Origin of the sequence: Mesorhizobium sp. CA15 (assembly GCF_020165215.1) — a bacterium.
In the GTDB taxonomy this organism is placed as follows: domain Bacteria; phylum Pseudomonadota; class Alphaproteobacteria; order Rhizobiales; family Rhizobiaceae; genus Mesorhizobium.
Genome location: NZ_JAIUHQ010000005.1, coordinates 112,674 through 170,123, shown reverse-complemented (window position 1 = coordinate 170,123; position 57,450 = coordinate 112,674). Strand labels below are relative to the sequence as shown.

Below are 57,450 nucleotides of genomic sequence, written 5' to 3'. Positions count from 1 at the left end.
GCCACGCTTTTGAGGAACGCCATCCAGCGCGCCGATACCGACGGCACCTATTCGGCCGGTGAGTTCGGAATGGCGCGAGCCTGATTGAGATGATTGAGGCGCAAGGACAGACCCGGTGATAAAATTCATCGCCGCCGCGCTGTGGATCTGCGCCGTGACGCTCGGCGCGGTCTTCTATTCCTTCCAGGCGGCGGGCCAGCGCGGCGCGGCCGAGCCGCCGAAGCCGATGCTGGGCGGCCTCGACTATGTCAAGACCGACATCATCTCGGTGCCGCTGCTGCGCGACGGTACGATCGAGGGCTATTTCCTCACCAAGCTCGTCTACACGGTGGAGCCGGACCAGATAAAGAAGCTGTCGATCCCGGCGCAGGCGCTGATGACCGACCAGGTCTATTCCTATCTCTATTCCAACCCGCAGATCGATTTCACCAAGAAGGAATCGATCGATCTCGACGCCTTCCGCAAGTCGATCCGCGACACCATCAACACCCGCGTCGGCGTCGAGCTGGTGCACGAGGTGTTGATCGACCAGGTCAACTTCCTGTCCAAGGACGATATCCGCGACAACGCGCTTCGACGCCGCAAGAATGCCGGTGACACCGCGGCGGCGATGACCAAGCCTTTCCAGGCGGCGCCGGAGCATTGACTGCGTGGCCGCGTCCGCGGCGATAGACATGGCCCAGTTCTCTTAAGCGATATGACGCATGGTGACCGCGTTGACGTAAACGTCAACTCGAAGCTATATGCGCCTGTGGTCGCGCTGGAGCGCGGCGCGTCTACCTCGCCCAGCGGCCAAGCGCCGGTGCGCGTCAACGCAACCAACGAGGAGAACCGCCATGGGCGTTCAGGAGATTGCCGACAAGATCAAGTCGCGCGTGGCAAGCGCCGGCTTCGAGCATTCGGTCAAGTTCGACACCGGCAGCGACGGCGTCATCGTCATCGACGGCGCGACCGTCTCGACCACCGACGCGCCGACCGACTGCACCGTCAAGCTGTCGCTCGACGATCTGGATTCGCTGATTGCCGGCGACCTCAATCCGACCATGGCCTTCATGTCCGGCAAGCTGAAGGTCGAGGGCGACATGACCGTCGCCATGGCGCTCAGCCAGCTGCTCGGCTGATCCTTCGCAAAAACAGCAACGCCGCCCGATGGGCGGCGTTGCTGTTTTTGTTGAACCTAAAGCGATTCCAGGAAAAGTGCGTAGCGGTTTCCGTCCGGAATTGCGTGAAAAACAAAGGCTTCAGGCGACGAAACCCAGCGCCTGTCCTTTGATCTTGCGGCCGGCGGCCTTGATCGTGCCTTTGGCGCCGTCCAACGCGCCTTCCTGCAGTTCCAGCGCCAGAAGCCGGTGCCGCTCATAGGGGCCAGGCATGGCAAGCGCCCCCGTGCGGTCGGCTGAGAAGCCGAACCGTCCATAATACGGCGCATCGCCGACGAGCAGGATCGCGCCATGGCCGAGCCGCGCCGCTTCGGCGACTGCATGCCGCATCAGCGCCGAGCCGATGCCGCCGCTCTTCAATCCCGGCTCGACCGCGAGCGGGCCGAGCAGCAGCGCAGCCGGACCGCCCTCCCCCAACCTCACATCCCACAGCCGCACCGTGCCGACGACCGCGCCCGACGCATCGCGGGCGACAAAGGCCAGGCCTTCCGAGGGCCGGCGGCCGCGCCGCAGCTTCTCGGATGACTTCTTCTTGCGCTTCGGCCCCATGGCGCGGTCGAGCAGCGCTTCGCGCGCCGCGACGTCGCCCGCGCCTTCGCCAAGAATGACGAAGGCCGGCGCCTGGGCGGCCCCCTCGTCCGGCGCGCCGCGCGAGCCAGCCTGTGCCCGCAGGGCCAGGGAGGGCGCAAACCCATTTTCAGGCGAAGTGGAAACCGGTTCGCCGTAAGAAAATGCGCCGAGAAGCGCTGCCGTCGAGCCGTTCTCCCCCGCGGAGAAAAGCTCAGCCAACGGTCCGGACGAGGGGGCAATTTCAGTGGCCGCGAAGGCCGATTTGGTCAGGTATTCCATGTCCGCGATCCTTCACGAGCGGAGATCTGTCCCACAAGCGAGCCCGGGCGGGCGACATGCGCCCGCGCCGGTTTGATCTGAGCGGTTTCTTGCGAACTGCTCAGATCACGTAGGATCGGAGAGGTTCGAAGCCGTTGAAGGCGACCGCCGAGTAGGTGGTCGTGTAGGCCCCGGTGCCTTCGATCAGCACCTCGTCGCCGATGGTCAGTGACAAGGGCAGCGGATAAGGCGTCTTCTCATACATCACGTCGGCCGAATCGCAGGTCGGGCCGGCGAGCACGCAGGGCGCGGTCTCCGAGCCGTCATGGCGGGTGACCAGCGGATAGCGAATCGCCTCGTCCATGGTCTCGGCGAGACCGCCGAACTTGCCGATGTCGAGGAACACCCAGCGCACATTGTCGTTGTCGGCCTTCTTCGAGATCAGCACGACTTCCGACTTGATGACGCCGGCATTGCCGACCATGCCGCGTCCCGGCTCGATGATCGTCTCGGGCAGCGCGTTGCCGAAATGCTTGCGCAGGGCCGAGAAGATCGCCTGGCCGTAGGCCTGGGCCGCCGGCACGTCCTTCAGGTAACGGGTCGGGAAGCCGCCGCCCATGTTGACCATCTTCAAGACGATGCCTTCCTCGGCGAGCGTCGCGAACACCTTCCTGGCGTCGCCCAGCGCGCGATCCCAGGCCGACAGGTCGGTCTGCTGCGAGCCGACATGGAACGACACGCCATAGGCATCGAGGCCGAGGCCCTTGGCATGACGCAGCACGTCGACGGCCATCGCCGGCACGCAGCCGAACTTGCGCGACAGCGGCCATTCCGCGCCTTCTCCGTCGGTCAGCACGCGGCAGAACACGCGCGAGCCGGGAGCGGCACGCGCGATCTTCTCGACCTCTTCGACGCAGTCCACCGCGTAGAGGCGAATGCCGAGTTGGTAGGCGCGTGCGATGTCACGCTCCTTCTTGATGGTGTTGCCGAAGGAAATGCGGTCCGCCGGCGCGCCGGCATCCATCGCCATCTCGACCTCGGCAACCGATGCGGTGTCGAAGGACGAGCCCATCGCAGCAAGCAGGCGCAGGATTTCCGGCGCCGGGTTTGCTTTCACCGCATAGTAGATCTTGGAATCGGGCAACGCCTTCTCGAAGGCGCGGAAATTGTCGCGCACGACATCGAGGTCGACGACGAGGCAAGGGCCGTTCGGACGTCGGGTGGCGAGGAAATCAAGGATGCGCTGAGTGGCCATCGAGGTCTCTCCATTGGCGCCTTTCGGCGCGCACAAAGGCTGCGGAACGCGGGCGCTCAGCCTCGCGAACTCGCGGTGGACAAAGGCGGGACGGAAAATCCATGGAACCAGCCGGTGGAGACCCCGGAACCATGAATCGCCGTCTCGCGGCGGTGAACCTTGGCCTTGCCCGGCCTCGGTTCGCTTTGTCTGCCTTGGCTTGGATGGGAGCCCCCGTTCGCACTGCCGGCAATGAAGGTGTGCCTCTTTAGTAACCCCGGTCTTTGGACAACCGGAAGAGAACCAGAAAGGCCCGCACCGTCGTTGCTTCAAGGTGTCCTCGGTCTTGTGGTTGGCCACTGACCGACTGGAGGGGTTGGCTCCAGTTACCTTACCGATTGCTCTCACCATTCGAGGATCGGCGGACACCCACAGGCACGTGCGACTTTGGGCAAGCGCGATATAAGAGCGAAGGGTTTCACAATCAATAAAAATCGTAAGCCCAGGTTGTAAAATTTCTGGCATCGAACAATGTTGGTCGCACCGTATCCGGAAATCGAACGATGCCAGGAACTCAAGGACCGCTGAACGCCTTCCTCGATCTGCGCCAAATGCCTGTGGCGAATGCGGAATTGGGCCCGCTCGCAGGCCTTCGCCTGGCCGTCAAGGACATCTATGACGTCGCCGGCTACCGCACCGGCTGCGGCAATCCGCAAAAATTCGAGGAGGCGCACGCTGCCTCGCGCACGGCGCAAGCGGTGCAGACGATCCTCGACGCCGGCGCGCGATTCGTCGGCAAGACCCAGACCGACGAGCTGGCCTTCTCGCTGTTCGGCCAGAACGCGCATTTCCCCTACCCGATCAATCCCGCCGCGCCCGAGCGCGTCACCGGCGGCTCCTCCTCCGGCTCGGCGGCCGCTGTTGCCGGCGGGCTGGCGAACATTGCCACCGGCTCCGACACCGGCGGCTCGATCCGCGCGCCGGCGAGCTTCTGCGGCCTGATCGGACTGCGCACCAGCCATGGCCGTATCCCGCTCGACGGCGCGATGAAGCTGGCATCGAGCTTCGACACTTTCGGCTGGTTCGCCGACGACATCGAAACCTATGAGGCGGTCGGCAAGCTGCTGCTTGGCCGCGACCCGCACCAGCATCCGCTCAACCGGCCGCTGTCGATCCGCTGGCTTGATGCCTTCGTCATCGGTCCGGCCGAAGCCGCCGAATATGCGCGCATGAAGGCGCTGGCGGCCGGCGTCATCGGGCAGCCGGTAGAGACCGAATACGCCTTCGCCTCTTTCCCGGACGAGCTTTACTGGTGCTTCCGCCGCTTGCAGGCCTTCGAGGCCTGGCGCGAGCATGGCCCCTGGATCGCGGCCGGCGGCCGGCTCAGCCCGGGCGTCGAGGAGCGTTTCGGCTTCGGCCGCACCATCGACGCTAAAACTGTCGCCAGCGAAGCCGCGCGCCGCCTGGCGTTCCGGGCCGAATTCGAGGCGCTGCTCGGCAACAACGGCTTTCTGGTCCTGCCCACCGTTCCCGGCGCAGCACCGCTTGCCGCCAGCACGCCGGAACAGTTCCAGGCTTATCGCGAAAGGGCGCTGCATCTCTTGTGCCTTTCCGGTCTCTCGGGCTTTCCGCAGATCACCTTGCCGATCGGCTCCGTCGACGGCGCGCCCTTCGGCCTTTCGCTGCTTGGCCCTTTCGGCAGCGACGTTGCCCTGATACGGCTCGGCCGCAGGATTCTCGACGCGGCACGAAAGGTCTGACCATGGATACATTGACGCGCATGCGCGCCTTCATCGACGTGGTCGAGGCGGAAGGCTTTTCGGCCGCGGCGCGCAAGATCGGCCGCTCCAAGGCGCTTTTGTCGAAATATGTGCGCGAGCTGGAGGACGAGCTCGGCGCGCTGCTGCTCAACCGCACCACGCGCCAGTTCTCGCTGACCGAAGCCGGCCACACCTATTATCAGCGCGCCTCCGAGATCGTGCGCGAGGTCGACAGCCTCGCCGAGGCTGTGCGCGAGTCTTCCGGCGACGTTCGCGGCAGGATCAAGCTGTCGGCCGCCCGCACCTTCGCCGATGCGCCGATCGGCCAGTCACTGGTCGACTTCGCCAGGCAGCACCCCGACATCGTGCTCGACATCCATCTCGACGACCGCTTCGTCGATCTTGTCGAGGAAGGCTTCGACCTTGCCGTGCGCATCTCGCGGCTGGAGAACTCCTCGCTGATCGCCAGGCGGCTGGCGCCGTTCTCGGTCAGGCTTTGCGCGTCGCCGGAGCTGATCGCCAGGCACGGCAAGCCGACACGTCCGCAGGATCTCGCCAACATGCCCTGCATCGTCGACACCAACGGCCGCTCGCTGGCCAACTGGCGCTTCAAGGGCGATGCCGAGGACTCCATCAGCGTCGCCGTTTCGGGCCCGATCGAGGTCAACAGCCCGATCGTGGCAAGAGCCGCCGCGCTCTCCGGCCTGGGCTACGCCATGCTGCCGGATTTCGTCGCCGCCCCCGACGTCGCGTCCGGCAAGCTGGTCACCGCGCTCGACGATCGTCTCCTGGCGGGCACCGGCATCTTCGCCGTCTACCCGCATCGCCGCTATCTGCCGGCCAAGGTAAGGGTCCTCGTCGATTTCCTGGTGCAGTGGTTCAAGACGCGCGACACAGCGTGATAACCCGCGTCCCAATTTCGCCCCCTTTATGTTAACTCTCGGGCCCTCACTCCCGAAGTCGATGGAATCGCGGCCCGGAATGCATCTGAAACGGCAAGCAACCATGCTGGCTTCGGCCCTCGCGGCCACGTTCGCCTCGGTCGAGCAGGCCGAGGTGCACCCGCATGTCTTCGCCGAGGCTCGCCTCGACGTGATCCTCAGCCAGGATCACCAAAGTGTGACGGCGCTGCGCCACCTTTGGCGCTTCGACGACCTTTTTTCGAGTACGGTGATGATGGAGTTCGACAAGAACTCCGATCTGAAACTTGACGACAAAGAGCTCAAGGAAGTGGCCGACACCGTCCATTCCTCGCTTGCCGAGTTCAATTACTTCCAGCTCGTCACCCAGGACGGCAAGGACGTGCCGATGGTGCCGCCGCCGCATCTGATGGCGAACTTCGACAACGACCAGCTGATCATCCTGTTCGAGTCGCAGCCGAAGACGCCGATCAAGCTCGCCGGCAAGGTCGACATCGGCGTCTACGATCCGACCTTCTATACGGCGATCGACTTCACCGACGACGCGAACCTTGCCGTCGAAGGCCTGCCATCGACCTGCACCAAAAAGGTCATCCGGCCCGATCCTGACGAGGCGATCAAGGAAAACCAGAAGACCCTGACGGAGGCGTTCTTCAACGATCCGACAGGCACCAACATGAGCAAGATTTTCGCCACCAAGCTCGAGTTGAACTGCCCGCCGGAAGGATGATTTGGTGATGAAACCGTCGCTGCGCGCAAGCAGGTTCCGCAAAAGTGTCTCACGGTTTTGCGATCGGAACCTGCGACAAACAAGGGAATCCAAACGGATATTCGTGGGGCATCCCACGAATATCCGACTGGCCCTCGGGCTCTTGGCCGCCGCCTTGATTGTGACCCATCTGCCTGTCGCGGCGCATGCGCAAAGCTCGCTCGGCATCGGCACCAATGACGGCATGGCGCCCACCACCACCGGTCCGTTCGCCCATATCCTGATGTGGATCAATCTGCGTCAGCAGGAGTTCTACCATTCGCTGGCGGCCGCCATGAAGGCGATGCGCCAGGACGGCAGCAAGCTTTGGCTGCTGATCGGCTTGTCCTTCGCCTATGGCATCTTCCACGCCGCCGGCCCCGGCCACGGCAAGGCGGTGATCTCCTCCTATATGGTCGCCAACGAAGTGGCGTTGAGACGCGGCATCATGCTCTCCTTCGTCTCGGCGATGCTGCAGGGGCTGACGGCGGTGGTCGTCATGATGCTTGCCTATTTCGTGCTGCGCGGCACCGCGATCTCGATGACCGACGCGGCCTGGTTCCTCGAAATCTCGAGCTACGTGCTGGTGACGCTGTTCGGCGCCTGGCTGTTGTGGCGCAAGCTCGGTCCGTCGATCCTGCGCCTGTTCGGCAGGACGCCTGCCTACAGCCTGTCGGCCGCTCATGCCGGCCATTCGCATGGCGGGCATGCGGGCCACTCGCATGCTCATACGCATGCACTGCACGTGCATGACGATCATGATCATTCGCACGGTCACCATCACACCCACCGCGACCACCACGACCACGGCCCAGGCGAAGTCTGCGACGCCTGCGGTCATTCGCATGCGCCGGACCCGGCGATGCTTTCGGGCGACCGCTTCGACTGGCGCACGGCCTGGTCGGCGGTGGCCGCCGTCGGCATCCGCCCCTGCTCCGGCGCGCTGATCGTGCTGAGCTTCGCGCTGCTCAACGGCCTGTGGGTCGGCGGACTGCTGTCGGTGCTGGCGATGTCGATCGGCACCGCGATCACCGTCTCGGCGTTGGCGACGATCGCAGTGCTGGCGAAGAACTGGGCGGTCTATTTCGCCGGCGACGGACGCCTCGGCAACCGCATCCATTCGATTGTTGAGATCGGCGGCGCCGCCTTCATCTTCCTGGTCGGATTGCTGCTGTTGTCGGCGAGCGTAGCGACGGGTGGATAAAGCAGTCCATCATTACGTGGCGATACTGAGCACCCGAAGTCAGCATAAGATTTCTCGGTTGCCATCCGACCCCTTGGCCTGAAGAGCTATTTTAACGATTGTCCTCTTTGATGGATACCTGCCGACACGGTGGGAATCCCAAAATGAATCAAGACATCAGGACACTACTGTTCCGTCTTTCAATCAGCGCCCTTGCCAGTGTCGTGGGCGTTGTATTTCGCCCGTTTTGGCTGTCCTACTGGGGCATGCCCACCTTCATTTTTCTGGCTTGGCTGACCATATCGGTCGCATTGGGATGGGTCGGAAGAAGCCAGCCAAATTCATTTCGTTTCGGATTCATCGCGGGAAGCGGCTTTGCTTCATCCCTTATCGCGACAGTTCTGACTAAGAGCGTAGTTGCCGGAGCAGGGTTACTTATCGCTTTGGCTTACATTGGCATAAAAACAAAATTCTTTGCCCGATGGGGCGGCGAGTCGGGTTCTCATCCGAAACAATAGCATTCGCTGCGAAAACGCATCGCTCAATTGCCACCAAGCTCATCCTCGATATGCGCGCGGATGATTTCGTCGAAGTTCTTCTCGGCGGCAAATCCCAATTCCCTCGCCCGCCTGGCCTCGAACCGCGTCGGCCAGCCTTTGACGATCGCCCAGACGGTCTCGTCCGGCTGCTCGCGGATCCGTTTCGCGACCTCGGCGCCGGCGATGCGTTCCAGCGCCTCGATCTGCTCGCCGACCGTGACGGCGACGCCCGGCATTGTGAGATTGCGGCGCGGACCAACCTTGTCGCCGTCGATCTCGGCCGCATGGATGAGGAAATTCACCGCCGAACGCGGGCTGGCATGAGTATGCAGCACCGATCGCGGCACCGGCAGGATCGCCTCCTGGCCGGCGAGCGGCTCGCGGATGATGCCTGAGAAGAAGCTCGACGCCGCCTTGTTCGGCTTGCCGGGGCGGACGCAGATCGTCGGCAGCCGGATGCCGATGCCGTCGAAGAAACCGCGCCGCGTATAATCGGCGAGCAGCGCTTCGCTCATCTGCTTCTGCGTGCCGTAGCAGGTGAGCGGCGTCGGATGGAATTCGTCCGGGATGACGTCCGGAAACGGCGCGCCGAACACGGCGATCGACGAGGTGAAGACGAGGCGCGGCGTGAACGCCGCCAGCCGCACGGCGTCGAACAGGGCGCGCGTGCCGTCGAGATTGACGCGGTAGCCGAGGTCGAAATTAGCCTCCGCCTCGCCCGAGACGATGCCCGCCAGATGGAAGATCACATCCGGGCGCGGAGCCACGAGAGCGGACATGGCGCCGGGCGCGGAAAGATCGCCGGTGTGGATCGAGACATCGACGCCGGCGAGCGCCGGCGCCTGCGGCGCCACGATGTCATGCAGGTCGAGCGCCGTGATCTTTCGCCCGCGCAAGGCGCCGTCCTTGGCGAGCCGCGCGATAAGCTTGCGGCCGACCATGCCGGCCGCGCCCGTGATCAGTATTCTCATCTTCAGAGACCTTTCTTGCGCTGGCTGCGTCCGCGCAGCCACAGGACGACGAACAGACCGACCATGAAGATCACGGCGATGACGGCCGCGAGCACCGTCGACACCTTGCCGGCGGCCAGCATGATGGCCGGCAGGAAATAGGCGGCGAGGCCAAACACGAGCAGTATCACGGCCGCGGCCGTCGCCGCGTTGCGGGTGTCACGATCCATCAGCTGGCGATCTTCAGTTCGAGGCTGTTCGGGTTCATCATCACGCCGCGATCAGTGATAGTGCCGGCGATCGCGCGGCGCATCATGCGCATGGTCGTGATCATGATGGTGGTCGTGCTCGTCATGGCTGTCCGCGCATTGGCCGAATTCGGGTTCGACAGTGGCATGCTCGATGCCATGCTTGGCTGCAAGCCGTTTCTTGATGGCGCTCACCGCCACATACGCATCGACGCCGTCATTCAGGCAAGCATGCAGCGTCGCCATGTTGGAGGTCCCGTCGAGCGACCAGACATGCATATGGTGCACCTCGCGCACGCCCTTGATCGCGCTTTCGATGTCCTTGGCGATCAGGTCGCGATCGAGGCTGGCCGGAACGCCTTCGAGCAGGACGTGGGCCGCCTGGCGCATCAGCGACCATGCCGTCGACAGGATGAGCAGCGACACCAGCACCGACAGGATCGGATCGATGGGCGTCCAGCCGGTTGCCAGGATGATGAGGGCTGCCGCGATTGCCGCGGCCGAGCCAAGCAGGTCGCCCAGCACATGCAGGATGGCGCCGCGCATGTTGAGGCTTTCCCGATCGCCCCCATGCAGCACGAAAAAGGAGGCGATGTTGACCAGAAGGCCTGCCACCGCCACCACCAGCATCGGCCCGCCGAGCACCGGCGCCGGGTTCATCAGCCGCCCCCAGGCCTCGTAGACGATCCAGAGCGCGATGATGAAGATGGCGATGCCGTTGGTGTAGGCGACCAGCGTCTTCACCCGGGCGAAGCCATAGGTGAGGCGGCCGGTGGCCGGACGGCCTGTCAGGTGGAAGGCATACCAGGCAAGACCGAGCGCGATGGCGTCGGCCAGCATGTGCCCGGCATCGGCGACCAGCGCCAGCGATCCGGTCAGCCAGCCGCCTAGCGCCTCGGCGACCATGAAGCCCGCGGTCAGGCAGGTCGCGATCAGCACCCGTTTCTTGTCGGTCGAGCCATGCACATGGCCGGGACCGGCCGGGCCGTGATCGTGCGAAGCGTAATCATGCGCCATCGCTGAACTCCTGTCACGCGCCGAAATCAGCGCGGAAATCCTCGAGCCGCCGCCTCTGGCCGCCTTCGCCATCGAAATTCGCCGGATCGAGCCAGCCCTCATAGGCTTTGCGCAAGGCCGGCCATTCCTTGTCGATGATCGAATACCACGCCGTGTCGCGGTTTTCACCCTTGACCACAAGGTGTTGCCGGAAGATGCCTTCGAACCTGAAGCCGAAGCGCTCGGCGGCGCGCTTCGAGGGCTCGTTGCGGTTGTTGCACTTCCACTCGTAACGGCGGTAGCCGAGATCGTCGAGGAGATATTTCGCAAACAGGAACTGCGCCTCGGTCGCGGCCGGCTTGCGCGAGATCAGCGGACCCCAATAGATGTTGCCGATCTCGCCGACGCCGTTGGCGGCGTCGATGCGCATCAGCGTCTGACGCCCGGCGATCTTGCCGCTCGCCTTGTCGATGACGGTGAAGAACAGCGGGTCCTCGCTCGCTTCGGCCTTATCCAGCCAAGGCTGGAAGGCCGCGCGGGTCTCCGGCGGATAGTCCGGCAGCCAGGCGAAACGTCCGCCGGCGTCGGGCACCGACGACGCTTCGTAAAGACCATCGCCATGCCTTGCTGCGCTCAGCGGCTCGAGCCTGACCGTGCGTCCCTCGATCGGCTTTCGTTCCGGCCGCGGGCGCGGCTGCCAATTCTTCAGATCTTCCGACACGACCGCTCCAATCCGTTTGACTTTTGCCTGCGGACGGTCACAAAAACGCTCGCTCACAGAAAGAACCACAGGGACGGGAAAAATGCTCCACACGATCGCGGCCTTCGACCGGCTCGGCGAAGAAAATGCCTTCGCGGTGCTGGCCAGGGCCACCGCGCTTGCCCATCAGGGTCGTGATATCGTCAACCTCGGCATCGGCCAGCCCGACTTCAAGACGCCCCAGCACATCGTCGAGGCGGCGATCAAGGCGCTGCGCGACGGCCACCATGGCTACACGCCGGCAAACGGCCTCTTGGCCACCCGCGAGGCCGTCGTGCGCCGCACGCTGACCACCACCGGCGTCGAGGTGTCGCCCGAGAACGTGATGATCCTGCCCGGCGGCAAGCCGACCATGTTCGCCGCGATCCTGATGTTCGGCGAGGCCGGCACCGAGATCCTCTACCCCGATCCCGGCTTTCCGATCTACCGCTCGATGATCGAGTTCACCGGCGCCACCCCGGTGCCGGTGCCGATCCGCGAGGAAAACGGCTTTGCCTTCTCGGCCGACGAGACGCTGGCGCTGATCACGCCGAAGACGAGGCTGCTGATCCTCAACTCGCCCGCCAATCCGACCGGCGGCGTCACCCCGCGGGCCGAGATCGAGAAGCTGGTCAAGGGCCTGGAGAAACATCCTGAGGTCGCCATCATGTCGGACGAGATCTACGACGTCATGACCTATGACGGCGTGACCCACTGCTCGCTACTCAATTTCCCCGAGATCCGCGACCGGCTGATCGTGCTCAACGGCTGGTCGAAGACCTGGGCGATGACCGGCTGGCGCATGGGCTGGTCGATCTGGCCGAACGGCGACAAGGGCGCGCATCTCTACGACAAGGTTCGCAAGCTGGCGGTGAACTGCTGGTCCTGCGTCAACGCGCCGAGCCAGTATGCCGGCATCGCCGCGATCGACGGCCCGCAGGACGACGTCGAAAAGATGATGCGCGCCTTCGACAATCGCAGGAAGATCGTGGTCGAAGGGCTGAACGCGCTCCCGGGCATTTCCTGCATCACGCCGAAGGGCGCCTTCTATGCCTTCCCCAATGTCTCGAAGACCGGCTGGAAGGCCAAGAAGCTTGCCTCGGCGCTGTTGGAAGACGCCGGCGTGGCGCTCATCGGCGGCCCCGATTTCGGCGTGCTCGGCGAAGGCTATATCCGGCTTTCCTATGCCAATTCGGAGGAGAACATCCTGCGCGCGCTGGAGCGGATCGAGGCGTTCCTGAACAAGTAATCGATCAGGCGCTCATCCGCGCCCGACGAATGGCATCTTCGTCGCCATCACCGTCATGAACAACACATTGGCATCGAGCGGCAGGCTGGCCATATGCAGCACCGCGTCGGCGACGCGCTGCACATCCATCACCGCCTCGGCGGCGATCGAGCCGTTGGCCTGCGGCACACCCACCGTCATCGGCTGCGCCATCTCCGTCAGCGCATTGCCGATGTCGATCTGGCCGCAGGCGATGTCGAAGGACCGGCCGTCAAGCGCCAGCGTCTTGGTGAGCCCGGTGATCGCATGCTTGGTCGCCGTGTAGGGCGTGGAGCCCGGGCGTGGCGCATAGGCCGACACCGAGCCGTTGTTGATGATCCGGCCGCCCATCGGCTTTTGCCTTCGCATCGCGCCGAAGGCCGCGCGGGCGCACAGGAACGATCCGGTGAGATTGACGCCCACGACATCGTTCCACACCTCGACCGGGATCTCGTCGATCAGCGTCGACTTGTAGCCCATGCCGGCATTGTTGAAGAGCAGGTCGACGCGGCCGAAGCCTTCGAGCACGGTCTCGAACATGTCGTCCACTTCCTCCGCCTTGCTGATATCGCAGGCGATGGCCAATGCCTTGGCCTGCGTCTTCCCCGCCTCTGCGATCGCCTCATCCAGCAGCGTCTTGCGGCGGCCGCAGAACACCGTGTTCCAGCCCGCCTTGAGCAGCGCCATCGCGACGCTCTTGCCGATGCCGGTGCCGGCGCCGGTAACGATGGCGGTCTTCTCTGCTATGGCTGTCATCGCCGTCCTCCGGTCATGGATGGAAAGACGTGGCATCGCAAATGCATGGGGTCATGGCAAGCCGCTGTTGGCAATAAAGAAAAGGCCAACAAAAAGGGCGGCCATTGGCGACCGCCCCGATCTGAACCGCGCTTGGGAGGAGGAAAGCCGGTCCGACTGATTAGAATGATGCGCTTGCTGGGTTAACGGAAGATTAACGACCGGCAAGGCCTCCCCGAAGGACGTTTACCACGCCGAATCACCACGGTGAATTGGGCGCCGTTCCCGCCGGCACCTTGGCTGCCGAAACCGTCGCCTCGACATGATCGACCAGGGCGTCCGGCAGGCCGAGGCGGCCGGCGAGCAGGTCGAGATAACCGCGCTCGGTGCGCGTGTCGGGATCGATGGTGAGCCGCGAGGCGGTGTAGAGTTCGAGCTTCTGCGCATCGGTCTTGGCGCCGGCGATCAGCGCGTCGAGATCGAGCGGGCTTTCGAGCTCCGCAAGCAGGAATTTTTCCGCTTCGGCGCCGATGCCCGCGAGCTTGAGCTTGTCGGCGATCTTCTTGCGCTCGTCATCGTCGACATGGCCGTCTGCCTTCGCCGCCGAGATCATTGCCCTGACCAGCGTCAGCGTGAACTCGGCCTCGCCCTGCGGCGCCTGCGAGGGGTGGAAGGCCGTGTCGGCCGGCGGCGGCAGCAGCTCTGGCTCGCTGCCGGCCGGTGCCTGCGCCGGCTCCTTGCCGGCCTTGTAGTTCTGATAAGCCTTGTAGGCGAGGCCTCCGATCGCAGCCAGACCGCCGAGCTTGACGGCCGCGCCCGTCACCTGCCGGCCAGTGCCGGTGCCGAGCAGCACGGCTGCCAGCGCGCCGGCGGCGAGCGGATTGTCCTTTGCCATCTGCACCGCCTGCCCCGCCTTGTCGCGGACAGTCGAGCCGGTCCCGGGGATTTGCGAGCCGAGAAGGTCGTCGAGCAGCTTCTTGGGATCGAGCATCAATGCCTCCAGAATGGGCCCGGCCGAACGCGCCCGGGCAGGGTTTCGGACCGGCAAGAGGTAGGCCCCGTGCATCGACATTACAATGACGGGGCAGCTTTTCGCTCGCAGAACTGGCCGCTCTAATTGCCGATATGGCGCTTGCCGCCGCGCGCCTGCGCCAGCTCGACCTGGCGGTGGCGTTCGGCATAGCGCTCGCGATCCTCGTCGGACCGCGCTTCAAAGCAATGCGGGCATGAGACGCCGATTGCGTATCTCGGCGACAGCCGGTCCTCGACCGTCAGCGGATGCCGGCAAGCCCGGCAGAGCTCCGCCTCCCCCTCAACCAGACCATGCGAGACGGAGACCCGCTCGTCGAACACGAAACATTCGCCTTGCCAGAGGCTCTCTTCGGCCGGCACGTCCTCCAGATATTTCAGGATGCCGCCCTTGAGATGGAAGACGTCTTTGAGGCCGAGCGACTTCGCATAGGCCGTCGCCTTCTCGCAGCGTATGCCGCCGGTGCAGAACATCGCCACCTTGCGGCCTTCGAGCTCTCCACGATGCTGCTCGACCCAGGCGGGGAACTCGCGGAAGCTGGTGGTCTTGGGATCGACCGCGCCCCGGAAAGTGCCGAGCGAGACTTCGTAGGCGTTGCGCGTGTCGATGACGAGCGTGTCGGCATCCGATATCAGCGCGTTCCAGTCGGCCGGCGCGACATAGGTGCCGGCGCTCGCCGCCGGATCGATGTCCTCGACCCCCATGGTGACGATCTCGCGCTTCAGCCGCACCTTCATGCGGTGGAACGGCATTTCGGCAGCGGCGCTGTATTTGACTTCCAAGCCGGCAAGGCCTTCGATGGCTTGCATATGGTCGATCAGCGCGGCGATCGCATCCTCGCTGCCGGCAACGGTGCCGTTAATGCCTTCACGCGCCAGAAGCAGCGTGCCCTTGATGCCGCGCCCGCAACAGAAGGCGGCAAGCGGCGCGCGAAGGGCCTCGTATCCGTCGAGCCGCGCGAATTTGTAGAGCGCGGCGACGCGGACTGGCTGAATTTCCATGGCTGTTGTCATGGTCATGCCACTAGACCGTGGTGAAAGCGGTTTCAAGGCGGAGGAGGCTCAAAGGCCGTCGGCGATCCGCTGCGCGGCATCGCGACACGCCGCCCTTCGTGGACTTGGTACATCCCTTCTGCTAATCGGTTTAAAACGATCGAAATGGAGACCAGCAAATGACCAGCAAGACCGAAAAGCTCCTGTCGCTTCTCAACGGTCAACCGGTCATCCCGGTGCTGAAAATCGCCAATGTCGCGGACGCGGTGCCGCTCGCCCGTGCCTTGTCGCGCGGCGGCCTGCCGGCGATCGAGATCACGCTGCGCACCGCCGACGCGCTGGAAGCGATCCGCCGCGTCGCCGCCGAGGTCGAGGAGGCGATCGTCGGCGCCGGCACCATTCTCGATGTCAAGCAGTTCGACGAAGCAGCCCGCGCCGGTTCGAAATTCATCGTCAGCCCCGGCATCACCAGCCAGCTTCTCGACGCGGCCAAGGACAGCCCCGTGCCGCTGCTGCCCGGCGCCATCACGCCCGGCGAGATCATGGCCGCGCGCGAAGCCGGCCTGCGTTTCCTGAAATTCTTCCCAGCCGAGCAGTCCGGCGGCATCGCTTCGCTGAAGGCTTTCGCCTCGCCGCTCGCCGACGTGAGATTCTGCCCGACCGGCGGCATCACGGCCAAGAATGCCGCCGACTATCTGAGCCTCCCCAACGTCATCTGCGTCGGCGGTTCCTGGGTCGCGCCCGACGATCTCATCAAGGCCGGCAAGTGGGACGAGATCGAGGCGCTGGCGCGTGAGGCGAGCAAGCTCAAGAAGTAATCGGTCCGCCCCATAAAGCAAAAGCCGCGCTGGCGGGCCAACGCGGCTTTTCAGCGGCCACGCTGGCTCGCCTATTTCGTTTGGAAGCGCGCGACCGAGAGGAACTTCACCGCGTTGCCCGTGAACCGGCTTGCGTCCGGCACCCCGCCATCCGCCTGGAAGCCGGCCGTATACACTTCGCTCGGCGGCGTATGCACGATGTTGTAGGCATAGCGCGGCGCTGTCGTCGGGTCGGATACCGTGGCAATGTTGACGCCGCTGCCCAACGCCCAGCGCGCGGCTTGCGGCGGCGTCGCCACCACCATGGCCTTGGGCCCGGGCTTCAGATCGTGGGCTGACGCCCTGGCTTCCTTGGCCGTCGTCTTCACGCCGGCGCCAATCGCCTGCGCCGGATCGCTCCCGGCCGGGAGCGCGGCAATGGCCTGGCGCGGCGAGGCCGCATCGACGCCCGACGGATCGTTGAATGCGGAGCGCGGCTCCGGCTCGGTCAGCGACGCAAGCTGATATTCGGCGCCGCCGACGCCATCGGCCTCGACGGTGGCATTGGCCTGTTCGAGGACGGCTTTGACCTCGTCCTGCTTGCCGGGCTGCGGCCGTGCGGTCGGCAGCACGGAGAACGCGTCGGTCGCGCTCTTGTCCTGCGAAGCCGTTTCGGCCAGCGCCAGAAGCACGCTCTTGTCCTTCGGCGCCAGATCGGCCGGCGTCGCCGAGCGGTCGGGACGCCAGGTCGGCAGCGGGATGTTGTTGACCGCTACCTGGGCCGGATCGGTGCCCGCGGCCTCGGCGGCGCTGGCCGTGGCGAACGGAACTTTGTCCGGCACCGGCGCCTGCGCAGTCGAAACCGCCTGCTCCGTCGTCGCCGAGGCATCCGCCATGGCAAACGGCACGTTCTGCGGCGTCTGCTGGCCGACATCAACCTTCGGACGCGGCGCGAAATCGGGCAGCGGGATTTCCTTGGGCGGCAGGGCGGCGATGATCGTCTCCGGCGTATCCTGCTGTTGCTCGTCGGCGCCGTCATCCGCGATCTGCGGGATGCTGGCGCGCTTGGCATCCTTCGGCGAAACAATCGCGATGCCCGGAAGATTGCTGTCGCGTGCCGTGGCGGCGCTCGCGACCTGAACCTGCTTCACGGCCTTCCGCTGGGGCGCCGGGGCACTTTCGTCGGCGGCGTCGTCGGCCTCGTCGGCACCGCCGCCGAACAGGGCCGCGAGCAGGCCGCCGGAGCGCTTGGTCGAGCCGCCGGCGCTGGCCAGTTCGATGTTCGGGGTGCCGGCCCCCTTGCGGGCCTGATACGCTGCCACTGCTTGCTCATAGCCGGGCAGCGGGCGTCCGTCGCTCGGCACATGCAGCGTCTTGCCGTTGGGGAACAGGCTGACCAGTTCCTGGCGGCTGATGCCCGGCCAATGGCGCACGTTGCCGACATCCATATGCACGAAGGGCGAACCGGAAGTCGGGTAATAGCCGACGCCGCCGCCCTGCATCTTGAGGCCGATGTTGCGCAGTTTCTTCAACGGCACGCCTGGGATATAGAAATCCATCGCCTTGCCCAGCATGTGCTGGCTCTTCTCGGCGACGCCGCGGCTGCGCGAGCGCAACAGCGCGTTGGTCGACGGCGAGCGATAGCCGCAGACGACCTGGATATAGTCGGTCGCGCCGCTTTCGCGATAGGCTTCCCAGACGAGGTCGAGCAGCCGCGGGTCCATCTTGGTCGGCTCGTTGCGGCGCCAGTCGCGCAGGATGATGTTGATCTTGCGCAGGCCTTCGGGATCGTAGCGACCATTGCGCTTGTAGACGATCTCGGCCTTCTCGTGGGTGTGCAGGTGATAGAGCTTGAGCGTACGAACCTCGGCCCGGGCGCCCGACGTCGCCGCGGACAGAAAACCGACGGCCAAAATCACGAACGTCAGCCACCTCGGCCAGACGCTCATGTGAAAATGCCGCCCGTTGTTGTGTCGTTCGACTTTGTTCAAATCAAATGGCCTTGCAGGCTGCCGTTTGTCCCCGGATTTGACCAAACGGATGCGTCGTTTTCACATCCGAATATCGATCCTAATGGTTAATCATCGTTTATTGAAGCCGAAATGCGGTAACACCATGGCGATATCCCGTCAAAAATGATGCACAGCATTTCGTGGTAAACTGCTGGTTTACATCAAGAATCCGGCCTCGCCCAGAACACGATCTGTTACCGTTAGCGTTAATGCGTGATCCTCGGCAATGCCAACCGCTAAAAACCAAGCGTTTTCAGGTCAAAAGCGACAATTTGACTCGGATTTTAGGCAGGCAAGCTGGTTCGAGGCTTGCCCCTCATGAGGCAAGCCGGTCGACGCGACCAGCTTCGGGGTCAATGCCATATTCCTTCAACTTGCGGTAGAGCGTCGAGCGGCCGATGCCCAAACGGCGGGCGACTTCGCTCATCTGGCCGTTGTAATGGTCGATCGCAAGCTTGATCATCTCGAGCTCGACGTCGGCCAGCGCCCGCACATTGCCGCGCTCATCGAGCGCACGGAGCGTTCCGAAACGCGGCTGCGGCCTGGCTGGCGCCTGGCCATCAGGCAAGCCGGCTCCCATAGCATCGGCGACAGTCTCATCCCCTTGCCGAGTCGCGTCCGCAACCGTATCGGCGATGGCGGATGCCGGTTCCGCTCCGAGATTGACCGTTCCTTCCACCTGCGCACGGATCTGCGGGAATTCCTCCTCGGTCAGCACGTCGCCCTCGGCAAGCACCGACGCCCTGAACACCGCATTCTCCAGCTGGCGTATGTTGCCCGGCCAGTCATAGGCCTGCAGCATTGCAAGCGCCGTGGCCGATATGCCGGCAAGGCGGCGGCGCGGATCTGTCGGAGCGACCTTTTCCATGAAATGCCGGACCAGGTAGGGAATGTCGTCGCGGCGGTCGCGCAGCGGCGGCACGAAGATCGGGTAGACGTTCAGCCGGTAGAATAGGTCCTCGCGGAACTTGCCGTCCTTGACCTGCTGTAGAAGGTTGCGGTGCGTGGCCGAGATCAGCCTTATATCGACCTTGACGGTCGAGCGGCCGCCGACAGGATCGACCTCGCCTTCCTGCACGGCGCGCAAAAGCTTGACCTGGACGTCGAGCGGCAGGTCGCCGATCTCATCGAGGAACAGCGTGCCGGAATTCGCCTCGACGAACTTGCCGATGTGCTTGTCCGTTGCGCCGGTGAAGGAGCCCTTCTCATGGCCGAACAGGATCGATTCGACCAGATTGTCGGGGATAGCGCCGCAATTGACGGTGACGAAGGGCTTCGAGCGACGATCGCCGCTGCCCTGGATGGCCCGCGCCACCAGCTCCTTGCCGACGCCGGATTCGCCCTCGATCAGGATCGGGATGTTGGAGGCCGCCGCCTTCTGCCCGAGGCGTATCACGCGGTCCATTGCCGGGCTGCGCGTGATCATGTCCTTGAAGGTGAGGTGGCCGCCGCTGCGCCGCCGCGAAGCGCGCTTCATCTCGTCCTCGACGGCTTCCACCTTGAGCGCGTTGGAGATCGCGGTCTGCAGCCTGTCGGGCGACGCCGGCTTGACGACGAAGTCGAAGGCGCCGTGCCGCATCGCCGAGACGACGGTTTCGATGCCGCCCTGGGCGGTCTGCACGATGACGGGAATGTTGATGGCGCGCTCGCGCATCGCCTTCAGCACGCCGATGCCGTCGAGACCGGGCATGACCAGATCGAGAATGACGACGGAGACCTCGCGCGCGTTCGGCCCGTCGAGCACGTCGAGGCCGGCGGCGCCGCTATCCGTGACGATCGCGGTGTGGCCGAACTTGGTCAACGCGGCCTCGACCAGCCTGCGCTGCACCGGATCGTCATCGACTATGAGTATGGAACCTGTCATGACTGTTTGAGTTGTCCGCCCGAGAAAATCCCATGGATCATCTTGGCACAGGGTTCTAAATAAGGTTTCAAAAAACCCGGTGAACGAATTGCTTAGGATTTGACCGGCTTCTCCTTTCCCTTTGATTCTGGCCTTGGTTCAAAGAAGGTATTGTCGATGCGCATGATGTTTGGCCGGCGGCTTGCGGCCCCAGCGTCCGGCCAGGGCGCGGCGGAGCTTGGCGACTTGCCGGAGTGGAATCTCGCCGATCTCTATTCGGGCATGGAAGCGCCCGAGTTGAAGCGCGACATCGCCAAGGCGGCCAGCGACGCCATTGCCTTCGAAGCCCACTGGAAGGGCACTTTGGCCACCGAGGCCGGGCGCGGCGGCGCCGGCCGGCTTGGCGAGGCGCTGAAAACCTATGAGGCGCTCGAGGAACTGATCGGCCGCATCGTCTCCTATGCCGGGCTCGTCTATGCCGGCAACACCGCCGATCCGCAGCGCGCCAAGCTCTATGGCGACGTCCAGGAAAAAATGACGGACGCCAGCGCCCATCTCTTGTTCTTCGCGCTCGAGCTGAACCTGATCGACGATGCGGCGATCGAGAACGCCTTGGCCGCCGACAAGGACTTCGGCCACTACCGGCCTTGGGTGCTCGACCTCAGGAAGGACAAGCCCTACCAGCTTGAGGATCGCGTCGAGCAGTTGTTCCACGAAAAGTCGGTCACTGGGCGGGGCGCCTGGAACCGCCTGTTCGACGAGACGATGACCGACCTGCGCTTCGACGTCGACGGCGAGGAGCTGACGCTCGAGCCGGCGCTGAACCGACTGCAGGATGCCAATGGCGAGGTGCGGCGCCGTGCTTCCGAGGCGCTCGCGGCGACCTTCCGCAAGAACCTGCGCACCTTCACCCTCATCACCAATACCTTAGCCAAGGATAAGGAAATCTCCGATCGCTGGCGCGGATTCCAGGACATCGCCGACTCGCGCCACCTCGCCAACCGCGTCGAGCGCGACGTCGTCGACGCGCTGGCCGCGGCCGTGCGCGAGGCCTATCCGCGGCTGTCGCATCGCTATTACGCGATGAAGGCGCGCTGGCTCGGCATGGAGGTGATGAACCATTGGGACCGCAACGCGCCGCTGCCGGAGACGCCGCAGGCGGTGATCCGCTGGGACGACGCCAGGGACACGGTGCTTTCCGCCTATCAGCGCTTCTCGCCCGACATGGCCGAGATCGCCCGCGGCTTTTTCGATCGCAAATGGATCGACGCGCCGGTGCGGCCGGGCAAGTCGCCCGGCGCCTTCGCCCATCCGACGGTGCCGTCGGCGCATCCTTATGTGCTGCTGAACTACATGGGCAAGCCGCGCGATGTGATGACGCTGGCGCATGAGCTCGGCCATGGCGTGCACCAGGTGCTGGCCGCCGGCCAGGGCGCGCTGATGGCCTCGACGCCGCTGACGCTGGCCGAGACCGCCTCCGTCTTCGGCGAGATGCTGACCTTCCGTTCGCTGCTCGAGCAGACCGCTGACCGCCGCGAGCGCAAAGCCATGCTCGCCCAAAAGGTCGAGGACATGATCAACACCGTCGTGCGCCAGATCGCCTTCTACGAGTTCGAGCGCAAGGTGCATGCCGAGCGCAAGAACGGCGAGCTGACTTCAGACAGGCTCGGCGAATTCTGGCTGGAGGTGCAGGCCGAGAGCCTGGGGCCCGCGATCAAGCTGCGCGAGGGCTACGAGGTCTTCTGGACCTACATCCCGCACTTCATCCACTCGCCTTTCTACGTCTATGCCTATGCCTTCGGCGATTGCCTGGTGAATTCGCTCTACGCCGTCTACCAGAATGCCGAGCGCGGATTTCAGGAGAAGTATTTCGAGATGCTGCGCGCCGGCGGTACGAAGCATCATTCGGAGCTTCTGGCGCCCTTCGGCCTCGACGCCACCGATCCCGCTTTCTGGCAGATCGGCCTTGGCGTGATCGGTTCGCTGATCGACGAATTGGAGGCGCTCGACAATTGACGACAGCAACGGCGCAGGCATCGACCGTAATAGTTTAGCCGCAACGCATATTAGCAAGAATCTATTCTTGCCCTAAATAGCTGTTCTTGAATAACTCTCCGGCGCATTTTTCAACTGGCTTTCGACAAGCCATATGATAGCGTCCGGCCTCAAGCTCAGCCGGACGCATCGCGCAGGCCAGAGATGGCTGGTCGCGCCGCCACGGCGAATGCGATGACGGCCGTCGGCTTCGGACAAGGCCAACGCCGATGGCTCGATTGAAGCCGGCGATTGCGCCGATCACGGAACCTTTGACGATCCCTGCCGTGAGCTCGCCTTTCCGGGCCTCGGCCGACAGATCGGACTGGAGAGGGAAATGAGCACTTTTTTCTACATGCTCCTGGGGTTCGTTGTGGGTATCCTGGTCGGCTGGTTCATCTGGGGCCGTCTGCGCGCCGAACTCGACAGCGTGCGTGGCGATCTCGACCGCACGCGAAGCGAGCGCGACAGGCTGCGCGCCGACAGCGATCGGTTGAAGGGCGAGCTCGACGCCAGCGGCCGTGCCCGCGCCGATCTCGAAAGCCGGCTGCGCGATACGCCTTCCGCCAAGGCCGGTGCCGACAAGGCCGCCACGCCGGCGCCGTCGGCGCTGATGTCGACGACATCGGCGGCGGCAAAGGCCGGGCCCGCAAAGCCCGCCGCTGCAAAGAAGCCGACCGCAACGAAGACTGCAGCGGCACCGAAGCCGGCGGCCAAAGCCGCCGCGCCGAAGAAGGCGGCAGCGCCCGCGGCAGCGCCCGGCAAGGCCGACAATCTGCGCCGCCTCATCGGCATCGGTCCGGTCAACGAAAGGCTGCTCAAAGGCCAGGGCGTCACCACCTACGCCCAGATCGCCGCCTGGACCGCCGCCGACGTCAAACGCATCGAGGAGGTGCTCAATTTCGACGGCCGCATCGCGCGCGAAAAATGGATCGAGCAGGCGAAATTGCTGGCCGCCGGCAACGAGGCCGAATTCGCCCGCCAGTTCCCGACGGCCGGAACCGCAAGCAACAGCTGAACAATCCGGTTGTTGAAGCAAGGCGGCGTCCTCACGGGCGCCGTCTTTGTTTTGGCCCAGCCGCCTTTACGCCGTTCGACGCCGTTCCCTCGATTGCGCCACGCCGAACCCCCATATAGAGCGGTCGGCTGAATTGTCCGCATCCGAGGCTCATGTCCCTGCCCGCAGCCATTTTCCGCAACGACGCGACCGCTCGTCAGCTGGTCTTCGATCGGCCGGATGAGATCATCGTCGCGCACGAGGCTGAAGAGTTCGGGCCTGCGCTTGAAAGGGCCCAGGCCGCCTCCGACTCCGGCAAATGGCTGGCGGGCTATTTCTCCTACGAAGCAGGTTACCTGCTCGAGCCGAAACTGGTGCCGCTGCTGCCCGATGGCCGCCGCGCGCCGTTGGTTTGCCTCGGCGTATTCGATGCGCCGGACGAGGAGGAGGTCCCGCAGTCACGGGCGTCAGCCAGCAATGGTCCAATCTTCGATGCCCGCGCAGCCTGGTCGGCCGAGGACTATGCCGGCCGCTTCGCGCGCCTTCACAACCACATCCGCAAGGGCGATTGCTATCAGGGCAACCTCACCTTTCCGGTCCGTGCGCAGTGGTCCGGAGATCCGCTTGCGGCCTTCGACGCGCTCACCGAACGCCAGCCGGTGAAATACGGCGCGCTGGTCTCGCTCGGCGATCCGATCGTCCTGTCGCGCTCGCCCGAACTGTTCTTCGAGATCGATGCCGACGGCATGATCGAGACGCATCCGATGAAGGGCACCGCGCCGCGCGGCGCGACCAAGGCCGAAGACGCCCGGCTGAAGGCCTTCCTGCGCAACGACGAGAAGAACCAGGCCGAGAACCGGATGATCGTCGACCTTTTGCGCAACGACATCTCGCTGATCAGCCAAGTCGGCACGCTCGACGTGCCGGAACTGTTCCGCATCGAGACCTATCCGACGGTGCACCAGATGGTCAGCCGCGTGCGGGCGCGGCTTTTGCCCGACATCGGCATCCGCCAGGTCTTCGCCGCGCTCTTCCCTTGCGGCTCGATCACCGGCGCGCCGAAAATCCGCGCCATGGAAATCCTGCACGAACTGGAAGACGCGCCGCGAGACGTCTATTGCGGCGCCATCGGCTGGATCGCGCCGGGCGGCAGGATGCGCTTTTCGGTGGCGATCCGCACCATTTCGCTCTTTGCCGACGGCGAGGCCGTCTACAATGTCGGCGGCGGCGTCGTCTTCGATTCCACCGCCGAAGAGGAGTATCGGGAGTGCCTGTTGAAAGCCCGCTTCGCGACAGGAACGGTGCCGGCTTCGAGCTGATCGAGACCATGCGCTGGGAGCCTGGCTCGGGCTTCCTGCGCTTCGAGCGCCACCTTGCGAGACTTTATGCGTCCGCCGCCGAACTCGGCTTCGTCTGCGATCCTGAACGGATCGGCGAAATGCTTTCGAACACCGTTAGCGGACACGGAGTTGCCTTGCGCGTGCGCCTTGCCTTGCGGCGCAATGGCGAAGCGACGGCCGCGGCTCAAGTCTATGAACCGCTGCCCGCCGACAAGGTCTGGCGGCTGCAGCTGGCGCGAATACGGCTCGATTCGGCCAACAAGCTGTTGCGCCACAAGACAAGCCTGCGCCAGGTCTACACGCAGGCGCGCGCCGAATATCTCGCCACCCGCGCCGACGAAGTGCTTTTGGCCAACGAGCGCGGCGAGCTCTGCGAGGGCACGATCACCAATCTCTTCGCCGACTTCGGCGACGGCCCGCTTGCCACGCCTCGGCTCGACTGCGGCCTTTTGCCTGGAATATTGCGCGGCGCGCTTCTGGACGAAGGCCGCGCCGTGGAAGCGATCTACAGCTTCGACGATCTGAAGGCGGCGAAGGCGATCTTCGTCGGCAACTCGCTGCGCGGGCTGATCCCGGCGCGGCTTGGCTGACCGCGCCGGAGACATAAACTGGATAGCACCCAAACAGGCATGATCATCCGCCAGCCGACCCACACGCCCTATGACGGGTCCTCGAAACTCTTCACCATCGGGCTGAAACCGCTCGACTTCGACCGCTGGATCGAGGTCGATGAATTGCTGCTGCCGCATCTGGCCGAAAAGCAACGGCTCTATGCGGAAATCCCGGAAAAGGTCTTTGTCGAGGAAGACGGCACAAGCGAGGCTCAGCGCGAAGTGCTGGACCTGCTCGTTGCGCATCTCGAAGCCGCGCATCCCGGCACCCATCGTCGCAACGGAGAGGATGTCGAGCCGATCGGTTTCGAGATGGCAAGCGACAGGCTGCCTCCTGCCCTGCGCGAGGCGCCGCTGGCCAAGGCTTCGCTGCTCGTCCAGGAAGATCTGATCCTGATGCGCCGCGGCGAGCACGGCTGGCGGCTCGCCGCCGGCTCGCTCTGCTTCCCTTCGTCCTGGTCGCTGCAGGAAAAATTCGGCAAGCCATTGCAGGAGATTCACAAACCGGTGCCTGGATTCGGACCCGGCACGCGGCCGGCCGAGCTCATCAACCGCATGTTCGACGGCCTGCAGGGCCAGGCGGTCGAGCGCTTCAACTGGTCGATCCAGGCCGGCGATGCGCTCTATCATCCGCTCTCCAATGTCGAACGCATCGACCGCGCCACGAACCGCCCGAGCCGCTTCGCCGACGGCGATGTCGACGCCCACGCCTTCATCCGCGTCGAACGCCAGACGCTGCGCAAGCTTCCCCGGTCGCGCGACATCCTCTTCACCATCCGCATCCATCTCGATCCGCTTAAGCTGCTCATTCGCCATCCTGACCGGGCAGCCCTGGCCGTCTCCTTCGCGGAGCAGCTCCTGGCTCTCGACCAGCAACAACTCGACTACAAGGGCCTGACCGCGGACCGCGACCGGCTGGTCGAATTCCTCAGCGGCATGGCCTGCACGCCTTAACCAAGGTTCCAGTCTGGCCTGGCCGGCGATTGGTGCTTTTCGCTGGTTTATGACAATGATCTGTGGTTGTAGCGCTTGGCCGTCGGGCAAAGGGCCCGGCTTTGCGCGTGTTTGAAGGAGTGTGCGAAAAAATGGCGAATGAAAACTGGCCCGTTTACGGTGAAATCACCGGTCCCGTCGTGATGATCGGCTTCGGCTCGATCGGGCGGGGAACGCTGCCGCTGATCGAGCGCCATTTCAAGTTCGACAAGTCGCGCATGACGGTCATCGACCCGCGCGACACCGACCGCAAGCTGCTCGACGAGCGCGGCATCGCCTTCATGCAGGACGCGGTGACCGAGAAGAATTACAAGAAGCTGCTGACGCCGCTTCTGACCAATGGCGGCGGCCAGGGCTTTTGCGTCAACCTGTCGGTCGACACCGGCTCGGTGGACCTGATGAAATTGTGCCGCAAGCTCGGCGTGCTCTACATCGACACCGTCGTCGAGCCGTGGCTCGGCTTCTATTTCGACACCGAGGCCGACAATGCCAGCCGCACCAACTATGCGCTGCGCGAGGCGATGATCAAAGAAAAGCAAGACAAGCCCGGCGGTCCGACGGCGGTCTCCACCTGCGGCGCCAATCCCGGCATGGTCTCGTGGTTCGTCAAGAAGGCGCTGGTCAACCTCGCCACCGATCTCGGTCTCGAGTTTTCCGAGCCCGCGCAGGAAGACCGCGAGGCCTGGGCCAGGCTGATGAAGAAGGCCGGCGTCAAGGGCATCCATATCGCCGAGCGCGACACCCAGCGCACGAAGAAGCCGAAGCCGATGAACGTGTTCTGGAACACCTGGTCGGTCGAAGGCTTCATCTCGGAGGGCCTGCAACCGGCCGAGCTCGGCTGGGGCACGCATGAAAACTGGATGCCGAAGAACGGCAAGAAGCACAAGCACGGCTCCAAGGCGGCGATCTATCTGGAACAGCCCGGCGCCAACACGCGCGTGCGCAGCTGGTGCCCGACGCCCGGCCCGCAATACGGCCTGCTGGTGACGCATAACGAGTCGATCTCGATCGCCGACTTCTTCACCGTGCGCTCGAAAAAGGGCAAGGTCCAGTATCGCCCGACCTGCCACTACGCCTACCATCCTTGCAACGACGCCATGCTGTCGCTGGACGAGATGTTCGGCGCCGCCGGCAAGTCGCAGCCCGTCCACCACGTGCTCGACGAGAACGAATTGGTCAACGGCGTCGACGAGCTCGGCGTGCTGCTCTACGGCCACGACAAGAACGCCTACTGGTACGGCTCGCAGCTGTCGCTGGCCGAGGCGCGTAAGCTCGCCCCCTACCAGAACGCCACCGGCCTGCAGGTGACCTCGGCTGTGCTCGCCGGCATGGTCTGGGCGCTGGAGAACCCGACCGCCGGCATCGTCGAGGCCGACGAGATGGACTACCGGCGCTGCCTCGAAGTGCAACTTCCCTATCTCGGGCCGGTCAGGGGCTACTACACCGACTGGACGCCGCTGGATAACCGGCCGGGTCTCTTCCCCGAGGACCTGGACAAGGACGACCCGTGGCAGTTCCGCAACATTCTGGTCCGATAGCAGCCGGACCTACCGGAGCAATTCGAGGAAAAGTGTGAAACGGTTTTCCGTCCGGATTTGTGTGAAAACAAGGGGATAGAGCGGTTCGCCGTTTCCGCGAAACGGTGGAGACGCTCTCCCTCTGCGCCTTGCAATCGCCCGGAAATCGGGCGATTGAGTATCGGCGGACTGAGGAGAGGATTTTCAAAATGACCATTGCGCGCAAACTGTTTTCGGCAGGCGCCGCGGCAAGCCTTCTGGCTGCGGCCGCCTGCACCACCACCGGCCCCGCGGACCAGCCTTCGATGGCGGCGCCGAAGGGCGTCGAGGGCAACTGGATCGACGCCAAGGGCACCGGCCTGTCGACCTTCGCGGCGGGCAGCTTCACCACCGTCGCTACCGACACCGGCCAGAAGCTGTCGGAAGGCAGCTACACCATGACCGGAGCGACCTCGGTCGAGATCCACGGCACCTCGCTGATCCGCCAGACGCCGGTCAGCTTCAACTGCCTGATGATCTCCATCAGCCAGCTCAATTGCACCAGCGCCAGCGGCCAGAATTTCGTGCTGACGCGTCGGGCTTGAGCGTTCGCAAATCGTCAGCCGACAGGGCCGGCGGCGCAAGCCGCCGTCCTTTTTTGTGCCGGCAAACATCTCCCTGATTTGTGCTTGCATCGACCGGAACCCGATGTGAACATGACCGGAGCTGACTGTTATTTTTCAGTCAAGCGAAGGCGTTAAGCATATTCGAAGTCAGCTTATCCGGGAGACGATGATGAAGAAGATTGCCGCGATCCTAGCCCTGTCGGCCTCGGCGCTCGGCCTGTCGGCAGGCGCGTCTTTTGCCGACTACACGCTGAACATCCTGCATTTCAACGATTGGCACAGCCGCATCGAAGGCAACAACAAATACGAGTCGACCTGCTCCGCCGACGAAGAGACCAAGGGCGAATGCATCGGCGGCGCCGGCCGGCTGATCACGGCGATCGCTCAGGAGCGCAAGAAGCTCGAAGGCCAGAACGTGCTGCTGCTCAATGCCGGCGACAGCTTCCAGGGATCGCTGTTCTACATCACCTACAAGGGTGCGGCGGAAGAGGAATTCCTCAATCAGATCAAGCCCGACGCGGTAACGCTCGGCAACCACGAGTTCGACGACGGCGAGACCGCGCTGGTTCCCTATCTCGACAAGGCGAAGTTCCCGATCGTCAGCGCCAATGTCGTGCCCAACGACAAGTCCGGCGCCAAGGACAAGATCAAGCCTTCGATCGTCGTCGAGGTCGGTGGCCAGAAGATCGGCATCGTCGGCGCCGTCACCAACGACACGCCGGAACTCGCCTCGCCCGGCCCGAACATCGCCATCGCCGACGATGTCAAGTCGATCACGGCCGAGGTCGAGAAGCTCAAGGCACAAGGCATCAACAAGATCATCGCGGTCACCCATATCGGCTACAGGCGCGAGCGCGACGTCATAGCGAAAATCCCGGGTGTCGACGTGGTGGTCGGCGGCCACAGCCACACCCTTCTGTCGAACACCGATCCGAAGGCCGAGGGACCATACCCGACGATGGTCGACAACCCCGACGGTTACAAGGTGCCGGTGGTGCAGGCGGCGTCCTATTCGAAATATCTCGGCGAGTTCAAGGTCGTGTTCGACGACAACGGCGTCGTCAAGGAGGCGAGCGGCGCGCCGATCTATCTCGACAAGTCGATCACCCCCGATCCCGCCGTTCTTGCCCGCATCAAGGAGCTCGGCGCGCCCATCGAGGCGCTGAAGAACAAAGAGGTGGCCGAGACCACCAAGGCCATCGACGGCAGCCGCGAGAATTGCCGCGCGCGCGAATGCGAGATGGGCAATCTCGTCTCCGACGCCATTCTCGACCGCACCAAGGGCCAGGGCGTCGAAATCGTCATCTCCAATGGCGGCGGCCTGCGCGCCTCGATTGACCAGGGCACAGTGACTATGGGCGAGGTACTGACCGTGCTGCCGTTCCAGAACACGCTGGCCACTTTCAAGATCTCGGGCAAGGACCTGGTTGCGGGCCTTGAAAACGGCCTCAGCCAGATCGAGGACGGTGCCGGCCGCTTCCCGCAGGTTGCCGGCATCAAATACTCCTTTGACAGATCCGTCGCGGCCAATGCCGGCCGCGTCAAATCGGTCGAGGTGATGGAGAACGGCGCCTGGACGCCGATCAGCCCGGACAAGCAGTACCTCGTCGCCACCAACAACTACGTCCGCCAGGGCGGCGACGGCTACAAGGTTTTCGCCGACAAGGCGACCGACGCCTATGACTACGGCCCCGGCCTGGAGCAAGTGGTGGCCGACTACCTCGGCGCCCGCCGTCCCTACACGCCGAAGCTCGACGGCCGCATCACCGAGATTGCGGCAACGACGGCGGCGGCCGAGCCGGCCAAGCCTGCGGAACCGGCGAAGCCTGCCGAGACCGCCCCCGCCACCCAGGCGCCTGCGAACGGGGCAGCAAAACCAGCCGAGACGTCGCCGGCAAGCGGCGAGCCCGCCATGCCCGCTCCGCCTTCCGGTTCCAGCGACATTGCCGGCACGCCGCCGGCGGTTTCTACTGAAACCGCTCCGGCCGCGCCCACCGAGACCGCGAAGCCGGCAGAGAGCGCGCCCGCGGCGCCGGCCGCGGAACCGGCAAAGCCCGCCGAGACCGCCCCGGCAACGCCTGCTCCCGCAGCCGAGCCGGCCAAGCCGGCGCAGGCAACGCAGGCCGAAGCGAAACCGGCCGAGACCAGCCACACCGTTGCCGCCGGCGATACCTATTGGGACCTGGCCAAGAAAGCCTATGGCGACGCCACCAAGTGGAAGCTCATCTCCGAAGCCAACAAGGACTTTAAGCCGCGGCGCCTGCCGCTCGGCGCGACGCTGACCATTCCGCCTGCCGCGAAGTAACGCTCGGGCCGGGACTGATCGCACCCGTCCGGGCAACCGGGCGGGTGTTCCTTTTTGAGGTCCTGACGCGATAAGGTGCGGCCAGACGCAGCATTGAAAACCGGCAGGGCATCGCTAGGTTCCGCGGCGCTACCGGAGATTGTTGATGACCGTTGCCGACCCCACCGATGCCAAAGCCGCAAAGGCCGTCGGCCTGCCGCCGGCGCATGCCGCGCCGGTCAGGCCGGGCAAGATCGGCGTCCTGCTGGTCAATCTCGGCACGCCCGACGGCACAGACTTCCGGCCGATGTGGCGCTACCTGCGCGAATTCCTCTCCGACCCGCGCGTCATCGAGCTCAACAAGGCGATCTGGTATCCGATCCTGTATGGACTGGTGCTGACGACCCGGCCGAAAAAATCCGGCGCCAACTACGCCCGTATCTGGAACCGGGAGATGAACGAGTCGCCGCTGCGCACTTTCACCCGCGCTCAAGGTCAGAAGCTGGCCGCCGCACTTACCGACCTGCCCGATGTGGTGGTCGACTGGGCGATGCGCTACGGCAATCCCTCGACGGCAAGCGTCACTCAGAAGCTGGTCGACCAGGGCTGCGACCGCATCCTCACCTTTCCGCTCTATCCGCAATATTCGGCGACGACGACGGCGACCGCCAACGACCAGCTGTTCCGCGCGCTGATGAAGATCAGGCGCGCGCCGGCGATCCGCAGCGTGCCGCCCTATTATGACGAACCGGTCTATATCGACGCGCTTGCGCGTTCGATCGAGCAGCACCTGGCGACCCTCGATTTCGTGCCGGAGGTGGTGATCGCCTCCTATCACGGCATCCCCAAGCCCTATTCCGACAAGGGTGATCCCTACGGGACGCATTGCCTGGAGACCACGCGGCTGCTGCGGGCAAGGCTCGGCTGGGACGAGAACAAGCTCATCACCACCTTCCAGTCGCGTTTCGGCGCGCAGGAATGGCTGCAGCCTTACACCGATGTCACCGTCGAGCAACTGGCCAAGGACGGCGTGAAATCGATCGCCATCGTCAATCCGGGCTTCTCCGTCGACTGCATCGAGACGCTGGACGAGATCGGCCGCGAGGCCGCCGAAACCTTCCATCACGCCGGCGGCGAGAATTTTGCCCACATCCCCTGCCTCAACGACAGCGTCGAGGGCATGGCGGTCATCGAAGCGCTGGCGCGGCGCGAGCTTTCCGGCTGGGTGTGACCGGTTTCACCGACAGGCTCGAAACCGGTGCGCAAAAGCCTTCGCTAACCAATATTCCCGATCACCTGATTGTAACGCTGCGGAAACACACTTAAGTGATTCCGTGAGGTCGCCGCCTTTTGAGGGAGAAACGAAATGGGCTTCAGCGGTTTCGATATTGCCATCATTGTTCTTGTCTTCTTGGTCATCATCCTTCTTTTCAAAGGCATCAAGACGGTGCCGCAAGGTTATAATTACACGGTGGAACGCTTCGGCCGGTACACCAAGACGCTGACGCCTGGCCTGAACATCATCAACCCCATCTTCGAACGCGTCGGCGCCAAGATGAATATGATGGAGCAGGTGCTCGACGTGCCGACGCAGGAGATCATCACTCGCGACAACGCCATCGTCGGTGTCGACGGCATCGCCTTCTACCAGATCCTCAATGCCGCGCAGGCCGCTTATCAGGTGGCCGGGCTGCAGAACGCCATTCTCAACCTGACCATGACCAACATCCGTACCGTCATGGGCTCGATGGACCTCGACGAATTGCTGTCCAACCGCGACGCCATCAACGAGCGCCTGTTGCGCGTCGTCGACGAGGCGGCGCATCCGTGGGGCATCAAGATCACCCGCGTCGAGATCAAGGACATCAATCCGCCGGCCAATCTGATCGAATCGATGGGCCGCCAGATGACGGCCGAGCGCAACAAGCGCGCCCAGATCCTGGCCGCCGAAGGCCTCAAGCAGTCGCAGATCCTCGAGGCCGAGGGCCGCAGGGAAGCAGCCTTCCGCGACGCCGAGGCGCGCGAGCGCTCGGCCGAAGCGGAGGCCAAGGCGACGCAGGTCGTGTCGGAAGCCATCGCCAAGGGCGACGTGCAGGCGCTCAACTACTTCATCGCCCAGAAATATACCGAGGCGTTGACCAGGATCGGCTCGGCCACGAACAGCAAGGTGGTGTTGATGCCGCTTGAAGCCTCGTCGCTGATCGGAACGCTCGGCGGCATCGGCGAGATCGCCAAGGAAGTTTTCAGGAGTGAAGGTACGGCCGGCGCGCAGCGGCAGGCCGCACGCCCGCCGCTGGTTCGGCCGAACGAAACCTGAGATCATAGGAGGCTGCTCCCATGTTCGACCGTATCGTTTCCGAACTCGGCCCGTGGAACTGGATGGTTCTGGGCTTCGTGCTCCTGGTGATGGAGATCGTCGCGCCGGGCGTCTTCATGCTGTGGATCGGCATCGCCGCGCTCATCGTCGGCGCCGTGTCGCTGGCGATATGGGACGCCGCTTTCTGGACCTGGCAGGTGCAGGTGCTGGCGTTCCTGATCCTGTCGCTGATCTCGGCTTTCGTCGGCAAGAAACTGATGGCCGGCCGCCACGACGATGCCGACCAGCCGCTGCTCAACCGCCGCGGCGCGCAGATGGTGGGCAAGCTGGCGACGCTGGCCGAGCCGATCAAGGACGGCCGCGGCCGCATCAAGCTCGGCGACACGCTGTGGCGCGTTTCCGGTCCTGACCTCCCTGCCGGCACGCAAGTGCGCGTTGTCGGCGCCGCCGACACCGACCTGGAGCTGACGGTCGAGGCGGCTTGAACCGAGACAGGTATCGGACGGGCTGAGACTAAGGCAATTCCTGGAAAAGTGCGTGGCTAGGCTGCGCCAATGCGCAGCAGGTCGTGGAAGTGAACTACGCCCACCGGCATTTTGTCTTTGGTCACGACCAGCGCGCCGATATTGTGCTCGTTGAGCATGGCGATCGCCGTGCCCGCCAGCGTCTGCGGATCGATCGTCTTGGGCGTGCGGGTCATGACCTCATCGACGGTCACGTCGGCCAGATTGCGATGCAGATTGCGTGCAACGTCGCCGTCGGTCACGATCCCGACCAGTTTGCCGCTCGCATCGACAATGCAGACGCACCCGACTTTCTTCTGCGACAGCGTCATCACCGCTTCCGGCATCTTGGTGCCGAGCAGGGCGAGCGGCACCTGATCGCCGGTCCGCATGATCTCCGACACCAGGGTCAGGTTGGCGCCAAGCTGCCCGCCGGGGTGCAAGGTTCGGAAGTGATCCGGCGTGAAGCCCCGCGCTTCGAGCAGAGCGATGGCCAACGCGTCGCCCAGTACGAGTTGGAGAAGCGTCGATGTCGTCGGAGCCAGCCCGTGCGGACAAGCCTCGGGCACGACCGGCAGCAGCAAGACCACATCTGCCGCACGCGCCAGCGCCGAGCTCTCGCCGGAAGTAATGGCGATCAGCGGGATGGAAAAACGCCTCGAATAGGCGACGATGCCCATCAATTCCTTGCTTTCGCCCGACCACGACATGGCGATGATGGCGTCGTCCTTGGCGATCATGCCGAGATCGCCGTGATTGGCCTCGGCGGGATGGACGAAAAAGGCTGGCGTGCCGGTCGAGGCAAGCGTCGCGGCGATCTTGGCGCCGATATGGCCGCTCTTGCCGACGCCGGTGACGATGACGCGGCCCTCGATCCGCGAGATCAGGTCGATCGCGGCGGCAAAAGGCTCGGTCAGCCCGTTTGCGAGCGCGGCGGCCAGGGCCGCCACGCCGGTCTGCTCCGTCGCCACCGTTCTCAGCGCCGATTCGATCACGGCCTGCCTGTCCGGCTGCTTTCTTTCTGGGGACCCCGCATGCATGGCGCAAGCGATTAGCGCTTTGCCGCGCCCCTGTCCAACGGAATTGCCTTCAACCTCCGATTGGGAGCCCAGAGGCGGCTCTCTCAACCCTCCGTTAACCATCCGCATTTACGGTTCGGTAAGGATGGCGCAACCGCGCCGCGCAAGCAGTGGTGACGATGTCCGGGGGCCAGCCAGAAACGAAAATCGGTCGGAAAAGCCTTGCCGTTGCAGCACTGCTGCTGACGGCAAGCGCGCTTGCCTTGCTGCGTCCCGCGCCGGCATTCTCGCAGGAAACCGAGCTGCGCGGCGAGGTCTCCGAATCGGCCATACTCGCCGACCAGCAGCGCAAGGCCAGGCGGGCGCAGGGATCGCAGGGGCAGACCCCGCCCGCCGCCGCTGCCGTCCAGGACACGGCATCGACGACCTACCAGCCGTCAAGCCCCGGCGCCGTTCCCGATGACGATCAGACGGCGGGCGCGACGGACAGCATCTTCGATCAGCCGCAGGCAACGGACGATCCATTGGCCGACACGAAGGCTCTGGTAAAACCCCGCCGACCTTCGACGGCAAAGCAGCGTGCTCAGGACGCCAAGGCCGGTGCCAAAACCGCCGACAAGAAAAAGGCCAAGAAGAAAACCGGCGAAGCGACGGACAGCACGACCACCGCCGCGACCGCCGGCACAGGCAACCGGACCGACGCCACCGCCACCGGCGATGAAGACGGCAGCAACCGCCGTGCCGTCACCATCGACAGCGTCGACAAGCAGAAGCTGGACCCCGGTCAGGAGCGCACCGCCTCCATCGAAGGCCGGAAAGTCAAGCCGGAGGAGGATCCCTTCGCCGCGCCGGGCATCAAGGTCGGCACCTTTCTCTTCCGGCCGACACTCGAGCAGGGCTTCACCGCGACCTCCAACGCCGATTCCAGCAGCACCGGCAAATCGGCGGTTCTGTCCGAGACGGCGCTGCGCTTCACCGCGACCTCCGACTGGCGCGAGAATTCGGCTTTGATCACCGGCTACGGCCAGTTCCGCAACACCGTCTCTGGCCAGAAGATCAACGACGCGCAGGCCCGTATCGAGGGCCAGCTCAATGTCGACCTCGACAACGAGCTGCGCGCCATCGCCAAGCTGGGCTACGAGGCCGCGCCGGAATCGGCCTCCTCGCCGGATGCGATCGCCGGTGTCACCCAACAGCCGCTGCGCCAGACCGTCGACGGCAGCGTCGGTCTCGAAAAGAGCGTCGGCAAGATGCGCTACGCGCTGACCGGCGCGGTCTCGCATGATTTCTACGGCGATGCCGAGCTCTCCGACGGCACCACCGTTTCACAGAAGGACCGCGACTCCACGCTCTACACCGCAATCTTGCGCACCGGCTACGAGATTTCGCCGGCGCTGACGCCGTTCACGGAAGTCGAGGCCGGGCGGCGCCTCTATGACCTGCGCGTCGACACCGACGGCTTCAAGCGATCCTCGACCAGGCTTGGCGCGCGCGCCGGGCTCGAGCTCGACATGGGCGAGAAGCTGTCCGGCGAATTTTCCGTCGGCTGGCTGCGCGAGGCGATCGACGACAACCGCCTTCCGGCGGTAGCGGGTCCGAGCATCGATGCCGACCTCAAATGGTCGCCCGAGCGCGGCACCACTATAGGCCTGACCGGCAAGACCAGGGTCGAAACAACCACGACGGCTAATGAGAGCGGCGATATCCTCTACTCCGGCCGTCTGACCGGCGAGCGCCAGATCCGCGCCAATCTGACGGCGAACTCGGCGCTCGGCCTCGACTGGCGCGATTACACCGGCTCCGACGGCCACGATTTGATCCTGAGCGCCGAGGCCGGGCTGACCTGGTGGTTGAACCGCTATGCCGGGGTCACCACCAGGGTAAGGACGGAGAAGCTGACCAGCAATCTGCCTGGCCGGGACTATACGACCAACAGTGTCTATCTCGGCCTGAAGGTCCAGCGCTGAAGGGCAGCAACCGCCAAGCCTATGCCGAGATTCAGGTCAGGCCGAGTCGAGAACGGTGGCTTCCGAGAACCGGAGCGGAGCGTACTCAAAGTACGTGAGCACCGGAAGCGCAGGAAACTGCCGTTCGCAGACCGGCCTCACCTGAATATCGGCATAGGCTAGGACGCGGCGCCGCGCCGCTCTACCGGCCGCACCTCGTCCAGCAGCGTGCGGATGACGCCGGCCATGCTTCCGTTCATGTCGCTACGCCAGAGCGCGAAGGCGACATTGGCCTCGACGAAACCTTCCGGCGAGCCGCAATCGAACGTGCGCCCCTTGTAGTGATAGCCGTAGAAGGGCTGCTCTTTCTCCAGCTTCAGCATCGCGTCGGTCAGCTGAATCTCGTTGCCGGCGCCACGCTCCTGGCTCTCCAGGATGCCGAAGATTTCCGGCTGCAGGATGTAGCGGCCGTTGATGTAAAGATTGGAGGGCGCGGTCCCCTGTTTCGGCTTCTCCACCATGCCGGTGATGCGGAAGCCGTGATGCGCGTCCTCGCCGCGGCCGACGATGCCGTATTTATGCGCTTCCGCCGGATCGCATTCCTGCACGGCGACGATATTGTTGCCGGTCTCGGCATAGAGTTCGACCATACTCCTCGTGCAGCTCTTTTCCGACTGCATGATCATGTCCGGCAAAAGCAAGGCGAACGGCTCCTCGCCGACCAGCTCGCGGGCGCACCAGACGGCGTGGCCAAGGCCCATCGGCACCTGCTGGCGCGTGAAGCTCGTCTGTCCCGGCGCCGGCTGAAGCCGCTGCAGGCGGGCGAGCTGATCGTCCTTGCCGCGCTGGGCAAGCGTGTCATACAGCTCGAACTGGACGTCGAAATGGTCCTCGATGACCGCCTTGTTGCGTCCGGTCACGAAGATGAAATGCTCGATGCCGGCCTCACGTGCCTCATCGACCACATATTGGATGACCGGCCGGTCGACGACGGTGAGCATTTCCTTCGGGATGGCCTTGGTGGCCGGAAGAAACCGCGTGCCGAGGCCGGCGACCGGGAAAACTGCCTTGCGAACGCGCTTCATGCTGACACCCCCTGCGTTTCAGCCAATTATCCGCTCGGCGGCACGCTCCGCAATCCCCCAAACATTTCCCGACGGAAATCATTTTCACGCCGGAATGTTGGATTAAGGGCGAGCAGTGAACGTGAGAACTAAAAGCCGCGACACCTCTTTTCGTTCCCCGCGGGACCTATGGTAAACCAAATGCTAACCCGGTTCGGCGTTGAATGATCTTCCTGATTTGACGAAGGAGGAAATGATGTCCGTTCGCAACACCGCGAGGCGCCTGACGGCACTGGCGACGGCCGCCGGCCTCACGCTGGCCTTGCTGATGCCCGCCGGACCCGCTTTCGCCGATGCCGGATTCCGCCAGTGGGTCTCGGATTTCCGCGCAACCGCGGTGGCGGGCGGCGTTTCGGGCGCGGTCTACGATCGGTCCATGAGAGGCATCGAGCCCGACCCGGTCGTGCTGGAAAAGGCCCGCACCCAGCCGGAATTCACCGCGCCCGCCTGGGACTATTTCGACAACCGCGTGCACGACCAGGCAGTCGCCAACGGCCAGGCGATGGCGAAGAAATGGAGGCCGTGGCTCGATCGCATCGAGGCGCGGTTCGGTGTCGACCGCAACATCCTTTTGGCCATCTGGTCGATGGAATCGAACTATGGCGAGACGCTCAAGCGCGACGACATCATGCGCAACGTCGTCCGCTCGCTGGCGACGCTTGCCTATGGCGATCCGAAGCGGTCGAAATATGCCCGCACCCAACTGATCGCGGCCTTGAAGATCCTGCAGACCGGCGACATCGACGAAAGCCATCTGATGGGCTCCTGGGCAGGTGCGATGGGCCAGACCCAATTCATCCCCACCAGCTACCAGCGCTATGCGGTCGACATGGACGGCAATGGCAAGCGCGACATCTGGAGTTCGATCCCCGACGCGCTGGCGACCTCCGCCAATCTGCTCAAGAAGAACGGCTGGCAGGCCGGCAAGACCTGGGGCTATGAGGTCTCCATACCAGCCGGCAAATTGCCCGGCGGCGCAAAGACGATCGCCCAATGGCAGGCGCTCGGCGTCGTCAGGGCCAGCGGCAAGCCGTTCAAGAACCTGACCGACAAGGCGACGTTGAAAGTGCCGGACGGCCGAGGTGGACCCGCCTTCCTGATGATCAGGAATTTCTCTGTCATCAAGGCCTACAACAACGCCGACAAATACGCTCTGGCCGTGGGCCTTCTGGCCGACGAGATCGCCGGCGGCACCGGCCTGGTTCAGGACTGGCAGCGGCCTTTCACCAAGCTCAGCTTCGAGGAACGGCAGGAACTGCAGAAGCGGCTTTCAGATCACGGCTACTATGACGGCAAGTTCGACGGCAAGATCGGCGATGGCTCGAAAGCCGCCATCATGGCCTACCAGGCCAAGGTCGGCTTGAACCAGGATGGCTATCCGAGCCTGGAAGTGCTCAAATGGCTCCGCAAGCAGTAAAGCCTGGGGAAGCGCCAGCATCCTCTCAAAGACGGCAAGGATGCTGTAGCGCTTCGGCTTGCGCATGACTTTCCCACGTCTTTCGGTCATGCGCCAAGGGATGGAGAGGTGTTTGGTTTCGGTTGCGCGTATCAGGCAGGGCATTCGCCGGGCGCCGATCCTGTTTCTCGCCCTGGCCGTGCTCGTCGTCACTGCCGCGGGCGCTTTCCACGCACCGGCATTCGCGCAGGAGGAAAGCCGCGGCTGGTCGTTGCGTGACCTTCTGTTCCCGCGCCGCAGCGAACGCGTCGAGCCACCATTCGAAATCCAGAAATCAAGGCCGAAACCGAAGAAGAAATCCAAGCCGCGCCCGCCGGCCGAGCCGGAAACGCCGATCGTCGAGAAGACGAACGACGCCCATGTCGTGCTGGTGGTCGGCGATTTTCTGGCGGGCGGGCTGGCCGAGGGCCTGGACACCGCCTTTGCCGACAATCCCGCCGTCAGGATTGTCGCCCGCGCCAACGGGTCGTCGGGCTTCGTTCGCGACGATTTCTATAACTGGCCGGTCGAGATCAAGTCGCTGATCGAGACCGAGAAGCCGTCGGCCGTGATCGTCATGCTGGGCTCCAATGACCGCCAGCAGATGCGGGTCGGCGAGGTGCGCGAGCAGCCGCGCTCGGAGAACTGGACCAAGGAATACGAGCGCCGCGCCGATGCGCTCGGCAAGGCCATCCAGGACACCAAGGTGCCGTTCCTGTGGGTCGGCATGCCGGCTTTCGGTATGTCGAAGATGAACTCGGACATGCTCGCCTTCAACGACATCTACCATTCGGTCGCCGAAAAGCATGGCGGCGAATTCGTCGACGTCTGGGACGGCTTCGTCGACGAGAACGGCGCTTTCGTCACCTCCGGCCCGGACATCAACGGCCAGCCTGTTCGCCTGCGTTCCGATGACGGCATCAACGTCACAAAGGCCGGCAAGCGCAAGCTCGCCTTCTATACGGAAAAGCCGCTGGCGAAGATCCTGGGCTTGGCGGCGCCGGGAAGCGTCACGACCGTGTCGGCGCCGGCCGGAGCTCCGGTTGAGGCGCCGAAGCCGGCCGCGGCGCCCGTCATCGTCGACCGCACCGCGCCGATGCTTCTCGGCGACCCGGCGCTCGACGGCGGCACCGAGCTGCTCGGCGCCGCGCAGCCGGCCAGGGCCGATCCGAACCTGCCAGGCGAAAAACTGATCGTCGAAGGCAAGGCGCCCGCCGCCTCGCCCGGCCGCGCCGACGATTTTTCGTGGCCGCCGAAGACGCAGCCGGCGACAGCAGCCGTCGAGTCGGACTCCACGCCCGCCAGCCCTTAATCGACGTCCATCGGATTCGTCGGGATGAGATCACCCTTAGATCGTCCTGCGCGAAAGCGATTTCACGCCAGGCCGAACAATGGCATTGTTCTATCCCGCTGGGATTACAGGGGGGCGAACATGTCGGCGACGGGCTATGCCTTGCTTGGCTTCGTAACTTGGACCCTCCTCCTGCTTGTATGGATGGAGATCCTGCGCACCCATCTTGTGGTGAGCGGCCGCATCCCGGCAAATGGCTTCACGCCGGATAACGCAAGTCTTTCGCCCTTTTTGCAGCGGCTTGCGCGAGCCCACGCTAATTGCATTGAGGGACTCCCGATATTCGGTGGCCTCATGGGCGTGGCCATGATGACTTCGCGGACGGGGATCACCGACCCCCTTGCATACTGGTTTATCGCCGCGCGGCTAATCCAGTCGGCCATTCATCTGGCGTCGACAAGTCCAAACGCGGTCAAGGCTCGATTTTCCGCGTTCGCGATCCAGATGGCCATCGGCCTCTACTGGGCGGTAAAGCTGCTGGTCGGTTAGGCGCTTCAAGAAGCTTACGGGTCAGTGAGTGCTTTGAAGCCTTACCGCGGCAGCACCGTCGATCCCATCAGCGCCTCGTCGATCGAGCGCGCCGCCTGGCGGCCCTCGCGGATCGCCCACACCACTAGCGACTGGCCGCGGCGCACGTCGCCCGCCGCATAGAGCTTGTCGACGCTGGTCCTGTAGTCGCGATCGTTGGCCTCGACATTGTTCGAGCGGCGGCTGTCGGTGACGACTTTGATCTTGCCGTCGAGCTCCTTCATCAGGCTGCCGCCCGCCGGACCGGCGAAGCCGATGGCGATGAAGGCGAGATCGGCCCGGATGACGAACTCGCTGCCGGCGATCGGCTTGCGCTTGTCGTCGACCTCGCAGCAGCGAACACCGGTCAGCTGGCCTTCCTCGCCGATGAACTCGAGCGTCGCCACCTGGAATTCGCGCTCGGCGCCCTCGGCCTGCGAGGAGGACGTGCGCATTTTCGTCGCCCAGTAGGGCCAGACGGCAAGCTTGTCTTCCTTCTCCGGCGGCTGCGGGCGGATGTCGAGCTGCGTCACGCGCACCGCGCCCTGGCGGAAGGCGGTGCCGATGCAGTCGGACGCGGTGTCGCCGCCGCCGACGACCACGACATGCTGGCCACCGGCAATGATCGGGTGCGAGGGCCAGGCCACCGACTGGATCGGCTCGCCGCCGACGCGACGGTTCTGCTGCACCAGATAGGGCATGGCGTCATAGACGCCGCTGAGATCGCTGCCCGGAATGCCGGCCGGACGCGGCGTCTCCGACCCGCCGCAATAGAGCACGGCGTCGAATTCCCCGAGCAGATCGGCCGCTTTCATGTCGACGCCGACATTGACGCCGCAATGGAAGGTCACCCCCTCGCCCTGCATCTGCTCGATGCGCCGGTCGATATAGTGCTTCTCGATCTTGAAGTCCGGTATGCCGTAGCGCATCAGCCCGCCGGGGCGGCTTTCGCGCTCATAGACATGCACGTCATGACCGGCGCGGCCGAGCTGCTGCGCCGCTGCCATGCCGGCCGGGCCTGAGCCGATGACGGCAACGCGCTTGCCGGTCTTCTTCTCCGGCGGATAGGGCCGGATGTGGCCGGTCTCATATGCCTTGTCGGCGATCGCCTGCTCGACCGTCTTGATGGCGACCGGAATGTCCTCGAGATTCAGCGTGCAGGCTTCCTCGCAAGGCGCGGGGCAGATGCGGCCGGTGAACTCCGGGAAATTGTTGGTCGAGTGCAGGTTGCGGATCGCGCTGTCCCAGTCGCCATTGTAGACGAGGTCGTTCCAGTCCGGGATCTGGTTGTGGATCGGGCAGCCGGTCGGCCCATGGCAGAACGGAATACCGCAATCCATGCAGCGCGCGGCCTGTTTCTCAACCTCCTTGTCAGACATCGGCAGCGTGAATTCGCGGAAATGCCGGATGCGGTCGGAGGCCGGCTGGTACTTGTGCACCTGCCGGTCGATCTCGAGAAAGCCTGTTACCTTGCCCATAGTCCAGTCCCTGCTGTCCGAAGGCACGCTTTTGCAGCGCACCCGTTAACCCCATAAGGCTGCCATGGCAACCGCACCTTATTGGAGCATGATCTTCGCCGAAAAATCGGTTCCCACTTTTCGGGGTCATGCTCGCGGGTCAGGATTGTTGGTGAGGATGCCGGCCGGAAAGTCATCTTCCCGGCCGTGCCCGAAAACTTATTCCGCCGCCACGCTCATGCGCATGCGTTCCATCTCGATCAGTGCGCGGCGATACTCCACCGGCATGATTTTCCGGAATTTCGGCCGGAAGTTCTGCCAATCGTCGAGGATTTCGCGGCCGCGTACCGAACCGGTGAAATGCACGTGGTTTGAGATCAGCTGGTAGAGCCGTTCCTCGTCATGGCTGGTCATGTCGCCCGACACGTCGACGCGGCCCTTGTGGTCGAGGTCGCCGCCGTGATGGAGCAGCTTCTCCATCAGGTCGTCCTCTTCCGGAACCGGCTCGAGCTCGACCATCGCCATGTTGCAGCGCTCGGCGAAATCGCCCTTCTCGTCCAGCACATAGGCGACGCCGCCCGACATGCCGGCCGCGAAGTTGCGCCCGGTCTTGCCGAGCACGACGACGATGCCGCCGGTCATATATTCGCAGCCATGGTCGCCGACGCCTTCGACGACGGCCGCCACGCCGGAATTGCGCACGGCGAAACGCTCACCGGCGACGCCGGCGAAATACGCCTCGCCTTCGGTGGCGCCGTAGAGCACCGTGTTGCCGACGATGATCGAGTCCGCCGCGACGATCTTGGCCTCTTGCGGCGGCCGGATAACGATGCGGCCGCCCGACAGGCCCTTGCCGACATAGTCGTTGCCGGCGCCGACCAGCTCGAAGGAGACGCCGCGCGCCAGGAAGGCGGCGAAGGACTGGCCGGCGGTGCCGGTCAGCTTCACCTTGATCGTGTCCTCGCGCAGGCCCTTGTGCTTGAAACGCTTGGCGACTTCACCCGACAGCATGGCGCCGACAGAGCGGTCGACATTGCGGATCGGCAGCTCGATGGTGACCGGCTGCTTGGCGTCCAGCGCCGGCTTCGCCAGCTCGATCAGCTTGCGGTCGAGCACGTCGTCAATCGGATGCTTCTGCCGCTCGGTCCAGTGCAGCGCCTCATGCGGCGCGTCCGGCTTGAAGAACATCTTCGAGAAATCGAGCCCGCGCGCCTTCCAGTGTTGGATGACGTCGCGCTTTTCCAGGAGATCGGTGTCGCCGATGATCTGGTCGATATGGGTGAAGCCCATGTCGGCAAGCAGCGCTCGCACCTCTTCCGCCACGTAGAAGAAGAAGTTGATGACGTGCTCCGGCGTGCCCTTGAAGCGCTTGCGCAACACCGGGTCCTGCGTCGCCACGCCGACCGGGCAGGTGTTGAGGTGGCACTTGCGCATCATGATGCAGCCGGCCGCGATCAGCGGTGCGGTCGAGAAGCCGAACTCGTCGGCGCCGAGCAGCGCGCCGATGATGACGTCGCGCCCGGTGCGCAGGCCGCCATCGACCTGCAGCGCGACGCGCGAGCGCAAGCCGTTGAGCACCAGCGTCTGATGCGTTTCGGCAAGGCCCATTTCCCACGGGCTGCCGGCATGCTTGAGCGAGGTCAGCGGCGAAGCGCCGGTGCCGCCGTCATAGCCCGAGATGGTGATGTGGTCGGCGCGCGCCTTGGCGACGCCCGCCGCGACCGTGCCGACGCCGACCTCGGACACCAGCTTGACCGAGACATCGGCCGCCGGATTGACGTTCTTCAGATCGTAGATCAGCTGCGCCAGATCCTCGATCGAATAGATGTCGTGATGCGGCGGCGGCGAGATCAGGCCGACGCCGGGCGTCGAGTGCCTGACCTTGGCGATGGTCGCGTCGACCTTGTGTCCGGGCAGCTGGCCGCCCTCGCCGGGCTTGGCGCCCTGCGCCACCTTGATCTGCATGACATCGGAATTGACCAGATATTCCGCCGTGACGCCGAAGCGGCCCGAGGCGACCTGCTTGATCGCCGAGCGTTCCGGGTTCTTGCCGCCGCCGGGCAGCGGCAGATAGCGGTCGGCCTCTTCGCCGCCCTCGCCGGTGTTGGACTTGCCGCCGATGGCGTTCATGGCGCGCGCCAGCGTGGTGTGCGCTTCCCTGGAGATCGAGCCGAACGACATCGCCCCGGTCGAGAAGCGCTTGACGATCTCGGCCGCCGGCATGACGTCCTCGATCGCGACCTTCTTGCGGCCGGTCTCTTCCGCTGTTCTGATCTTGAACAGGCCGCGAATGGTCTGGGCGCGCGCGGTCGCGCTGTCGATCTGCGCCGAATAGTCCTTGAACGTGTCCCATGAGCCCTGCCGCACGGCGTGCTGCAGGCTGGCGACCGCATCGGGCGACCACATATGCGCCTCGCCGCGCATGCGGAACATGTATTCGCCGCCGACCTCAAGATTGTTGCGCAGCACCGGATCGCTGCCGAAGGCGTCGCTGTGGCGGCTGAGCGTCTCGGTGGCGATCTCATCCAGGCCGACGCCTTCGATCAGCGTCGCCGTGCCGGTGAAATACTTCTCGACGAAGTCCGACTTCAGCCCGATGGCGTCGAAGATCTGCGCGCCGCAATAGGACTGGTAGGTCGAGATGCCCATCTTGGACATCACCTTGAGGATGCCCTTGCCGATCGACTTGATGTAGCGCGAGACCACCTCGTATTCGTCGACCTCTTCCGGCAGCTCGCCGCGCTTGTGCATGTCGAGCAGCGTGTCGAAGGCGAGATAGGGATTGATCGCCTCCGCGCCGTAACCTGCCAGGCAGCAGAAATGATGCACCTCGCGCGGCTCGCCGGATTCCACCACGAGGCCGACCGCGGTGCGCAGGCCCTTGCGGATCAGGTGATGGTGCACGGCCGCCGTCGCCAGCAGCGAGGGAATGGCGATGCGGTCCGGGCCGACCTGGCGGTCAGACAGGATAATGATATTGTAGCCGCCGGCGACCGCCGCCTCCGCGCGCTCGCAGAGCCGGTCGATGGCGCCTTGCATGCCGGCGGCGCCCTCGTTCGAGCCATAGGTGATGTCGATCGTCTTGGTGTCGAAACGGTCCTCGGTGTGGCCGATCGAGCGGATCTTCTCCAGATCGCCATTGGTCAGGATCGGCTGGCGCACCTCGAGCCGCTTGCGGCGCGACGTGCCGACGAGGTCGAAGATGTTGGGCCGCGGTCCGATGAACGATACCAGGCTCATCACCAGCTCCTCGCGGATCGGGTCGATCGGCGGGTTGGTGACCTGGGCGAAGTTCTGCTTGAAATAGGTGTAGAGCAGCTTCGACTTGTCCGACATCGCCGAGATCGGCGTGTCGGTCCCCATCGAGCCGACGGCTTCCTGGCCGGTGGTGGCCATCGGCGCCATCAGAAGCTTGGTGTCTTCCTGCGTGTAGCCGAAGGACTGCTGGCGATCGAGCAGGCTGACATCCTTGCGCAGCGCGCGCGGCTCGACCGGCTTCAGATCTTCCAGGATCAGCTGCGTGTTGGCGAGCCAGGTCTTGTAGGGGTGCCTGGTCGCGATCTCCGACTTGATCTCCTCGTCGGAAACGATGCGGCCCTTGGCGAGATCGATGAGCAGCATGCGGCCGGGCTGCAGCCGCCACTTCTGCACGATCTTTTCCTCCGGCACCGGCAGCGCGCCGGCCTCCGACGCCATGATGACGCGGTCGTCGTCGGTGACGATATAGCGCGCCGGGCGCAGGCCGTTGCGGTCGAGCGTGGCGCCGATCTGGCGGCCGTCGGTGAAGACCACCGCCGCCGGTCCGTCCCACGGCTCCATCAGCGCCGCATGGTACTCGTAGAAAGCCTTGCGGTCGGCGTCCATGAGCTTGTTGCCGGCCCAGGCTTCCGGGATCAGCATCATCATGGCGTGGGTGAGCGAGTAGCCGCCCTGGAACAGGAACTCGAGCGCGTTGTCGAAGCACGCCGTGTCCGATTGGCCTTCATAGGAGATCGGCCAGAGCTTCGAAATGTTGTTGCCGAACAGCTCGGAATCGACCGAGGCCTGGCGCGCCGCCATCCAGTTGTTGTTGCCGCGCACGGTGTTGATCTCCCCGTTATGCGCGACCATGCGATAGGGATGCGCCAGCTTCCATGACGGGAAGGTGTTGGTCGAGAAGCGCTGGTGAACCAGGATCAGCGCCGTCTCGAAACGCGGATCCCTGAGGTCCTTGTAATAGGCGCCGACCTGATAGGCCAGGAACATGCCCTTGTAGACGATGGTGCGCGCCGACAGCGACACGCAATAGGCGCCGACATCCTTGTTGTCGTTCTCGGCATAGATGCGGCCCGAGATCACCTTGCGCAGCAGGTAAAGCCGCGCCTCATATTCCTCGTCGTCCGGGATGTCGGCCGTGCGGCCGATGAACACCTGCCGATGGAACGGCTCGGACGCCACGATATCCGGCGCCTTCGACAGCGACGAATTGTCGACCGGCACGTCGCGGAAGCCGATAAGCGGCAGCCCTTCCGACTGCGCGGATTCGGCGATGATCTCTTCGATATGGGCGCGCAGCGCCGCGTCCTGCGGCATGAACCAGTGGCCGACGCCATATTGGCCGGCCGGCGGCAACTCGACGCCCACGACCGCCATTTCTTCGCGGAAGAAAGCGTCCGGGATCTGCACCAGCACGCCGGCGCCGTCGCCGACCAGCGGATCGGCGCCGACGGCGCCGCGATGGGTGAGGTTTTCCAGCATCGCCAGGCCGTCCTCGACGATCCCGTGCGATTTCACGCCCTTCATGTTGGCGATGAAGCCGACGCCGCAGGCGTCGTGCTCGTTGCGCGGATCATAGAGGCCCTGCGCGGTCATGCCGTTGGCGGTTCGCAGCCCTTTGGCCAGGACGGTATTTTTAACGGCTGCCGCTTTCGTCTGCGCGGCCCGGCCGTTGATCGCAGATGGCGTCAGTTCCGTCATCGTCCTATCCTCCGTTCTCCACCTTGGCCCCGACTGTCTCAGGACGCTGGTTTGCCTTGGGAAGCATGATGCTTCCCCTTCATGTTGCTGCACGTCTCGCGAAATCCACCGAACCAAACGGCTATACGCCCGGTTCGCATCCGGTATCGTACAGGCCAGAGCCGGGCCGTCTACCCGCCGCTCGCGACAATGGCCGGAATGGCAGCGATGATACGCCAGTCCGGCCTGTTTTGTGCGACAAAATAAGACAGCACTACTGTCCTAAATTTTTTATGGCAGAAATCAGACAGTCGCACAAGACCGATTCACAAAAAACTTGGGCGTGCCACGACACAAAATTTCGTGAAAGGCGCCGGAAACGCAAGCTTTGATCCAGGCATTTTGGCGTCGATTGCTGGCTTCACCGCTTTGCCGACGATTGGCCCTTGCGCTTCGACTGCCGAAGCGGTCAAGTCCCGCCGCTTTCGCCAATCACGATACGGATTTCTCGATGTTCTTTGCATCCGACAACTGGGCGGGCGTCCATCCCGACATTTCGGCCAACCTGTCGCGCCATGCCGCAGGCATCGCGACCGCCTATGGCGACGGCGATCTGGACCGCGCCGTCTATCGTCGCTTCAACGAGATCTTCGAGCGCGAGGTGCAGGTCTTCTTCGTCGCGACCGGCACGGCGGCCAACGCGCTTTCGATGGCTGCGTTGAACCGCATCGGCGGCATCGCGCTTTGCCATTACGAAGCGCATATGAATGTCGACGAGTTCGGCGCGATGGGTTTCTACACCGGCGGCGCGCGCATGGCGCCGGTGGCGGGACCGCTGGGGCGCATGACCCCGGAGGCTCTCGACCGGACCATCAAGCGATATTCGCAGGACCTGGCCCCCGCCGGCCAGCCGATGGCGGTCACCGTGACCCAGGCGACCGAGGTCGGCACGGTCTACAGCGTCGACGATGTCAAGGCGATCGCCGAGGTCAGCCGCCGCCACAAGCTGCCGCTGCACATGGACGGCGCGCGCTTCGCCAATGCGATTGCAGCGACCGGCGTCAGCCCGGCCGAAATGACCTGGAAGAGCGGCGTCGATCTTATATCCTTCGGCGGCACCAAGAATGGCTGCTGGATGGCCGATGCGGTCGTGGTTCTCAATCCGGACGTCGGCAAGGATCTGCGCCTGCTGCGCCAGCGCGCCGGACAGACTTTTTCCAAGGCCCGCTTCATCTCGGCCCAGTTCGAGGCCTATTTTACCGACGATCTGTGGTTGAGGATGGCAGGCCACGCCAATGCGATGGCCGCGCATCTGGCCGAGACGATCGAGGATGCGCCGGCCGGCAAGCTCGCCTGGCTGCCGCAGGCCAACGAAGTGTTTGCCATCCTCGGTCGGGCCACCGCGGAAAAGCTGCAAGCGGCCGGCGCCAAATTCTACGAATGGGGCGTGCCGCAGGGGTTCGATGGCCACCTCGGCGACAATGAAGCGATCTACCGCTTCGTCGCCAGCTTCGCCACCACGACCCAAGAGATCGACCGTCTCGGCCAGCTGCTTGGCTGAGCTTGCGGCACTCGGGAGCAGCCAGATGACCAAGCCGCCTCTCGGCTCGACGATGCGGCTGGTCCGTCCGGCGCCGAACGTGCTGGGCTTCTATGACGGCCGCATCGAAGGCGTTCGCATCTGGTCGCACGAGCCGAACTGGCTCGACGACGGCGCTTACACGCTTGGCATCTGCACCTATGCGATCGTCGACTGCTCGCAGGCGCTTGTCTATGACACGCACATATCCCTGCCCCATGCCCGCTTCATCCGAAAAACCCTCCAAGAGATGGGCGTGACCTCGATCCGCGTCGTGCTCAGCCACTGGCATGACGACCATATCGCCGGCAACGAGGTGTTTGAGGATTGCGACATCATCGCCAACCGCCTCACCGCCTTGGCGCTCGAACGCGGCCGGGCCGACATCGAGGACGGTAATCCGCCGATCAAGCCGCTTGTGCTGCCCAACAGGGTTTTCGACAACAGCCTCAGCCTGACGGTCGGGGGGGTCCCCGTCGAACTGCGCCAGGTCGAGATCCACAACCATGACGGCACGGTGCTGCTGATGCCCGACGCCGGCCTGCTTTTGGCAGGCGACACGCTGGAAGACTCCGTCACCTATGTGTCGGAGCCGGAGCGCCTGAGCGAGCATTTGGTCGACCTTGGGCGCATGTCCAGTTGGCAGTTCGATCGAATTCTGCCCAACCACGGTTCCTTTGAGGCGATCGAAGCCGGCGGCTATGACAGAAGCTTCATCGACGCCACCGAGGCTTACGTCCGAAAGCTGCTTGCCTGCCGGCAAGACCCCGACCTAGCCAAGCAGGATCTGCGGACCTTCGGCGCCGAGATTTTCGCCACCACGGCGACCGAGTATTTCGCGCCATACGAAGCCGTTCACCGGCGGAATGTCGAAGCCGTTCTTGCGGCAAATAATAAGTAGGCCGCTGCAGCTAGGCCACAAAGGGCCGCAGCAACAACTCGACGCCGAGCAGGACCAGAAAAATCAGGAACCAGCGGCGAAAAATTGCCGGGCTGATCTTCCGGCGCAGGATTTGCCCCAGCCACATGCCGAGCAGGGCCGGCAGCACGGCAAGCGAGGACATCGCCAGATGTCCCGCCTCGAAGACGCCATGCGAGGCAAGGCCCAGCGCCAGGGCGATCGTCGATACGGTGAAGGAAAGACCGAGCGCCTGGATCAGATCGTCCCGGCTCAAGCCGAGCGCCTGGATGTAAGGCACGGCAGGCACTACGAAGACGCCGGTGCCGCCCGTGACCAGGCCGGTGAGGAAACCCACGGCCGGCGACGACCAGCGCTCGCTTTTCTCGGGAACGACAGGCTGCCGCGCGAGCAGGCTATAGGCGGCATAGACGATCAATGCCGCGCCGAGACCTGCCGTCGTCCATTTGACATTGTCGCTGGCGAGCAGCCGCGAGCCGGCGATCGTGCCGATCAGAATGCCCGCCATCATCAGCCAAAGCCGGCGCAGGACCGCCGAAAAACTCGGGCCGGCGAAAAGCTGCCAGACATTTGTGACGAAGGACGGCACGATCAGCAGCGACGCCGCGGTCACGGGTGGCATGATGGTGCCAAGCAATCCCATGGCCAGCGTCGGCAGGCCCATGCCGGTGACACCCTTGACGATACCGGCGAGCAGGAAAGTGATTGCAACGGTGAGTGTCAGCAGCAGGGAAAAATCGGACATCGCCCTTCATGATCCGCCGCTGCATGCTTCAAAAGAGCCAGAACGGCGCGTTGCCGGTGGCACAATAAAAAGCGGCGCCTCGCGGCGCCGCTTTCGTCTCGGGAGGGAGACGTTGTCTACTACGGGCCCCGCGGGTTACGCGGCGGCCTTGGTTTCGATCTGCTTGGCCTTGTCCGCGGACGAGGTGATCGCGATCTTGCGCGGCTTCAGCTCCTCGGGAATGTTGCGCTTGAGATCGACGAAGAGCAGGCCGTTCTTCAGCGTGGCGCCTTCCACTTCGACGTGGTCGGCGAGCTGGAAGCGGCGCTCGAAGGACCTCGAGGCGATGCCACGGTAAAGCAGCTCGGAACCCTCGCTGTTGTTCTCTTCCTTGCGCTCGCCCTTGACGGTCAGCACGTTGCGGTGGGCTTCGATCGAAATCTCGTCTTCCGAGAAGCCGGCAACGGCCATCGAGATGCGATAGGCATTCTCGCCCGTGCGCTCGATATTATAGGGCGGATAGGTCTGCGCGGTCTCGGGCTGACCGAGTGAATCGAGCATGGTGAACAGCCGGTCGAAGCCGACGGTCGAACGATAAAGCGGGGAAAAATCAACGTGACGCATGAGTGTTCTCCTTTTGAGCAACATGGTTTGCGTATGACCCTGTGCGAAACCCTCGAAAGGCGTTCCGGATAGGCCAGCGGCCCCGACATCGGCGGCCACAGCGTTCATTTGGGAAGCTCAAAAAGCCATTTCAAGGTTTCCTTGGTCGCAATGCAGCCACGTTCATGAACGGTGGATGAACCACGGCTTCGGCATCCGTTCAGTCATGCGGCATTAGGCTTTGGTCAAGTTCGAGCAATTCCAGGAAAAGTGTGAAGCGGTTTTCCGTCCGGAATTGCGTCAAGACAGAGAGACAAGCGGCGCCCCCCTTCCCTGCGCCGCGACGAGGCCGAACCGGGTGCAACGTCCCTTCCTCCCGGATCGACAGAGGCCGGAAGTGCACCGCAGGCACTTCCGGCCTTCCCCGCGCTACAGCGCCGCGCGTCCTCTGGACGCGCTAAGGACGCAGTAGCCCTTTTGATTTCGCGCATGATCCTTTCCGAATTCGATTCCGATTTTCGGGGGTCATGCGCGGCAACCGCGTAAATCCTCGCAACGCCTTTGCTTTTGCCGCCTGGCCGTCTATCACCATGCCGACGCCTCGCCCGTCCGGGCAAAAAACAAGCAACGACGCCGCATGACGGATCTTTTCCATCTGACCGAGGACAATCCCGCGCCGCAGAATGCCGCGGGCGGCTTCTTCACCACACGCGACGGCAAGAAGATCCGCTATGGCGTCTTTGCCGCCGTCAGCCGCCCGCTGCAGGGCACGGTGGTTCTGCTGACCGGGCGCAACGAATGCATCGAGAAATATTTCGAGACCATCCGCGATCTCGCCGATCGCGGCTTCGGCGTCGCCATCCTCGACTGGCGCGGCCAGGGCGATTCCAGCCGCCTGCTGCGTGACCGCCAGCGCGGCTATGTCCGCAGCTTCCGTGACTATACGCGCGATCTCGAGCAATTCTTCGAAGAAATCGTGCTGCCCGACTGCCGCGGCCCCTATTACATCCTCGCGCACTCCACGGGCGCGGTGATTGCGCTGCTTGCCTCGCCGTCGATGGTCAACCGGGTGCGACGCATGGTGCTGCTGGCTCCTTTTCTCGAGGTGCCGGACCTGCCGGTCTCGATCGCCACGGTCCGGCGCGTCTGCACGGTTTTCTGCGCGCTGGGTCTCGGCCGGCTCTATGCCGCGCTCGGTCCGCGCCCGAAAGTGCCGCCCGCTTTCGAGGTGAACAAGGTGACCTCGGATCCTGCGCGCTACCGGCGCAATGTCGGTATCTACGAGGCCTGGCCGCAGCTCGCGCTCGGCGGTCCGACCATCCGCTGGCTGAGGGCCGCCGCCGCGGCCGCGAAAGCCGTCAGCGATCCGGATTTCATGGCAAGGGTGAAGGTGCCGATGCTGATCGTCGCCGCCGGCGCCGACCGGGTGGTCTCGACCAAGGCGGTGGAGGCCTATGCCAGGAAACTGCGCGTCGGCTCGCTGTTGATGATTGACGGCGCGCAACACGAGATCCTGCAGGAGAAGGACATATATCGCGAGCAGCTCCTGGCCGCTTTCGACGCCTTCATTCCCGGCACCGGCGATGCCACTTGACGCCCGGTCGTGGGGGGCCGCCGCTGGCGGCGCGTTACGGCCGGCACACGAGCTTCATGGCCAATGTGTTCGCGACCTCGGCGCTCCGTCCGCCAAATCTCGGCTGAAAGCTGCCAGCGTTGCCGGCGTTGTCAGCTGCATAGTCATTCCCAATCCTGCGGCAAACGCGGGCACAAACGGCTGACTGGAAGGCGCGCCCGCGCGGGAGCGACACCTCGTTTCCGCCAAGGCACGGAGCGCTAGATACCTTCCGGGCGCCATGCGCCAGCTGAGAGTGCCGGGAGGAGGAACGGACATGAACGCATCGCTGTCACGTCAGGGGCATCGCCTGTTGCAGATCGGCGTCGCCCTGCTGCTGTTTTCGTCGTTCGAAGGATTTGCAATCCCGTACCTCGCCGCACCGCGCCTGGGGCTGTCGGCGCATACGCTCAGCGGCCTGGAGGCCGTTCTCCTGCTGGCGCTGGGTCTCCTTTGGGAAAGGCTCAATCTCAGCGCCGCCGCATCGCGGGTTGCGTTCTGGCTTCTGATCTATTCGGCTCTTGCCATTCTGGCCGCCTACGTGATGGCGAGCGTCTGGGGTGCCGGCAACGAGACGATGCCCCTGGCGGCCGGAGCCTTCCACGGCAGCGCCTTTCAGGAGACGGCGATCAAGGGCATCGGATATTCGTCGGCGCCAACCGGCCTCATTGCTTTCGCGCTCATTCTGTGGGGCTTGCGCCTTGCAGACCCTTCGTCAACCGAGAGCTAGAGCGCGCCGCAGTCTGCACCGGCTTTGCATGAAACGGTCTCTTGGGCCGCCTGGTGCTCAGCCGCGCAGCGCCGCCATCGCTGCCGCGTGAAGCTCGGGCGTCGCTGCCGCCAGTATGTCGCCGCCCTTCTCTGCCGGCCCGCCTTCGAAAGTGGTGATGACGCCGCCGGCCTTCTCGATGATCGGGATCAGCGCGACGATGTCGTAGGGCTTCAGGCCCGGGTCGGCGACGATGTCGATGCTGCCGGCCGCCAGCATGGCGAAGGCGTAGCAATCGGTGCCGTAGCGGGCGAGCTGCACCTTTGTCTCGAACTGGTCATAGCGCTTGCGCGCATCGCCCTGGAACAATGCCGGCGTAGTCGTGAACAGCGTCGCTTGCGCGAGTTCGGTCGTCTTGCGGGTCGCGAGCCGGCGCGGGCCGCCCGGTCCCTCATAATGCGACCCGGAAGCGTTGGCGTAGAACAGCTCGCCGGTGAAGGGTTGTGACATCATGCCGGCGACCGCCTCGCCGTCGACGGTCAGCCCGACCAGCGTTCCCCACACTGGGATGCCGGAAATGAAGGCGCGGGTGCCGTCGATCGGGTCGATCACCCAGACATGTCGGCTGGCGAGATTCTGGCTGCCATGCTCCTCGCCGAGGATGCCGTGCTCGGGATATTCGGACGAAATCAGCGCCCGGATCGCGCGTTCGGCTTCGCGATCGGCCTCGGTTACCGGATCGAAGCTTCCCGCAAGCTTGTTGGTGACCGCCCCCTGGCTGCGGAAGCGCGGCAGGGTTTCGGCGGCGGCGGCATGCGCGATGCGCCGCATGAAATCGGTGCTGATATCCAAGTCGCTCTCCCCCATCGCGGCCGTTGCCGGCTGCCTGTTTCTCGCCGAACAGGCGCGCTGAAGACCGGTCAGACGCCCGTTTTCTGTTGCCCGAATGTCACATCTGAACCGCCGAAGCGGAATTTCCACATCATATTGAATTAAAAAAGCCCGCTGTCGATTGACATTTGTGCGGCGCACAATAATTTTGTCATCGGACAGGTTTTCCTGTCCATGCCCTCCTTGGGCGTTTCCTCCCTAGACTTCGACCGTGTCGTGAAAACGATGCGGTCTTTTTTTCAGGCAATTCCGGGAAAGTGTGAAGCGGTTTTCCGTCCGGAATTGCGTATGCAAGAACTCGGCGCGCCAACCGCGCCGTCATTCCGCCGCAAGCGGCAAATCGACGAAATGGTGGTCGGGCATCGACATCAGGTCGGCCGAGAAGCGGGTCAGGTCGCAGGCCAAGGCGTCGAAGCCGGCCGATTTCTGGAACGTCCGCTCGTCCATGTAAAGCCCGCGATTGACCTCGATCTGCAACGCATGCAGATGCCGCGCCGGCCTGCCGTAATGTTCGGTGATGAACCCTCCCGCATAGGGCTTGTTATGCGCGACGGTGTAGCCCATGCGGACAAGCAGGCCGATGGCCATCTCGGTGAGCGCCGGCGAGGCCGAAATTCCGAACCGGTCGCCGATGATGAAGTCGGGCCGCACGCCGTTGTCGCCGACGCGTATGCTGGCCGGCATCGAGTGGCAGTCGATCAGCACGGCATAGCCGAACCTGGCATGCGTTCTGGCCAGGAGCCGCTTCAGCGTCTCGTGATAGGGCTTGTACACCGCTTCGATGCGCGCCACGGCCTCAGCCAGCGGCAGGCGGCCGGGATAGATATCGAGGCCTTCGCCGACAAGCTTCGGCACCGTGCCCAGCCCGCCGGCGACACGCGCCGAACGGATGTTGCAGAAGGACGGGACCGGCTCCGCGAACATGCGCGGATCGAGTTCCCACGGCTCGCGGTTGACATCGAGATAGGCGCGCGGAAAATTGGCCGCCAGCAGTGGCGCGCCGAGCGGCACGGCGCCGCCGAAAAGCTCCTCGACATAGCAGTCCTCCGACCGGCGGATGGCGTTGCGGTCAAGCCGCGCCATGGCCAGGAAGCGCTCCGGATAGTGGCGGCCGCTATGCGGTGAGTTGAACAGGAAAGGGACGCGCTGCTCGGCGCCCGATCGGATTTCGAAGGGTGGGACGACCGAAAAATCCTCGGCTGCCGTTTTCAATTTGCACGAACCAGGAAACAGCACTGCATCATGACGTAAAACTTGCCACCTTGCGTGCGGCATGTCCAGCATTTCGGGCGACGAAACCGCAGCTTGAACCGGATGCGGGACGCCCTTCATTCACTTGATGTTTACCGACACATCCTCATATACAGCATGGTTAACAGCCTTGCCCGGCGGCAGGCTTGGGGCGGGTGATTCGGACGGGATATGATGGCACGCATTCTGCTGGCGGAAGACGACGACGATATGCGCCGCTTCCTCGTCAAGGCGCTGGAACGCGCCGGCTACCAGGTAAGCGATTTCGACAATGGCGCCAGCGCCTATGAGCGGCTGCGCGAAGAGCCTTTTTCGCTGCTCCTGACCGACATTGTCATGCCGGAGATGGATGGCATCGAGCTTGCCCGCCGCGCCACCGAGATCGATCCGGACCTCAAGGTGATGTTCATCACAGGCTTTGCCGCAGTCGCGCTCAATCCGGATTCCAAGGCGCCCAAGGACGCCAAGGTGCTGTCGAAGCCCTTCCACCTGCGCGATCTCGTCAACGAGGTCGAGAAGATGCTGCAGGCGGCCTGAGCCACTTCGGCAGGCATCGACGATGCGCCGCACCGATGCGACAAACGGAAGCCGTCTTTCCACATTCCCGCTATTGACGCGCCGGATCAAAAGTGGTGTATGCGCGGCTTCGGATGGGCGTGTAGCTCAGCGGGAGAGCACTGCATTGACATTGCAGGGGTCACAAGTTCAATCCTTGTCACGCCCACCATCCTACCATTAAATTAGCCGATCTCCGCCAGTGGACCCCGAGCACACCGGCTGGGTATATTGCAGCCTCCGCCCGGCCTAGCCTCCGGTCGCGTGCGGCACGTCAGGCCAAGCTCCTCCAGCGCCACTGTTGCCGCTGTGTTACAGCGCAACCCCTGAAAGCCATGCTATCAACCCTTAGGTGCAATGGCGGATCGGGAGCGACAGGCGAATCATGAGGAAAGTTCTACTCACGTCGGCAATGCTTGTTGGGTTTTGTTCGTCAGCCTTTGCTGCGGATGCATTGTCGGTCGAGCCCACGTCCTACAATTGGACAGGCGCCTATATTGGCGCAGTGGCCGGCGTCAATTTTCTCCAGGGCGATGTGACGATCCCCAATAACGATCCTAGCGAATACGATGGTGATAGCACCTCGGCATCGGTTGGCGGCCAAGTAGGCTATCAATACCAGTTCGACAACAATTTCGTTCTCGGAGCGGAGGCCCGCCTGGTTGCGGTGTTCAACAAGAAGACGGTGCCGACAATCGACACTGAAACGTTCGAGACCGCTGCCGATTGGCAAGGCGATATCGTTGCGAAGGCCGGATATGCGATGGGCAATTTCCTACCCTACGTTAAGGGCGGCGTGGCCTTCCTGCACCTGCACGATACCGGATATAGCGTTCTCGGTTTTGGCGATACCAAGTTTGACAGGACTTATATCGGCTGGACGATCGGTGTCGGCGCCGACTACGCGCTCAATGACAAATGGGTTGTCGGCCTTGATTACGCCTACGCGCATTTCTCGGATCATAATTTCCAAGACGACAGCGCGTTGGTTGGTCCAACATTCGTCAAGCCTAGCACCCATACGGTTTCTCTGAGTCTGAACTACCGCTTTTGATCTCCCTAATGCAGCCGCGGCAAAGACCGCAGCGGCGGTCCCTATATTCGGATCCCCGCCTTCCAGAGTCGCAGCCGCGCCTTCGCCAGAGGACCGGACTGAGGCGTCGTCAATGGCCGTATGTGCCGTTTGATTCTCTTGAACAAGGCATTGGCCGGTTCCGCCTCCAGCGATCTTGCAATCATCCGCAGAGCCGGCTTCACCTTCCCGAATGTTGCATGGAGGATATGCGCCGAGCACGCCGCGGCGTAGGGATGCCCCTCTGCGGCCGCCGCGAAGAAGGACTCGAAATCCTTCGACATGACATCACCGCGCCATGTTCGGCAGACCAGCACGCCAATCGCTCGCAACGGCATTGCGGGAGAGGCTTCGAACTGACTTGTCAGGAGCGCTTTCAAAACGGCTTCGCCGGACCGATAGTCGCGTTCGCGAAAAAAAGCCGCCGCGATTTTGAGCGGATAGACGTCGTTGTGCGGATCCAGCGCGTGAGCCTTTTCCAGGATGTCTCTGGCCCGCGCGGGATTGATTTGATTCTCGAGATCAAGAAACGCGGTTTGATAGCCGAAGGCCGCCTCAAGCGGGTGGTAATCGCCCTGA

General features: G+C 64.0%; 51 protein-coding genes and 1 tRNA gene (2 of these 52 running past the window's edge). 32 read left to right on the top strand and 20 right to left on the bottom strand.

Features of this window, described 5'->3' with window-relative positions:
• The 3 genes from LB515_RS11820 to LB515_RS11810 form a co-directional block, all read left to right on the top strand.
• Positions 1–84 carry the final stretch of a hypothetical protein gene (locus LB515_RS11820; RefSeq protein ID WP_224707821.1) on the top strand. The gene continues 336 nt to the left of window position 1, outside the view, so only the last 84 of its 420 coding nucleotides appear in the window; the start codon falls outside the window, past its left edge; it ends in the stop codon at positions 82–84.
• Positions 85–115: 31 nt separating this feature from the next.
• Complete coding sequence (locus tag LB515_RS11815) at positions 116–646, top strand: hypothetical protein (protein WP_224707820.1); 531 nt, start codon at positions 116–118, stop codon at positions 644–646.
• Positions 647–836: 190 nt separating this feature from the next.
• The gene (locus LB515_RS11810) at positions 837–1,121 is read left to right on the top strand and encodes an SCP2 sterol-binding domain-containing protein (protein ID WP_027165149.1); all 285 of its coding nucleotides are present in this window, start codon (positions 837–839) and stop codon (positions 1,119–1,121) included.
• Between the two features lie 120 nt (positions 1,122–1,241).
• Here the strand turns inward: LB515_RS11810 and LB515_RS11805 are convergent, their stop codons facing one another.
• The gene (locus LB515_RS11805; RefSeq protein WP_140842274.1) at positions 1,242–1,832 is read right to left on the bottom strand and encodes a GNAT family N-acetyltransferase; all 591 of its coding nucleotides are present in this window, start codon (positions 1,830–1,832) and stop codon (positions 1,242–1,244) included.
• A 277-nt stretch (positions 1,833–2,109) separates the two neighbouring features.
• Positions 2,110–3,243 carry an ornithine/lysine decarboxylase gene (gene odc2, locus LB515_RS11800; protein WP_140842090.1) on the bottom strand — a complete coding sequence of 378 codons (1,134 nt, stop codon included), beginning with the start codon at positions 3,241–3,243 and terminating at the stop codon, positions 2,110–2,112.
• A 542-nt stretch (positions 3,244–3,785) separates the two neighbouring features.
• On the opposite strand from odc2, the gene LB515_RS11795 reads away from it, so the two are divergent.
• The 5 genes from LB515_RS11795 to LB515_RS11775 all read left to right on the top strand — a co-directional run bounded on the left by LB515_RS11795 (position 3,786) and on the right by LB515_RS11775 (position 8,351).
• The gene (locus tag LB515_RS11795; RefSeq protein ID WP_224707819.1) at positions 3,786–4,982 is read left to right on the top strand and encodes an amidase; all 1,197 of its coding nucleotides are present in this window, start codon (positions 3,786–3,788) and stop codon (positions 4,980–4,982) included.
• 2 nt (positions 4,983–4,984) lie between these two features.
• Complete coding sequence (locus LB515_RS11790) at positions 4,985–5,884, top strand: LysR family transcriptional regulator (protein ID WP_224543365.1); 900 nt, start codon at positions 4,985–4,987, stop codon at positions 5,882–5,884.
• A gap of 79 nt (positions 5,885–5,963) precedes the next feature.
• Positions 5,964–6,632: a DUF1007 family protein gene (locus tag LB515_RS11785; RefSeq protein WP_140842096.1), complete on the top strand. Its 669-nt coding sequence runs from the start codon at positions 5,964–5,966 to the stop codon at positions 6,630–6,632.
• 154 nt (positions 6,633–6,786) lie between these two features.
• Positions 6,787–7,854, top strand: a complete 1,068-nt coding sequence (locus tag LB515_RS11780) for a nickel/cobalt transporter (protein ID WP_263490262.1) — start codon at positions 6,787–6,789, stop codon at positions 7,852–7,854.
• A gap of 143 nt (positions 7,855–7,997) precedes the next feature.
• Positions 7,998–8,351 (top strand): hypothetical protein, encoded by a 354-nt coding sequence (locus LB515_RS11775; protein ID WP_224707817.1) that lies wholly within the window; start codon positions 7,998–8,000, stop codon positions 8,349–8,351.
• 23 nt (positions 8,352–8,374) lie between these two features.
• Here the strand turns inward: LB515_RS11775 and denD are convergent, their stop codons facing one another.
• Genes denD through LB515_RS11755 form a run of 4 tightly spaced genes read right to left on the bottom strand, consistent with a single transcriptional unit; the run spans position 8,375 to position 11,287 of the window.
• Positions 8,375–9,343 carry a D-erythronate dehydrogenase gene (gene denD, locus LB515_RS11770; protein ID WP_224707816.1) on the bottom strand — a complete coding sequence of 323 codons (969 nt, stop codon included), beginning with the start codon at positions 9,341–9,343 and terminating at the stop codon, positions 8,375–8,377.
• 2 nt (positions 9,344–9,345) lie between these two features.
• The gene (locus LB515_RS11765) at positions 9,346–9,552 is read right to left on the bottom strand and encodes a hypothetical protein (protein WP_224543371.1); all 207 of its coding nucleotides are present in this window, start codon (positions 9,550–9,552) and stop codon (positions 9,346–9,348) included.
• Positions 9,553–9,603: 51 nt separating this feature from the next.
• A complete protein-coding gene (locus tag LB515_RS11760; protein WP_224707815.1) occupies positions 9,604–10,587 on the bottom strand; it encodes a cation diffusion facilitator family transporter in 984 nt (327 codons plus the stop codon).
• Between the two features lie 13 nt (positions 10,588–10,600).
• Positions 10,601–11,287 carry a GNAT family N-acetyltransferase gene (locus tag LB515_RS11755; protein ID WP_224707814.1) on the bottom strand — a complete coding sequence of 229 codons (687 nt, stop codon included), beginning with the start codon at positions 11,285–11,287 and terminating at the stop codon, positions 10,601–10,603.
• Between the two features lie 82 nt (positions 11,288–11,369).
• Between LB515_RS11755 and LB515_RS11750 the strand changes: the two genes are divergently transcribed.
• The gene (locus tag LB515_RS11750) at positions 11,370–12,554 is read left to right on the top strand and encodes a pyridoxal phosphate-dependent aminotransferase (protein WP_224707813.1); all 1,185 of its coding nucleotides are present in this window, start codon (positions 11,370–11,372) and stop codon (positions 12,552–12,554) included.
• A 12-nt stretch (positions 12,555–12,566) separates the two neighbouring features.
• On the opposite strand, the gene LB515_RS11745 is transcribed toward LB515_RS11750, so the two are convergent.
• The 3 genes from LB515_RS11745 to LB515_RS11735 all read right to left on the bottom strand — a co-directional run bounded on the left by LB515_RS11745 (position 12,567) and on the right by LB515_RS11735 (position 15,338).
• Complete coding sequence (locus tag LB515_RS11745) at positions 12,567–13,328, bottom strand: SDR family oxidoreductase (protein WP_224707812.1); 762 nt, start codon at positions 13,326–13,328, stop codon at positions 12,567–12,569.
• A gap of 238 nt (positions 13,329–13,566) precedes the next feature.
• Complete coding sequence (locus tag LB515_RS11740) at positions 13,567–14,298, bottom strand: tellurite resistance TerB family protein (protein WP_224524237.1); 732 nt, start codon at positions 14,296–14,298, stop codon at positions 13,567–13,569.
• 122 nt (positions 14,299–14,420) lie between these two features.
• Positions 14,421–15,338 (bottom strand): rhodanese-related sulfurtransferase, encoded by a 918-nt coding sequence (locus tag LB515_RS11735; RefSeq protein ID WP_224707811.1) that lies wholly within the window; start codon positions 15,336–15,338, stop codon positions 14,421–14,423.
• A gap of 170 nt (positions 15,339–15,508) precedes the next feature.
• On the opposite strand from LB515_RS11735, the gene LB515_RS11730 reads away from it, so the two are divergent.
• The gene (locus LB515_RS11730) at positions 15,509–16,147 is read left to right on the top strand and encodes a 2-dehydro-3-deoxy-phosphogluconate aldolase (protein ID WP_224707810.1); all 639 of its coding nucleotides are present in this window, start codon (positions 15,509–15,511) and stop codon (positions 16,145–16,147) included.
• A 71-nt stretch (positions 16,148–16,218) separates the two neighbouring features.
• Here the strand turns inward: LB515_RS11730 and LB515_RS11725 are convergent, their stop codons facing one another.
• Together LB515_RS11725 and LB515_RS11720 are read right to left on the bottom strand one after the other, a co-directional pair.
• Positions 16,219–18,075: a DUF882 domain-containing protein gene (locus LB515_RS11725; RefSeq protein ID WP_224707809.1), complete on the bottom strand. Its 1,857-nt coding sequence runs from the start codon at positions 18,073–18,075 to the stop codon at positions 16,219–16,221.
• A gap of 379 nt (positions 18,076–18,454) precedes the next feature.
• The gene (locus LB515_RS11720) at positions 18,455–20,002 is read right to left on the bottom strand and encodes a sigma-54-dependent transcriptional regulator (protein WP_224707808.1); all 1,548 of its coding nucleotides are present in this window, start codon (positions 20,000–20,002) and stop codon (positions 18,455–18,457) included.
• A gap of 156 nt (positions 20,003–20,158) precedes the next feature.
• Between LB515_RS11720 and LB515_RS11715 the strand changes: the two genes are divergently transcribed.
• From LB515_RS11715 to LB515_RS11665, 11 genes are all read left to right on the top strand, one after another.
• Complete coding sequence (locus LB515_RS11715; protein WP_224707807.1) at positions 20,159–21,997, top strand: M3 family oligoendopeptidase; 1,839 nt, start codon at positions 20,159–20,161, stop codon at positions 21,995–21,997.
• A 355-nt stretch (positions 21,998–22,352) separates the two neighbouring features.
• Complete coding sequence (locus LB515_RS11710) at positions 22,353–23,033, top strand: proton-conducting membrane transporter (protein WP_224707806.1); 681 nt, start codon at positions 22,353–22,355, stop codon at positions 23,031–23,033.
• 152 nt (positions 23,034–23,185) lie between these two features.
• On the top strand, positions 23,186–24,331 hold the full coding sequence (locus LB515_RS11705) for an aminodeoxychorismate synthase component I (protein WP_224707805.1): 1,146 nt from the start codon (positions 23,186–23,188) through the stop codon (positions 24,329–24,331).
• Positions 24,280–24,942 carry an aminotransferase class IV family protein gene (locus LB515_RS11700; protein ID WP_224707804.1) on the top strand — a complete coding sequence of 221 codons (663 nt, stop codon included), beginning with the start codon at positions 24,280–24,282 and terminating at the stop codon, positions 24,940–24,942. The genes LB515_RS11705 and LB515_RS11700 overlap by 52 nt, the downstream gene beginning before the upstream one ends.
• A 39-nt stretch (positions 24,943–24,981) precedes the next feature.
• Positions 24,982–25,917, top strand: coding sequence for a heme-dependent oxidative N-demethylase family protein (locus tag LB515_RS11695; protein WP_224707803.1), 936 nt, complete (start codon positions 24,982–24,984; stop codon positions 25,915–25,917).
• Between the two features lie 131 nt (positions 25,918–26,048).
• On the top strand, positions 26,049–27,494 hold the full coding sequence (locus tag LB515_RS11690; protein WP_224707802.1) for a homospermidine synthase: 1,446 nt from the start codon (positions 26,049–26,051) through the stop codon (positions 27,492–27,494).
• Between the two features lie 188 nt (positions 27,495–27,682).
• Complete coding sequence (locus LB515_RS11685; protein ID WP_224707801.1) at positions 27,683–28,057, top strand: hypothetical protein; 375 nt, start codon at positions 27,683–27,685, stop codon at positions 28,055–28,057.
• A 190-nt stretch (positions 28,058–28,247) separates the two neighbouring features.
• Positions 28,248–30,383 (top strand): bifunctional metallophosphatase/5'-nucleotidase, encoded by a 2,136-nt coding sequence (locus LB515_RS11680; protein ID WP_224707800.1) that lies wholly within the window; start codon positions 28,248–28,250, stop codon positions 30,381–30,383.
• Between the two features lie 145 nt (positions 30,384–30,528).
• Complete coding sequence (gene hemH, locus LB515_RS11675; protein WP_224707799.1) at positions 30,529–31,593, top strand: ferrochelatase; 1,065 nt, start codon at positions 30,529–30,531, stop codon at positions 31,591–31,593.
• 135 nt (positions 31,594–31,728) lie between these two features.
• The gene (locus tag LB515_RS11670) at positions 31,729–32,679 is read left to right on the top strand and encodes an SPFH domain-containing protein (RefSeq protein ID WP_224543403.1); all 951 of its coding nucleotides are present in this window, start codon (positions 31,729–31,731) and stop codon (positions 32,677–32,679) included.
• Positions 32,680–32,699: 20 nt separating this feature from the next.
• Complete coding sequence (locus LB515_RS11665; protein ID WP_095766329.1) at positions 32,700–33,164, top strand: NfeD family protein; 465 nt, start codon at positions 32,700–32,702, stop codon at positions 33,162–33,164.
• A 56-nt stretch (positions 33,165–33,220) separates the two neighbouring features.
• Here LB515_RS11665 and LB515_RS11660 read toward each other — a convergent pair whose 3' ends face one another.
• The gene (locus LB515_RS11660) at positions 33,221–34,222 is read right to left on the bottom strand and encodes an SIS domain-containing protein (protein ID WP_095766328.1); all 1,002 of its coding nucleotides are present in this window, start codon (positions 34,220–34,222) and stop codon (positions 33,221–33,223) included.
• A 158-nt stretch (positions 34,223–34,380) separates the two neighbouring features.
• Here LB515_RS11660 and LB515_RS11655 point away from each other — a divergent pair, with 158 nt between their 5' ends.
• The gene (locus LB515_RS11655) at positions 34,381–36,168 is read left to right on the top strand and encodes an outer membrane beta-barrel protein (RefSeq protein ID WP_224707899.1); all 1,788 of its coding nucleotides are present in this window, start codon (positions 34,381–34,383) and stop codon (positions 36,166–36,168) included.
• Between the two features lie 158 nt (positions 36,169–36,326).
• Here the strand turns inward: LB515_RS11655 and galU are convergent, their stop codons facing one another.
• Positions 36,327–37,232 (bottom strand): UTP--glucose-1-phosphate uridylyltransferase GalU, encoded by a 906-nt coding sequence (gene galU / locus LB515_RS11650; protein WP_140842140.1) that lies wholly within the window; start codon positions 37,230–37,232, stop codon positions 36,327–36,329.
• 235 nt (positions 37,233–37,467) lie between these two features.
• Between galU and LB515_RS11645 the strand changes: the two genes are divergently transcribed.
• The 3 genes from LB515_RS11645 to LB515_RS11635 all read left to right on the top strand — a co-directional run bounded on the left by LB515_RS11645 (position 37,468) and on the right by LB515_RS11635 (position 40,546).
• On the top strand, positions 37,468–38,688 hold the full coding sequence (locus tag LB515_RS11645) for a lytic murein transglycosylase (protein ID WP_224707798.1): 1,221 nt from the start codon (positions 37,468–37,470) through the stop codon (positions 38,686–38,688).
• Between the two features lie 112 nt (positions 38,689–38,800).
• Positions 38,801–40,018: a DUF459 domain-containing protein gene (locus LB515_RS11640; protein ID WP_224707797.1), complete on the top strand. Its 1,218-nt coding sequence runs from the start codon at positions 38,801–38,803 to the stop codon at positions 40,016–40,018.
• Positions 40,019–40,138: 120 nt separating this feature from the next.
• Positions 40,139–40,546 (top strand): MAPEG family protein, encoded by a 408-nt coding sequence (locus tag LB515_RS11635; protein WP_224707796.1) that lies wholly within the window; start codon positions 40,139–40,141, stop codon positions 40,544–40,546.
• Positions 40,547–40,587: 41 nt separating this feature from the next.
• Here the strand turns inward: LB515_RS11635 and LB515_RS11630 are convergent, their stop codons facing one another.
• Both LB515_RS11630 and gltB read right to left on the bottom strand, forming a co-directional pair.
• A complete protein-coding gene (locus LB515_RS11630; RefSeq protein ID WP_224707795.1) occupies positions 40,588–42,042 on the bottom strand; it encodes a glutamate synthase subunit beta in 1,455 nt (484 codons plus the stop codon).
• 198 nt (positions 42,043–42,240) lie between these two features.
• A complete protein-coding gene (gene gltB, locus LB515_RS11625; RefSeq protein ID WP_224707794.1) occupies positions 42,241–46,977 on the bottom strand; it encodes a glutamate synthase large subunit in 4,737 nt (1,578 codons plus the stop codon).
• A gap of 490 nt (positions 46,978–47,467) precedes the next feature.
• Here gltB and LB515_RS11620 point away from each other — a divergent pair, with 490 nt between their 5' ends.
• Positions 47,468–48,517, top strand: coding sequence for a threonine aldolase family protein (locus LB515_RS11620; protein WP_224707793.1), 1,050 nt, complete (start codon positions 47,468–47,470; stop codon positions 48,515–48,517).
• Between the two features lie 25 nt (positions 48,518–48,542).
• Positions 48,543–49,436 carry an MBL fold metallo-hydrolase gene (locus LB515_RS11615; RefSeq protein WP_224707792.1) on the top strand — a complete coding sequence of 298 codons (894 nt, stop codon included), beginning with the start codon at positions 48,543–48,545 and terminating at the stop codon, positions 49,434–49,436.
• A 10-nt stretch (positions 49,437–49,446) separates the two neighbouring features.
• Here the strand turns inward: LB515_RS11615 and LB515_RS11610 are convergent, their stop codons facing one another.
• Positions 49,447–50,199: a sulfite exporter TauE/SafE family protein gene (locus LB515_RS11610; RefSeq protein WP_224707791.1), complete on the bottom strand. Its 753-nt coding sequence runs from the start codon at positions 50,197–50,199 to the stop codon at positions 49,447–49,449.
• Positions 50,200–50,334: 135 nt separating this feature from the next.
• On the bottom strand, positions 50,335–50,802 hold the full coding sequence (locus LB515_RS11605; protein WP_095766320.1) for an Hsp20 family protein: 468 nt from the start codon (positions 50,800–50,802) through the stop codon (positions 50,335–50,337).
• Positions 50,803–51,418: 616 nt separating this feature from the next.
• Here LB515_RS11605 and LB515_RS11600 point away from each other — a divergent pair.
• Both LB515_RS11600 and LB515_RS11595 read left to right on the top strand, forming a co-directional pair.
• Positions 51,419–52,375: an alpha/beta fold hydrolase gene (locus LB515_RS11600; protein WP_224707790.1), complete on the top strand. Its 957-nt coding sequence runs from the start codon at positions 51,419–51,421 to the stop codon at positions 52,373–52,375.
• A 295-nt stretch (positions 52,376–52,670) separates the two neighbouring features.
• Positions 52,671–53,123, top strand: coding sequence for a hypothetical protein (locus LB515_RS11595; protein WP_224707789.1), 453 nt, complete (start codon positions 52,671–52,673; stop codon positions 53,121–53,123).
• 57 nt (positions 53,124–53,180) lie between these two features.
• Here LB515_RS11595 and hisN read toward each other — a convergent pair whose 3' ends face one another.
• Complete coding sequence (gene hisN / locus LB515_RS11590) at positions 53,181–53,954, bottom strand: histidinol-phosphatase (protein WP_140632455.1); 774 nt, start codon at positions 53,952–53,954, stop codon at positions 53,181–53,183.
• Positions 53,955–54,311: 357 nt separating this feature from the next.
• Positions 54,312–55,268: an N-formylglutamate amidohydrolase gene (locus tag LB515_RS11585; protein ID WP_224707788.1), complete on the bottom strand. Its 957-nt coding sequence runs from the start codon at positions 55,266–55,268 to the stop codon at positions 54,312–54,314.
• A 150-nt stretch (positions 55,269–55,418) separates the two neighbouring features.
• Between LB515_RS11585 and cpdR the strand changes: the two genes are divergently transcribed.
• The 3 genes from cpdR (at position 55,419) to LB515_RS11570 (ending at position 56,853) form a co-directional block, all read left to right on the top strand.
• Positions 55,419–55,781 carry a cell cycle two-component system response regulator CpdR gene (gene cpdR / locus LB515_RS11580; protein WP_006199474.1) on the top strand — a complete coding sequence of 121 codons (363 nt, stop codon included), beginning with the start codon at positions 55,419–55,421 and terminating at the stop codon, positions 55,779–55,781.
• A gap of 115 nt (positions 55,782–55,896) precedes the next feature.
• A tRNA-Val gene (locus LB515_RS11575) sits at positions 55,897–55,971 on the top strand.
• Between the two features lie 213 nt (positions 55,972–56,184).
• Positions 56,185–56,853, top strand: a complete 669-nt coding sequence (locus LB515_RS11570; RefSeq protein ID WP_224707787.1) for an outer membrane protein — start codon at positions 56,185–56,187, stop codon at positions 56,851–56,853.
• A 41-nt stretch (positions 56,854–56,894) separates the two neighbouring features.
• Here LB515_RS11570 and LB515_RS11565 read toward each other — a convergent pair whose 3' ends face one another.
• Positions 56,895–57,450: the end of a tetratricopeptide repeat protein gene (locus tag LB515_RS11565; protein ID WP_224707786.1), read on the bottom strand. It continues 875 nt past the right edge of the window; the window shows 556 of its 1,431 coding nt (coding positions 876–1,431); the start codon falls outside the window, past its right edge; the stop codon is at positions 56,895–56,897.

Bases quoted from the DNA above. Each gene is read 5' to 3' on its own strand.
- LB515_RS11585 (WP_224707788.1), bottom strand. From the start codon at position 55,268: ATGCCGCACGCAAGGTGGCAAGTTTTACGTCATGATGCAGTGCTGTTT.
- LB515_RS11775 (WP_224707817.1), top strand. From the start codon at position 7,998: ATGAATCAAGACATCAGGACACTACTGTTCCGTCTTTCAATCAGCGCC.
- LB515_RS11710 (WP_224707806.1), top strand. From the start codon at position 22,353: ATGAGCACTTTTTTCTACATGCTCCTGGGGTTCGTTGTGGGTATCCTG.
- LB515_RS11660 (WP_095766328.1), bottom strand. From the start codon at position 34,222: ATGCATGCGGGGTCCCCAGAAAGAAAGCAGCCGGACAGGCAGGCCGTG.
- cpdR (WP_006199474.1), top strand. From the start codon at position 55,419: ATGGCACGCATTCTGCTGGCGGAAGACGACGACGATATGCGCCGCTTC.
- LB515_RS11715 (WP_224707807.1), top strand. From the start codon at position 20,159: ATGCGCATGATGTTTGGCCGGCGGCTTGCGGCCCCAGCGTCCGGCCAG.
- LB515_RS11645 (WP_224707798.1), top strand. From the start codon at position 37,468: ATGTCCGTTCGCAACACCGCGAGGCGCCTGACGGCACTGGCGACGGCC.
- LB515_RS11740 (WP_224524237.1), bottom strand. From the start codon at position 14,298: ATGCTCGATCCCAAGAAGCTGCTCGACGACCTTCTCGGCTCGCAAATC.
- LB515_RS11595 (WP_224707789.1), top strand. From the start codon at position 52,671: ATGAACGCATCGCTGTCACGTCAGGGGCATCGCCTGTTGCAGATCGGC.
- LB515_RS11670 (WP_224543403.1), top strand. From the start codon at position 31,729: ATGGGCTTCAGCGGTTTCGATATTGCCATCATTGTTCTTGTCTTCTTG.
- LB515_RS11605 (WP_095766320.1), bottom strand. From the start codon at position 50,802: ATGCGTCACGTTGATTTTTCCCCGCTTTATCGTTCGACCGTCGGCTTC.
- LB515_RS11620 (WP_224707793.1), top strand. From the start codon at position 47,468: ATGTTCTTTGCATCCGACAACTGGGCGGGCGTCCATCCCGACATTTCG.
- LB515_RS11810 (WP_027165149.1), top strand. From the start codon at position 837: ATGGGCGTTCAGGAGATTGCCGACAAGATCAAGTCGCGCGTGGCAAGC.
- LB515_RS11790 (WP_224543365.1), top strand. From the start codon at position 4,985: ATGGATACATTGACGCGCATGCGCGCCTTCATCGACGTGGTCGAGGCG.
- odc2 (WP_140842090.1), bottom strand. From the start codon at position 3,243: ATGGCCACTCAGCGCATCCTTGATTTCCTCGCCACCCGACGTCCGAAC.
- hemH (WP_224707799.1), top strand. From the start codon at position 30,529: ATGACCGTTGCCGACCCCACCGATGCCAAAGCCGCAAAGGCCGTCGGC.
- LB515_RS11680 (WP_224707800.1), top strand. From the start codon at position 28,248: ATGAAGAAGATTGCCGCGATCCTAGCCCTGTCGGCCTCGGCGCTCGGC.
- LB515_RS11730 (WP_224707810.1), top strand. From the start codon at position 15,509: ATGACCAGCAAGACCGAAAAGCTCCTGTCGCTTCTCAACGGTCAACCG.
- LB515_RS11735 (WP_224707811.1), bottom strand. From the start codon at position 15,338: ATGGAAATTCAGCCAGTCCGCGTCGCCGCGCTCTACAAATTCGCGCGG.
- LB515_RS11630 (WP_224707795.1), bottom strand. From the start codon at position 42,042: ATGGGCAAGGTAACAGGCTTTCTCGAGATCGACCGGCAGGTGCACAAG.
- LB515_RS11720 (WP_224707808.1), bottom strand. From the start codon at position 20,002: ATGACAGGTTCCATACTCATAGTCGATGACGATCCGGTGCAGCGCAGG.
- LB515_RS11690 (WP_224707802.1), top strand. From the start codon at position 26,049: ATGGCGAATGAAAACTGGCCCGTTTACGGTGAAATCACCGGTCCCGTC.
- LB515_RS11635 (WP_224707796.1), top strand. From the start codon at position 40,139: ATGTCGGCGACGGGCTATGCCTTGCTTGGCTTCGTAACTTGGACCCTC.
- LB515_RS11615 (WP_224707792.1), top strand. From the start codon at position 48,543: ATGACCAAGCCGCCTCTCGGCTCGACGATGCGGCTGGTCCGTCCGGCG.
- galU (WP_140842140.1), bottom strand. From the start codon at position 37,232: ATGAAGCGCGTTCGCAAGGCAGTTTTCCCGGTCGCCGGCCTCGGCACG.
- LB515_RS11750 (WP_224707813.1), top strand. From the start codon at position 11,370: ATGCTCCACACGATCGCGGCCTTCGACCGGCTCGGCGAAGAAAATGCC.
- LB515_RS11745 (WP_224707812.1), bottom strand. From the start codon at position 13,328: ATGACAGCCATAGCAGAGAAGACCGCCATCGTTACCGGCGCCGGCACC.
- gltB (WP_224707794.1), bottom strand. From the start codon at position 46,977: ATGACGGAACTGACGCCATCTGCGATCAACGGCCGGGCCGCGCAGACG.
- LB515_RS11785 (WP_140842096.1), top strand. From the start codon at position 5,964: ATGCATCTGAAACGGCAAGCAACCATGCTGGCTTCGGCCCTCGCGGCC.
- LB515_RS11685 (WP_224707801.1), top strand. From the start codon at position 27,683: ATGACCATTGCGCGCAAACTGTTTTCGGCAGGCGCCGCGGCAAGCCTT.
- LB515_RS11695 (WP_224707803.1), top strand. From the start codon at position 24,982: ATGATCATCCGCCAGCCGACCCACACGCCCTATGACGGGTCCTCGAAA.
- LB515_RS11725 (WP_224707809.1), bottom strand. From the start codon at position 18,075: ATGAGCGTCTGGCCGAGGTGGCTGACGTTCGTGATTTTGGCCGTCGGT.
- denD (WP_224707816.1), bottom strand. From the start codon at position 9,343: ATGAGAATACTGATCACGGGCGCGGCCGGCATGGTCGGCCGCAAGCTT.
- LB515_RS11610 (WP_224707791.1), bottom strand. From the start codon at position 50,199: ATGTCCGATTTTTCCCTGCTGCTGACACTCACCGTTGCAATCACTTTC.
- LB515_RS11795 (WP_224707819.1), top strand. From the start codon at position 3,786: ATGCCAGGAACTCAAGGACCGCTGAACGCCTTCCTCGATCTGCGCCAA.
- LB515_RS11655 (WP_224707899.1), top strand. From the start codon at position 34,381: ATGTCCGGGGGCCAGCCAGAAACGAAAATCGGTCGGAAAAGCCTTGCC.
- LB515_RS11600 (WP_224707790.1), top strand. From the start codon at position 51,419: ATGACGGATCTTTTCCATCTGACCGAGGACAATCCCGCGCCGCAGAAT.
- LB515_RS11570 (WP_224707787.1), top strand. From the start codon at position 56,185: ATGAGGAAAGTTCTACTCACGTCGGCAATGCTTGTTGGGTTTTGTTCG.
- LB515_RS11705 (WP_224707805.1), top strand. From the start codon at position 23,186: ATGTCCCTGCCCGCAGCCATTTTCCGCAACGACGCGACCGCTCGTCAG.
- LB515_RS11765 (WP_224543371.1), bottom strand. From the start codon at position 9,552: ATGGATCGTGACACCCGCAACGCGGCGACGGCCGCGGCCGTGATACTG.
- LB515_RS11760 (WP_224707815.1), bottom strand. From the start codon at position 10,587: ATGGCGCATGATTACGCTTCGCACGATCACGGCCCGGCCGGTCCCGGC.
- LB515_RS11665 (WP_095766329.1), top strand. From the start codon at position 32,700: ATGTTCGACCGTATCGTTTCCGAACTCGGCCCGTGGAACTGGATGGTT.